General features: G+C 70.9%; 50 protein-coding genes and 1 tRNA gene. 23 read left to right on the forward strand and 28 right to left on the reverse strand.

Translation table 11 applies throughout. From position 1 onward, the window contains the following. Both B0I32_RS00005 and B0I32_RS00010 read left to right on the forward strand, forming a co-directional pair. A partial coding sequence (locus B0I32_RS00005; RefSeq protein ID WP_146177984.1) for a PP2C family protein-serine/threonine phosphatase occupies positions 1-591 on the forward strand: 591 nt, incomplete at its 5' end. A gap of 242 nt (positions 592-833) precedes the next feature. Next, positions 834-2,492 (forward strand): RNA polymerase sigma factor, encoded by a 1,659-nt coding sequence (locus tag B0I32_RS00010; RefSeq protein ID WP_106234784.1) that lies wholly within the window; start codon positions 834-836, stop codon positions 2,490-2,492. A 425-nt stretch (positions 2,493-2,917) separates the two neighbouring features. Here B0I32_RS00010 and B0I32_RS00015 read toward each other — a convergent pair whose 3' ends face one another. Further along, the gene (locus B0I32_RS00015) at positions 2,918-3,658 is read right to left on the reverse strand and encodes a YaaA family protein (RefSeq protein WP_181306862.1); all 741 of its coding nucleotides are present in this window, start codon (positions 3,656-3,658) and stop codon (positions 2,918-2,920) included. A gap of 267 nt (positions 3,659-3,925) precedes the next feature. Further along, on the reverse strand, positions 3,926-4,156 hold the full coding sequence (locus B0I32_RS59520) for a DUF7455 domain-containing protein (protein WP_106233820.1): 231 nt from the start codon (positions 4,154-4,156) through the stop codon (positions 3,926-3,928). Positions 4,157-4,403: 247 nt separating this feature from the next. Here B0I32_RS59520 and B0I32_RS00025 point away from each other — a divergent pair, with 247 nt between their 5' ends. After that, entirely contained in the window at positions 4,404-6,470 is a 2,067-nt protein-coding gene (locus tag B0I32_RS00025; protein WP_106233822.1) for a DNA gyrase/topoisomerase IV subunit B, read from the forward strand. 494 nt (positions 6,471-6,964) lie between these two features. On the opposite strand, the gene B0I32_RS00035 is transcribed toward B0I32_RS00025, so the two are convergent. Continuing rightward, positions 6,965-7,459, reverse strand: a complete 495-nt coding sequence (locus B0I32_RS00035; RefSeq protein WP_106233824.1) for a beta-class carbonic anhydrase — start codon at positions 7,457-7,459, stop codon at positions 6,965-6,967. Positions 7,460-7,598: 139 nt separating this feature from the next. Between B0I32_RS00035 and B0I32_RS00040 the strand changes: the two genes are divergently transcribed. After that, positions 7,599-7,913 carry a hypothetical protein gene (locus B0I32_RS00040; protein ID WP_106233826.1) on the forward strand — a complete coding sequence of 105 codons (315 nt, stop codon included), beginning with the start codon at positions 7,599-7,601 and terminating at the stop codon, positions 7,911-7,913. A gap of 56 nt (positions 7,914-7,969) precedes the next feature. Here B0I32_RS00040 and B0I32_RS00045 read toward each other — a convergent pair whose 3' ends face one another. The 4 genes from B0I32_RS00045 to B0I32_RS00060 all read right to left on the reverse strand — a co-directional run bounded on the left by B0I32_RS00045 (position 7,970) and on the right by B0I32_RS00060 (position 11,481). Further along, a complete protein-coding gene (locus B0I32_RS00045; protein ID WP_106233828.1) occupies positions 7,970-8,773 on the reverse strand; it encodes an SAM-dependent methyltransferase in 804 nt (267 codons plus the stop codon). 77 nt (positions 8,774-8,850) lie between these two features. Then, on the reverse strand, positions 8,851-9,792 hold the full coding sequence (locus B0I32_RS00050; RefSeq protein ID WP_106233829.1) for an ABC transporter permease: 942 nt from the start codon (positions 9,790-9,792) through the stop codon (positions 8,851-8,853). After that, positions 9,789-10,817 carry a sugar ABC transporter substrate-binding protein gene (locus tag B0I32_RS00055; protein WP_106234788.1) on the reverse strand — a complete coding sequence of 343 codons (1,029 nt, stop codon included), beginning with the start codon at positions 10,815-10,817 and terminating at the stop codon, positions 9,789-9,791. The genes B0I32_RS00050 and B0I32_RS00055 overlap by 4 nt, the downstream gene beginning before the upstream one ends. 100 nt (positions 10,818-10,917) lie before the next feature. Further along, complete coding sequence (locus B0I32_RS00060) at positions 10,918-11,481, reverse strand: thioredoxin family protein (protein WP_106233830.1); 564 nt, start codon at positions 11,479-11,481, stop codon at positions 10,918-10,920. 34 nt (positions 11,482-11,515) lie between these two features. Here B0I32_RS00060 and B0I32_RS00065 point away from each other — a divergent pair, with 34 nt between their 5' ends. Continuing rightward, complete coding sequence (locus tag B0I32_RS00065) at positions 11,516-11,887, forward strand: VOC family protein (RefSeq protein WP_106233831.1); 372 nt, start codon at positions 11,516-11,518, stop codon at positions 11,885-11,887. Between the two features lie 412 nt (positions 11,888-12,299). On the opposite strand, the gene B0I32_RS00070 is transcribed toward B0I32_RS00065, so the two are convergent. Further along, entirely contained in the window at positions 12,300-14,816 is a 2,517-nt protein-coding gene (locus B0I32_RS00070; RefSeq protein WP_106233832.1) for a DNA gyrase/topoisomerase IV subunit A, read from the reverse strand. A 422-nt stretch (positions 14,817-15,238) separates the two neighbouring features. Between B0I32_RS00070 and B0I32_RS00075 the strand changes: the two genes are divergently transcribed. Continuing rightward, entirely contained in the window at positions 15,239-16,063 is an 825-nt protein-coding gene (locus B0I32_RS00075) for a TauD/TfdA dioxygenase family protein (RefSeq protein WP_106233834.1), read from the forward strand. Positions 16,064-16,478: 415 nt separating this feature from the next. Then, positions 16,479-18,593, forward strand: coding sequence for a RecQ family ATP-dependent DNA helicase (locus B0I32_RS00080; protein WP_245955411.1), 2,115 nt, complete (start codon positions 16,479-16,481; stop codon positions 18,591-18,593). Positions 18,594-18,747: 154 nt separating this feature from the next. On the opposite strand, the gene B0I32_RS00085 is transcribed toward B0I32_RS00080, so the two are convergent. From B0I32_RS00085 to B0I32_RS00095, 3 genes are all read right to left on the reverse strand, one after another. Continuing rightward, the gene (locus tag B0I32_RS00085; RefSeq protein WP_106233837.1) at positions 18,748-20,478 is read right to left on the reverse strand and encodes an ABC transporter substrate-binding protein; all 1,731 of its coding nucleotides are present in this window, start codon (positions 20,476-20,478) and stop codon (positions 18,748-18,750) included. Continuing rightward, positions 20,472-21,812 (reverse strand): serine/threonine-protein kinase, encoded by a 1,341-nt coding sequence (locus B0I32_RS60810; protein ID WP_181306864.1) that lies wholly within the window; start codon positions 21,810-21,812, stop codon positions 20,472-20,474. Before B0I32_RS60810 ends, B0I32_RS00085 begins: the two co-directional genes overlap by 7 nt. A 68-nt stretch (positions 21,813-21,880) precedes the next feature. Further along, the gene (locus B0I32_RS00095) at positions 21,881-22,774 is read right to left on the reverse strand and encodes a carbohydrate kinase family protein (protein ID WP_106233841.1); all 894 of its coding nucleotides are present in this window, start codon (positions 22,772-22,774) and stop codon (positions 21,881-21,883) included. Between the two features lie 156 nt (positions 22,775-22,930). On the opposite strand from B0I32_RS00095, the gene B0I32_RS00100 reads away from it, so the two are divergent. The 4 genes from B0I32_RS00100 (at position 22,931) to B0I32_RS00115 (ending at position 28,958) form a co-directional block, all read left to right on the forward strand. Continuing rightward, complete coding sequence (locus B0I32_RS00100; protein WP_106233843.1) at positions 22,931-25,627, forward strand: bifunctional acetate--CoA ligase family protein/GNAT family N-acetyltransferase; 2,697 nt, start codon at positions 22,931-22,933, stop codon at positions 25,625-25,627. Positions 25,628-25,762: 135 nt separating this feature from the next. Further along, positions 25,763-26,353, forward strand: a complete 591-nt coding sequence (locus B0I32_RS00105) for a DUF5998 family protein (protein ID WP_106233845.1) — start codon at positions 25,763-25,765, stop codon at positions 26,351-26,353. Between the two features lie 680 nt (positions 26,354-27,033). Continuing rightward, a complete protein-coding gene (locus B0I32_RS00110; RefSeq protein ID WP_106233847.1) occupies positions 27,034-28,146 on the forward strand; it encodes an alkaline phosphatase family protein in 1,113 nt (370 codons plus the stop codon). Then, positions 28,143-28,958, forward strand: a complete 816-nt coding sequence (locus B0I32_RS00115; protein ID WP_106233848.1) for a sulfurtransferase — start codon at positions 28,143-28,145, stop codon at positions 28,956-28,958. The genes B0I32_RS00110 and B0I32_RS00115 overlap by 4 nt, the downstream gene beginning before the upstream one ends. 18 nt (positions 28,959-28,976) lie before the next feature. On the opposite strand, the gene B0I32_RS00120 is transcribed toward B0I32_RS00115, so the two are convergent. From B0I32_RS00120 to B0I32_RS00135, 4 genes are all read right to left on the reverse strand, one after another. Next, positions 28,977-31,499: a CHAT domain-containing protein gene (locus B0I32_RS00120; protein ID WP_106233850.1), complete on the reverse strand. Its 2,523-nt coding sequence runs from the start codon at positions 31,497-31,499 to the stop codon at positions 28,977-28,979. 72 nt (positions 31,500-31,571) lie between these two features. Then, positions 31,572-32,024, reverse strand: a complete 453-nt coding sequence (locus tag B0I32_RS00125) for a hypothetical protein (RefSeq protein ID WP_106233852.1) — start codon at positions 32,022-32,024, stop codon at positions 31,572-31,574. Next, positions 32,021-32,557, reverse strand: coding sequence for an RNA polymerase sigma factor (locus B0I32_RS00130; protein WP_106233853.1), 537 nt, complete (start codon positions 32,555-32,557; stop codon positions 32,021-32,023). Before B0I32_RS00130 ends, B0I32_RS00125 begins: the two co-directional genes overlap by 4 nt. 72 nt (positions 32,558-32,629) lie before the next feature. Further along, positions 32,630-33,643 (reverse strand): S8 family peptidase, encoded by a 1,014-nt coding sequence (locus tag B0I32_RS00135; RefSeq protein WP_106233855.1) that lies wholly within the window; start codon positions 33,641-33,643, stop codon positions 32,630-32,632. Positions 33,644-33,818: 175 nt separating this feature from the next. Between B0I32_RS00135 and B0I32_RS00140 the strand changes: the two genes are divergently transcribed. Continuing rightward, positions 33,819-34,313, forward strand: coding sequence for a DUF3145 domain-containing protein (locus tag B0I32_RS00140; protein ID WP_106233856.1), 495 nt, complete (start codon positions 33,819-33,821; stop codon positions 34,311-34,313). A gap of 197 nt (positions 34,314-34,510) precedes the next feature. Here the strand turns inward: B0I32_RS00140 and B0I32_RS00145 are convergent, their stop codons facing one another. From B0I32_RS00145 to B0I32_RS57360, 9 genes are all read right to left on the reverse strand, one after another. Next, the gene (locus B0I32_RS00145) at positions 34,511-35,935 is read right to left on the reverse strand and encodes an acyl-CoA carboxylase subunit beta (protein ID WP_106233858.1); all 1,425 of its coding nucleotides are present in this window, start codon (positions 35,933-35,935) and stop codon (positions 34,511-34,513) included. Next, positions 35,936-37,168, reverse strand: coding sequence for a beta-ketoacyl-ACP synthase II (gene fabF, locus B0I32_RS00150; RefSeq protein ID WP_106233860.1), 1,233 nt, complete (start codon positions 37,166-37,168; stop codon positions 35,936-35,938). A 53-nt stretch (positions 37,169-37,221) separates the two neighbouring features. Continuing rightward, the gene (locus B0I32_RS00155; protein ID WP_106233862.1) at positions 37,222-37,461 is read right to left on the reverse strand and encodes an acyl carrier protein; all 240 of its coding nucleotides are present in this window, start codon (positions 37,459-37,461) and stop codon (positions 37,222-37,224) included. Between the two features lie 73 nt (positions 37,462-37,534). Next, positions 37,535-38,485 carry a beta-ketoacyl-ACP synthase III gene (locus B0I32_RS00160; RefSeq protein ID WP_106233863.1) on the reverse strand — a complete coding sequence of 317 codons (951 nt, stop codon included), beginning with the start codon at positions 38,483-38,485 and terminating at the stop codon, positions 37,535-37,537. 2 nt (positions 38,486-38,487) lie between these two features. Further along, positions 38,488-39,384, reverse strand: coding sequence for an ACP S-malonyltransferase (locus tag B0I32_RS00165; RefSeq protein ID WP_106233865.1), 897 nt, complete (start codon positions 39,382-39,384; stop codon positions 38,488-38,490). Between the two features lie 103 nt (positions 39,385-39,487). After that, on the reverse strand, positions 39,488-40,606 hold the full coding sequence (locus B0I32_RS00170; protein WP_181306948.1) for a PucR family transcriptional regulator: 1,119 nt from the start codon (positions 40,604-40,606) through the stop codon (positions 39,488-39,490). Between the two features lie 113 nt (positions 40,607-40,719). Continuing rightward, positions 40,720-41,151, reverse strand: coding sequence for a DUF350 domain-containing protein (locus tag B0I32_RS00175; protein ID WP_106233868.1), 432 nt, complete (start codon positions 41,149-41,151; stop codon positions 40,720-40,722). A 40-nt stretch (positions 41,152-41,191) separates the two neighbouring features. Next, on the reverse strand, positions 41,192-42,337 hold the full coding sequence (locus B0I32_RS00180) for a glutathionylspermidine synthase family protein (RefSeq protein ID WP_106233870.1): 1,146 nt from the start codon (positions 42,335-42,337) through the stop codon (positions 41,192-41,194). 1 nt (position 42,338) lies between these two features. Next, the gene (locus tag B0I32_RS57360) at positions 42,339-42,863 is read right to left on the reverse strand and encodes a hypothetical protein (protein WP_181306866.1); all 525 of its coding nucleotides are present in this window, start codon (positions 42,861-42,863) and stop codon (positions 42,339-42,341) included. 102 nt (positions 42,864-42,965) lie between these two features. Here B0I32_RS57360 and B0I32_RS00190 point away from each other — a divergent pair, with 102 nt between their 5' ends. After that, on the forward strand, positions 42,966-44,000 hold the full coding sequence (locus B0I32_RS00190) for a PHP domain-containing protein (RefSeq protein WP_106234789.1): 1,035 nt from the start codon (positions 42,966-42,968) through the stop codon (positions 43,998-44,000). A 195-nt stretch (positions 44,001-44,195) separates the two neighbouring features. Continuing rightward, the gene (locus B0I32_RS00195; RefSeq protein ID WP_106233871.1) at positions 44,196-44,927 is read left to right on the forward strand and encodes a helix-turn-helix transcriptional regulator; all 732 of its coding nucleotides are present in this window, start codon (positions 44,196-44,198) and stop codon (positions 44,925-44,927) included. Positions 44,928-45,376: 449 nt separating this feature from the next. Here B0I32_RS00195 and B0I32_RS00200 read toward each other — a convergent pair whose 3' ends face one another. The 3 genes from B0I32_RS00200 to aceE form a co-directional block, all read right to left on the reverse strand. Continuing rightward, on the reverse strand, positions 45,377-46,114 hold the full coding sequence (locus B0I32_RS00200) for a maleylpyruvate isomerase family mycothiol-dependent enzyme (protein ID WP_106233873.1): 738 nt from the start codon (positions 46,112-46,114) through the stop codon (positions 45,377-45,379). A 10-nt stretch (positions 46,115-46,124) separates the two neighbouring features. Next, a complete protein-coding gene (locus tag B0I32_RS00205) occupies positions 46,125-47,621 on the reverse strand; it encodes an alpha/beta hydrolase (RefSeq protein WP_106233875.1) in 1,497 nt (498 codons plus the stop codon). Positions 47,622-47,806: 185 nt separating this feature from the next. Continuing rightward, positions 47,807-50,554: a pyruvate dehydrogenase (acetyl-transferring), homodimeric type gene (aceE, locus tag B0I32_RS00210; RefSeq protein WP_106233876.1), complete on the reverse strand. Its 2,748-nt coding sequence runs from the start codon at positions 50,552-50,554 to the stop codon at positions 47,807-47,809. An 831-nt stretch (positions 50,555-51,385) separates the two neighbouring features. Between aceE and B0I32_RS00215 the strand changes: the two genes are divergently transcribed. The 7 genes from B0I32_RS00215 (at position 51,386) to B0I32_RS00245 (ending at position 54,703) form a co-directional block, all read left to right on the forward strand. Beyond that, positions 51,386-51,568, forward strand: a complete 183-nt coding sequence (locus B0I32_RS00215) for a DUF1918 domain-containing protein (protein ID WP_106233878.1) — start codon at positions 51,386-51,388, stop codon at positions 51,566-51,568. Between the two features lie 9 nt (positions 51,569-51,577). Then, positions 51,578-51,985 (forward strand): secondary thiamine-phosphate synthase enzyme YjbQ, encoded by a 408-nt coding sequence (locus B0I32_RS00220; protein WP_106233880.1) that lies wholly within the window; start codon positions 51,578-51,580, stop codon positions 51,983-51,985. Positions 51,986-52,102: 117 nt separating this feature from the next. Next, positions 52,103-52,534 (forward strand): DUF3052 domain-containing protein, encoded by a 432-nt coding sequence (locus B0I32_RS00225; RefSeq protein ID WP_106233881.1) that lies wholly within the window; start codon positions 52,103-52,105, stop codon positions 52,532-52,534. 28 nt (positions 52,535-52,562) lie between these two features. Beyond that, positions 52,563-53,027 carry a peroxiredoxin gene (locus tag B0I32_RS00230; protein ID WP_106233883.1) on the forward strand — a complete coding sequence of 155 codons (465 nt, stop codon included), beginning with the start codon at positions 52,563-52,565 and terminating at the stop codon, positions 53,025-53,027. Positions 53,028-53,041: 14 nt separating this feature from the next. Continuing rightward, positions 53,042-53,359: a hypothetical protein gene (locus B0I32_RS00235; protein ID WP_106233884.1), complete on the forward strand. Its 318-nt coding sequence runs from the start codon at positions 53,042-53,044 to the stop codon at positions 53,357-53,359. A 313-nt stretch (positions 53,360-53,672) separates the two neighbouring features. Further along, on the forward strand, positions 53,673-54,614 hold the full coding sequence (locus B0I32_RS00240; protein ID WP_106233886.1) for an ROK family protein: 942 nt from the start codon (positions 53,673-53,675) through the stop codon (positions 54,612-54,614). 17 nt (positions 54,615-54,631) lie between these two features. Beyond that, positions 54,632-54,703 (forward strand) — tRNA-Val (locus B0I32_RS00245). A 957-nt stretch (positions 54,704-55,660) separates the two neighbouring features. Here the strand turns inward: B0I32_RS00245 and B0I32_RS00250 are convergent. Next, positions 55,661-56,206, reverse strand: a complete 546-nt coding sequence (locus B0I32_RS00250) for a GNAT family N-acetyltransferase (protein WP_106233888.1) — start codon at positions 56,204-56,206, stop codon at positions 55,661-55,663. Positions 56,207-56,895: 689 nt separating this feature from the next. Here B0I32_RS00250 and B0I32_RS00260 point away from each other — a divergent pair. Together B0I32_RS00260 and B0I32_RS00265 are read left to right on the forward strand one after the other, a co-directional pair. Further along, positions 56,896-57,084, forward strand: coding sequence for a hypothetical protein (locus B0I32_RS00260; protein WP_106233889.1), 189 nt, complete (start codon positions 56,896-56,898; stop codon positions 57,082-57,084). 47 nt (positions 57,085-57,131) lie between these two features. Continuing rightward, on the forward strand, positions 57,132-57,458 hold the full coding sequence (locus B0I32_RS00265) for a hypothetical protein (protein ID WP_146177985.1): 327 nt from the start codon (positions 57,132-57,134) through the stop codon (positions 57,456-57,458). Positions 57,459-57,671 lie beyond the last annotated feature (213 nt).

The raw sequence follows: 57,671 nt of genomic DNA on the forward strand, positions 1-57,671 counted from the left end.
CAGGACGGACGCGTCGCGGCCGTCGTCGGCGACGTCATGGGCAAGGGCGTCAAGGCCGCCGCCGGCATGGGCCGCATCCGCAACGCCATGCGGGCGCTGGCGCTGACCAACCCGCCGCCCGCGGCCGTGCTCACCGGCCTCGACCGGGTCTTCGAGGCCACGGAAGAGGAAGAGCAGGTCACGACCCTGGCCTACATGGTCGTCGAGCCCGTCACCGGTGAGGGCACGCTGGCCATGGCCGGTCATCCGCCACCCGTGCTGGTTTCGCCCCAGGGCACGGCGATCCTGTGCGACGCCGAGCCGGGCACTCCGCTAGGCTGGCCGACCAGCCGCAGGCAGTTCCGGTTCGTGGTGCCGCCCGGCCATACCGCCGTGCTCTACTCCGACGGGCTCGTGGAGAACAGGAAGCGCGGGCTGGATGCCGGTCTCGCAGAGATATGCAGTGTTGTGACCGAAGCGCCGCCTGAGGTCGTCAGTAGTCCGCACATGCTGCTGGATTTCCTGGTTGACCGGATGTTGTCTGGATATGAACAGGATGATGACGTTACCGCGCTCGCAATCCACGTCCCACCAGCCACGAAGAGTGACTGAATGAAACAGTCATAACGGTTGCTTTCGGGTATCAGTGCCCCGCTTACGTACGCACTACTGTCTCGGTCGGCCTAGGGTGGAGGTCAACCGCCGGGAGGTGGCCGTATGGAGTGCGGGGTCGTGCCACAATGCTGTGCAGGTCCGTCGCGGTCCGCACGGCCTCACCGATCTCCGAGAGAGGCAACAGCCCCCCAGCGGGCATCTGGGTCCATTGTCGCCACGCGTTCGTTCGAGAGGTGTTCGTGTCGCCTGCAAGTTCGACTCGCTCGAAGCCACAAGAGCTGAACGAGCCCGTCATTCAGCGACTGCTCGAGCGTGGGCGCTCGCAGGGTTTCCTCGAGTCTGAGGATGTTCGTCAGGCCTTCGAGGAGGCGGACATCCCCATGTCGCACGCCGCCGCGTTCTTGCGGAACCTCAGCAAAGAGGGCGTGACCGTGGTGGTGACCGCCGCGGATTCGGCTGCGCCGAAGAAGTCTCGTGGTCCAGCAAAGCGCCGCACCGCCGCCCCCGTCAAGACCAAGACGGCGGCGGCCGCCAAAGAGCAGCAGCCCGAGACCGTGACCGCGGTCGTGGGCACCGCTGAAGCCGAGCCGGCCGCCAAGAAGGCGGCCCCTGCCAAGAAGGCCGCCCCCGCGGCCAAGAAGGCCGCGGCACCCGCCGCCGCCAAGAAGGCCGAGCAGAAGAACGCTGGGCCTGCCGAGACCAAGAAGGCACCCGACGCCCCGCGGGGCGAGTCGGACGACGACGAGGATCTCGAGCTCGACGGCGACGTGGAGCTGGAGGACCTCGAGGACATCGAGGTCGACGACGAGGAGATCGTCGCCGAGGCCGACTCCGAGGGTGACTCCGACGACGACACCGAGACCGAGACCGACGAGCCCAAGGTCGCCGCCGAGGCCGTCACGAAGGAGAAGACCGAGGACGAGGTCCTCATCCTCTCCGACGACGACGATGACGCCCCGGTCGCGCAGGTCGCCGCCGCCGGCGCCACCGCCGACCCGGTCAAGGACTACCTCAAGCAGATCGGCAAGGTCCCCCTGCTCAACGCCGAGCAGGAGGTCGAGCTCGCCAAGCGCATCGAGGCGGGCCTGTTCGCCGAGGAGCAGCTGGGCGGCGGCGAGACCGACGGGCTGCCCGTCGACGTCAAGGCCGAGCTCGAATGGATCGCCGAAGACGGCCGGCGCGCCAAGAACCACCTGCTGGAGGCCAACCTCCGGCTCGTGGTCTCGCTGGCCAAGCGCTACACCGGCCGCGGCATGCTCTTCCTCGACCTGATCCAGGAAGGCAACCTGGGCCTCATCAGGGCCGTGGAGAAGTTCGACTACACCAAGGGTTACAAGTTCTCCACCTACGCCACGTGGTGGATCCGGCAGGCGATCACCCGCGCCATGGCCGACCAGGCGCGGACCATCCGCATCCCGGTCCACATGGTCGAAGTGATCAACAAGCTGGCCCGCGTCCAGCGGCAGATGCTGCAGGACCTGGGCCGCGAGCCCACGCCGGAAGAGCTGGCCCGAGAGCTGGACATGACGCCCGAGAAGGTCGTCGAGGTCCAGAAGTACGGGCGCGAGCCCATCTCCCTGCACACCCCGCTGGGTGAGGAGGGCGACAGCGAGTTCGGCGACCTCATCGAGGACTCCGAGGCCATCGTCCCGGCCGACGCCGTCAGCTTCACGCTGCTCCAGGAGCAGCTGCACTCCGTTCTCGACACCTTGTCGGAGCGGGAGGCGGGCGTCGTGTCGATGCGCTTCGGACTCACCGACGGCCAGCCGAAGACGCTCGACGAGATCGGCAAGGTTTACGGGGTGACCCGTGAGCGCATCCGCCAGATCGAGTCGAAGACCATGTCCAAGCTGCGCCACCCGTCCCGGTCCCAGGTCCTGCGCGACTACCTGGACTGAGACACGGTCACCGGTCGGCTTCCGGCCGACCTGCACGCAACGGCACGCCCCGCCGGGATCCTTCCCGGCGGGGCGTTCGTCTTTCCGCTTCCGCACCCGGCCGCGCGAGAGTCCCACGTCACGGCGATCGCGGGTTGTGTCTCGGCGTGGCCGACCCTTCGCCGTGCGCGCTCGGCCTCTCATTCAGCGGGGGGTGTCCCGTCGAGCAGCGGCACGCCGACCGTGCCGCCTATCACCGACCTGGGTGAACCGCACCGAACGGACAAGAACCGCGCCGCTCCGCCGAGCGCCGTCCAAGGATGTGCCGTACTCGGCACCCTGTCGCCGGATGGGTGGTCTCCGTCGCTCTGCTCGCACCCCTCACGACCCGCCCGGCCTTTCCGGCCCCCGCGTCTCTTGGACCTTGGCTTCCCGCTGAGTGGGGGTCAGGAGGAGAGGTGGACGTCGAGGGTCCAGGGGCGAGATGGGCGGGTGGGGGTGGTGAGGGTGACGGTGTGGCCGAGGTCGTCGAGGAGTTTGGTGAGGTCTTCCGGGGTGGTGGGGTCCGTGTCCTGGGAGAGCAGTGCTCGGGCGATCTCGCCTCGGGTCGCCTTGGCCATGTGGCTGATGACCTTGCCGTCGCGGAACACTCGTACCGTCACAGAACGGTCACCGGGCTGCCAGGCGCCCGCGTACGTGCTCGACCGGAGATCCACCACCAGGCCGGGGACGTGGTCGAGTTGTTTGGTCACCTGCGGGCGCCAGAAGGCCGCGAGTCCGCCCAGAGGCGGCAGATTGACGCCCATCGAGAGCCGGTACGGCGGAATGAGATCTGTGATCTTCACCACACCCCACAGGCCGGAGAAGATCACCAGCGACTCCTCCGCCCGTTCTCTGGCGTCCGCGGAGAGGGTGGCCAGGGCGAGGTTGTCGTAGAGCACGCCGGTGTAGAGCTCGGCCGCGGGCAGCGTCGGGGCGGTCTTCAGGCCGACGTTCTTGGCCAGTTCGCCGGCCAGCCCAGGGGTCAGCCCCAGCACGTCGAGGGCGTCGCGGCGCTTGGAGGCGCGGACGAGCGCGTTCATCACCCGCCGGCGGGACCGGTCGAGGGCGGGGAAGGACAGCTCGCCGACGGGCGGGCCGGAGCCCTCGGACGCCTTGCCTTCGGACGGCGGCAGCAGGATCAGCACAGCTCACTAGCTTATTGGCCCTGGTCCGCGCCCTCTCACAGATCCGGCCGACGACCCGTGCGGGGCAGGTGGCAGCGATGACCCGCACGGGGCGGGCGCGGCAGCGGGCCCGTGCGGCGTTCCAGGTCTAGGAAGAGCCCGTGCGGCGTCCCAAACCTAAGAAACCGCCTGCGCCACCAGGGGTTTGAACGCAGAACGGCGACCCCGGACGTGCCGGGGTCGCCGTTCTGTCACGCGATATGTGGTTATCTCACACGACGGGCGTTGTCAGCGCTCGTCGCTGGGGGCAATTGAAGGGGTTTCGCTGAGTCGAGCCGACTCGTCCAGGATGTCGGCGCCCTTTTCACGCAACGCTGCGATGTGCTGACGCCCATGGTGAGCGCAGAACAGCAACTCCCCACCCACGGGTAGGGTTGCGCGAATGTAGGCCTGGGCGCCGCAGCGGTCGCAGCGGTCGAGGGCCGTCAGCGGCTTAACGGGGGCGAGAGCTCCAGTCACGTATCGCCTTTCGGGTCACCCCCGCCGAAGCGAGGATCTGGCGTCAGTCACTTGGAACAACATCTAACCGGACGTGGACGTTCCCAACCGCCCCCTCGCTACGCCCAGAGCAGAATGTGTCCGAAAGTAATGACGATCAGCCGGTTGGTAACACCAAACGTGCCACCGTGGCAAGCTTGTACGCGCGCGTAGGGGAAGAACGGTAGGCTACGCACACATGTTCGATGCCTAGACCGGAGGAGCTGGAGTGACGCTAGTGGAGGCGGGTTACACGGCTCGTCACCTGTCGGTGCTTGAGGGCCTCGAGGCCGTTCGCAAGCGACCCGGCATGTACATCGGGTCCACCGACAGTCGCGGGCTCATGCACTGCCTCTGGGAGATCGTGGACAACGGCGTCGACGAGGCGCTCGCGGGGCACTGCGATCGGATCGAGGTCGAGCTCTACGCCGACGGGTCCATCGAGGTGCGCGACAACGGGCGGGGCATTCCCGTCGACATCGAGCCGAAGTCCGGTCTGGCGGGCGTCGAGCTCGTCTACACGAAACTGCACGCGGGCGGCAAGTTCGGCGGCGGCTCCTACGGCGCCTCCGGCGGCCTGCACGGCGTGGGCGCCTCCGTGGTCAACGCCTTGTCCGCCAGGGTCGACGTCGAGGTCGACCGCGACGGCGTGGTCCACGAGATGAGCTTCCGTCGCGGCGTCCCCGGGATCTTCGACGGCGAGGGGCCCACGGCCAAGTTCAAGAAGAAGTCCGGCCTGCGCATCGGCTCCAAGCGCCCTGCCAACCCCACCGGCACGCGGGTGCGGTTCTGGGCCGACCGGCAGATCTTCCTGCCCGACGCCGAGGTCTCGCTCGACGAGATCCACGTGCGCCTGCGGCAGACGGCCTTCCTGGTGCCCGGCTTGACCCTGGCGGTCGTCGACAGCCGGCACGAGGAGCGCGTCGAGGAGGAGTTCCGCTTCGACGGCGGCATCTCCGAGTTCACCGAGTTCCTGGCCCGCGACGAGCCGGTCTGCGACGTGCTGCGGCTGCAGGGCCTCGGTCACTTCCGCGAGACCGTGCCCGTCCTCGACGACCAGGGCCACATGACGCCCACCGAGGTCGAGCGCGAGCTGAGCGTCGACGTGGCGGTGCGCTGGGGCAAGGGCTACGAGTCCACCGTGCGCTCGTTCGTCAACGTCATCGCCACGCCCAAGGGCGGCACCCACCTGACCGGTTTCGAGCGCGGGCTCGTCCGTACGATCAACGAGCTGCTGCGTGAGACCCGCCTGCTGAAAAACGGCGACGACCCCGTCACCAAGGACGACATCTCCGAGGGCCTGACCGGCGTCGTGACGGTCAGGGTGCCTGAGCCGCAGTTCGAGGGCCAGACCAAGGAGGTGCTCGGCACCTCCGCGGCCACCCGCATCGTCTCCCACGTGGTCTCGCGCGAGCTCAAGGAGCTGTTCGCCAACCCGCCGCGCGGCTACAAGCAGCCGCTGCGCGCCGTGCTGGAGAAGATCGTGGCCGCCGCGAAGGCCCGCATCGCGGCCCGCGAGCACCGCGACAACCAGCGCCGCAAGACCGCCCTGGAGAGCTCGGCGCTGCCGGCCAAGCTGGTCGACTGCCGCAGCGACGGCGTCGACCGCAGTGAGCTGTTCATCGTCGAGGGTGACTCCGCGCTCGGCACGGCCAAGCTGGCCCGCGACTCGGAGTTCCAGGCCCTGCTGCCGATCCGCGGCAAGATCCTCAACGTCCAGAAGGCGTCCGTGAGCGACATGCTCAAGAACGCCGAGTGCGCCGCCATCATCCAGGTGGTCGGGGCCGGGTCGGGGCGCTCGTTCGACATCGATTCGGCCCGCTACGGCAAGGTCATCCTGATGGCCGACGCCGACGTCGACGGCGCCCACATCCGCTGCCTGCTGCTGACCCTCTTCCACCGCTACATGCGGCCGATGGTCGAGGCCGGGCGGGTGTTCGCGGCCGTGCCGCCGCTGCACCGGATCGAGCTGACCAACCCGGGGCGGGGCAAGGAGAAGTACATCTACTGCTACTCCGACGCCGAGCTGCACAAGACGCTGCGGGATCTCGAACGGCGCGGTAAGCGGTGGAAGGACCCGGTGCAGCGTTACAAGGGTCTGGGCGAGATGGACGCCGACCAGCTGGCCGAGACGACCATGGACCCGCGCCACCGCATCCTGCGCCGAGTCAGGATCGAGGACGCCGAAGGGGCCGAGGGCATCTTCAACCTGCTGATGGGCAGCGAGGTCGCGCCGCGCAGGGAGTTCATCGTCAACAGCGCGGCCGAGGTGGACCGCGACCACATCGACGCCTGACCTCGGCTGCTCGGGCGTCTGACACCCGGCGGGGTGCGCGGCGTATTTCGCCTCCGCCAGGTGTCCGGTGCTCGGCGTCGGATGCCTGAGCCGGTCCTGGCTGCGGGCTCGTCGCCGGGCCGTTCAGGCGTGTTCTCAGGAGATGCGGCCCCTGGCGGGGCTCAGGCGGCCGGTCGGGGCTGGAGGGAGTTCTGGGGCGGTCCAGGGCCTCCCGGGCTCTCCTGTGGGCTTTGAGGGCCTTCTGGGGTGCATCTGACCTTGTTGGGGTGCGCGTCCTGGCTTCAGTGGCCCCGGCGGCCGGATCGGCCGCCGGGGTGGTGGACGGAAGCGCCCGTATGGGCGAGAAACGGCCCTGTCCGAGGGGCAGAGCCGCCTGGCATCCTCAGCCGCGAGTCCGCGAGTCCGCGAGTCCGCGAGTCCGCGAGTCCGCGAGTCCGCGAGTCCGCGAGTCCGCGAGTCCGCGAGTCCGCGAGTCCGGGCGCGGTCGGGTGGGGTCAGTGGGGGGACGGGGTCAGGCGGCCGGTGTGGACGTCGTAGATGCCGCCGGCCACCGGCATGCCCGGGGGCAGGAACGGGGTGGTGCGGATGCGGGTGAGGTCGTGCTTCAGCGCCTCGTTCTGGTCGGGCACCGTGTGGAACTCCAGGCTCCTGGTGTCCACCCCGTGGTCGCGGGTCAGCGCGTGCACCTCCGAATCCGTCACCTTGGTCATGCCGCAGTCCGTGTGCGGCATGATGAGCACCCGGTTCACCCCGAGCACGTAGACGGCGAGCACCAGGGTGCGCAGCACGTCGTCCGTCACCCTCGCACCGGCGTTGCGCAGGATCTTGGCGTCCCCGGGCTGCAGACCGAGCAGGCCCAGGGGATCGATGCGTGAGTCCATGCAGGTCACGACGGCCAATCCGCGTGCCGCACGGCCGGTGAGACCAGAGCTCCCGAAGCTCTCGGCGAACTTTGCGTTTGCGCTATACACGTCGTCGAACGCACTCATGGCACAAATACTCCCGTACGGCTCGTAGTCGGCCCCGTCCGGGGTGGCGACTGGCTGAACTTCGCGAACGTCCCCCGATAAGCACTCACCATGAGTGATGATGTCGTAGCCGTATGTACGTGACCAGAGAAGGTTAGTCGTGAGCAGGTCAGAATCGCTAGCCGCGTATCTCCGGGGCCAGGCCCGGCGCCGCCTCGACCGTGTGGAGTCCAGGGACGACGGCCGCAACGCCAAGTGCGCCCTGGCACTGCTCGACACCGCCGCCTACGCGGCGAGCCTCCCCGACGACGATCCGCTGATCCTCATGCTGGACGAGGCCGGTTGCTTCGGTCCGCTGGGGTGCGAGCAGTTCGATCCGGGGGAGGCCGGGACCAAGCTGATCCGGCTCTGGGAGGGTGGCGAGCCGCACGAACTGCTGCTCGCGCTGCCCGCCGCCATCACCGCCGCGACCTGAGCGCGGGCGATCCTCGAAAGCCCGTACGGAGGCGCCAGGAAGCTCCGGCCGGGGTTCTACGGTTTGAGGCCGACGCCCACGTACCACCACTCGCTGCCCGCGAGCTCCTTCTCCCACGCCACCTCGGGGCGCCAGTCGGCCACGTGCGTCACGCCCGGCTCCACCAGGTCGAAGCCGTCGAACATGCGGGCGACCTGTTCCCGGCCGCGGTGGATCAGGGGCGCGTCCACGTCGTCGTACACCTCCCGCGCCGCCTCTCCCACCTCGGGGTGGGCGTCGTCGGTGAGGTGGGAGACGATCAGGGCGCTGCCGGGGGCCAGGCGTTCGCGGAAGGTCGCCACCACGTCCCACGGGTCCTCGCGGTCGGTCAGGCAGTGCAGCACCCCGAGGAAGATCACGCCGACCGGCCGGGTGAAGTCGATCAGCCGCTTGGTCTCGGGGGCGTCGAGGATCGAGCCGGGTTTGCGTACGTCGGCGCCCAGCATGGTGATGTTCGCGTCCGTGCCGGCCAGCAGGGCGCGGCCGTGGACGATCACCACCGGGTCGTAGTCCACATACAGGACGTGCGCGTCGGGGTGGACGGTGCGGGCGACCTCGTGCACGTTGTTCTGGTTGGGCAGGCCGGTGCCGAGGTCGATGAACTGGTCGATGCCCAGTCCGGCGACGTGGCGGACGGCCCGGCCCAGAAAGCGCCGGTTGGCCAGGCAGATGTCCCTGCTGGGGCCCAAGGCCATGATCTTCTCGGCTGCCTCGCGGTCGGCCGCGAAATTGTCCTTGCCGCCGAGGTAGTAGTCGTACATGCGCGCCGCGTTGGGAACACTGGGGTTGATGCCCACGGGAACGCGCGAGGGGTTGGTCATGCCGGCCCTTCAGATCCACACCGCAAACTGCTCAGAACAGATCGTAACGCTCATGTGACCCAGTTTTCGATCTTTCGTTAAGATCGGCGGGCTCGCAGAGCGTGATCGACGCTCACGGCGGCCAGGATGAGCAGGCCCTCGACGACCGGACGGTAGGTGGAGTTCCAGCCGAGCAGGTTGAAGCCATTGCCGATCAACGTGAGGATCAGCACGCCCACCATGCCGCGCCAGATCGCCCCCTGCCCGCCGAGGATGCTCGTGCCGCCGATCACCGTCGCCGCGATGGCCGTCAGCTCCAGCAGCGTGCCCATGTCCGGCTGCGCCGAGCCGCCGCGCGCCGCCAGCACCAGCCCCGCCAGCCCGGCGCACAGGCCGCTGATCGCGAACGCGCCCACCTGGACCGAACGCACGCCGATCCCCGACAGCCAGGCCGCCGTGGGGTTGCCGCCCACGGCGTACACGCGGCGGCCGAACGTGGTGCGGGCCAGCAGCAGCGACGTGACCCCGGCCACCGCCACCAGCAGCAGGGAGGAGGCGGTGACGCCGCCCAGCACTGTGGGCCAGCTCAGCGACTGGAACGACTCCAGCCGCGCCGCGCCCGGATAGACGATCGCGCCGCCGGTGATGACGAGCGCCAGGCCGCGGTGCACGATGCCGAGCGCGAGCGTGGCGATGAACGAGTGCACCCGTGACAGCACCACGACCACGCCGTTCAGGGTGCCGAGCAGGCCGCCGGTCACCACGGCGGCGGCGTACCCGGCGGGCACGCCGGCCCGCTCGGTGACGAGCACCGCCACGATGGCGCTCACGGCGAGCACGGCACTGGCGGACAGGTCGAAGACGCCGCAGATCACGCACACCGTCATCCCGCACGCCAGCAGGCCGACGACCACGGCCTGGTCCAGCAGGTTGACCAGGTTCCCCGGGCTCAGGAACGTGTCGGTGGCCAGGGAGAGCGCCACCACCAGGACCGCGACCGCCAGGACGATCCCGTGGTCCCGCAGCGACCTGGCCGTCATTCGTCGTATTCGCCGCTCACCTGGGCCAGCGCGTCCTTGGTCCCCATGCTGGTGCCGGGCTGGACGTCCGTCGCGAGGTTCGTGCCGGGCACCTGCTCGCCGCGCGCCTTACGGAGCCCCAGCTCCGCGGCCTTGGCGCCGAGGGTCTTCACCGGCAGGTAGTACGCGCCGAACCAGCGCCCCTCCCGCACCGCCTTGACGGTCTGGCGGGAGGCGCCGTTGGCGACGTACGAGATGTCCTTGCCCTTCGCCACCGCCTCGGCCCCGAGGACGGCCTGCGACGCGCCGATGATCACGTCGATGCCGGGGTTCTTCTGCAGCACGTCCTGCATCGCCTTGCGCCCGCTCTCCTGCGTGTAACCGCCTTCGAGCTGGGCCTTGAGCTCGACGCCCGGCGCGGCCTTCAGCTTGGCCACGGCGGCCTGGGTGCGGGCGTTGTCCAGCGGCAGCGCCTTGAGCCCCTCCAGGTAGCCGACCTCGCACGGGTCCGGTTTCCTGCTCGCGCACGCCTGGATCGCCAGCTCGGCCAGGCCCTCGCCGTTCAGCGTGGGCACGTCGATGAGCGTGATCGTGCCGTCCACCTGGGGATCGGCGGTGTCGTAGCGGGTGCCGACGGGGGTGAAGTGCACGACGACGGTGATCCCGGCCTGCACGGCGGAGCGGATCGCCGGCACCACGGCCGCCCCGTCGTTGGCCTGGACGACGAACACCTCGAACCGCTTGGCCGTCACGGCGTCCTGGAGCTGGCGGACCTGGGCCTGGGCGTCGAAGTTCGGGTCGAGGAACTCCGCGGTGGCGCCGTTCGCCTTCGCGTACTCCTCGACGCCGGCGAACGTGGCGGCCGAGAAGGAGTTGGCCTTGGCGAAGCCGAAGAAGCCGATCCGCTTGGCCGCGGCGGACGCCCCCGGCGAGGTCGCGGCGGCCGAGGCGCTCGACGACGGGCCCTCCGCGCCGGGATTGACGCAACCGGCGGCGAGCAGGCTCACCGCGGCCAGGGCGGGTAACGCGGTCCATCGTGCGACCATCTCGGTCTCCATTCGCGTCGTCGGCGACCAGCCCGGGATTTCGTTTCCATGATCATAGGGAACGTGGCGGTGCGTGATGAGGTGAATGGAGATCACCGCTTCAGCCGGGTTCGTTACCCGGCTTCCACTTGATGCCGCAGCCGAGGGACGGGCGCTGCCGCTCCGGCATCGGCTCGCCGTCGAGCAGGGCGTCGATGGCGGCCCGCAGCGACTCGCCGGTCACCGGCACGTCGTTGCCCGGTCTGGAGCCGTCGAACTCGCCGCGGTAGGCGAGCCGGAAGAACCCGTCGTAGAGGAAGAAGTCGGGTGTGCAGGCCGCCCGGTAGGCCTTGGCCACGTCCTGGGTGTCGTCCAGCAGGTACGGGAAGGAGAAGCCCGCCCGTGCCGCCTGCTCGGCCAGGTGTGTCGGGTCGTCATCGGGGTAGTTCACGCTGTCATTGCTGCAGATGGCCACGATCGACAATCTGGCGCCGTAGTCGCCGGCCAGCGCGCCGAGGCCGGCTTCGATGTGCCGCACATACGGGCAGTGGTTCGACAGGAACGCCACGAGCGTGGCGGGAGAACCCTTGAGGTCTTCGAGCGAGACACTGCCGCCGTTGATGGCGGTCAGGTCGAAGGCGGGCGCGGGAGTGCCGAGCGGGACCATGAACGAGTTGGCAGCCATGGCATCCATTCTCGTCTGAGAGGGGTTCACGGTAATGGGCGGTATCGCGGAGTTCCGAACGGTCGTGGTGGACTGTCCGGATCCACGGGCTCTGGCGGAGTTCTACGCCACCTTGCTGGGCTGGCCGGTCACCTCGGTGGAGGACGACTGGGTCGTGGTCAGCGACGGCGGCCCGCCCAAGCGGCTGGCGTTCCAGCTCGCGTCCGACCACCAGCCGCCCGCCTGGCCGGACCCGGACCGCCCGCAGCAGTTCCACCTCGACGTGACGGTCGACGACCTGGACGAGGCGGAGGCCCAGGTGATCAAGATCGGCGCGACCAAGCACGCGCACCAGCCCAGCGAGGACGACGACTTCCGCGTCTTCCTCGACCCGGCCGGCCACCCGTTCTGCCTCTGCCGGGACTGACCCGCACCACCGGACCGGTTCGACCTGGACCACCGGGCTGGTCTGAGCGGGCTCTTCGGCCGGCCTGCTCTGGGGCGCCGGACCCATCTGACCTGGACCACCGGGCTGGGCGAAGGGGACTGCTCCTGGCCCGGGGGAGTGGCCGGCCCCGCCTTCGCGCGGGGCCGGCCATCGCTCGATGAGCCACCTGGAGTGGGAGTACCCGCCGGTCAGTGAGTGAGGTCCGTCGGGTGCGACGGCTCGGCGGGGTCCTGTCGAGTCCAGCCACCTACAATTCCGGACCGTTCAAGTACAGCCGCCTGCGGATCAGGACTTCTCAGTTCGACCTCGTGCGGGTCCGGGCGCCTGATGGGTTCGCGCCGGACCCGCGGGTAGGCGTGGTCAGTTGTCGATGCCGTGGTCGGCGGGAAGGTCATTCTTCGCCGGATGACTCGTCCGCGCCGGTCACCTCCGGCGACGCCCCACCCGGCAGGGCTTCGGGGCCGGAGGCGAGGGCGCCGCCGATCGCGCCGATGGTGTGGGTGAGCCGGACGCCGGAGCCGTCGCGGCGGCCGATCTCCTCCGGCAGCGGCACCGGCTTGCCCACCGCCGAGACCGCCTTGGCCGGAGCCGGGCCGGCCCAGGCCAGCAGCAGCTCGTCCTCGCCCTTGAGGAAACGCTGGGCCCGGACTCCGCCGGTGGCCCGCCCCTTGGCGGGGAACTCGGCGTAGTCGGACACCTTGCCGCCGCCCACCTGGGTGCCGGGCAGCGCCGTGGAGGAGCCGGCGACGGTGACCACCTGCGCGGGCTGCTCAGGGTCGACCACGCCGAACCAGATCACCCGGGCGCCGTCGTCGAGGCGGATGCCGGCCATGCCGCCCGCGGGCCGGCCCTGGGGTCGTACGACGGCGGCGGAGAAGCGCAGCAGCTGGGCGTCGGAGGAGATGAACACCAGATCGTGGGCCTCGGACACCAGCTCGACGGCCCCCACCACGCTGTCGCCCTCCTTGAGGGTGATCACCTCGAAGTCGTCGCGGTTGGCCGGATAGTCGGGCACCACCCGTTTGACCACGCCCTGCGCGGTGCCGAGCGCGAGGCCGGGCCCGTCGGGGTCGAGGGAGCCGAGCCCGATGACCTTCTCGTCGGGCTGCAGGGAGACGTATTCGGACACCGGATGCCCGCCCGACAACGACGGCGGGTTGGCCGAGGGCGGCAGCGTCGGCAGGTCGACGACCTGGACGCGGATCAGCCGGCCCTGTGAGGTGACCACGCCGACCTCACCGCGCACGGACGTGCGCACGACGCTGACCAGCACGTCGTGGGCGGTCCTGTCGCCCTCGCCGGGCAGCGGGGTGGCGTCGGGGGTGCGGGCCAGCAGCCCGGTGGAGGAGAGCATGGCCAGGCACGGGTCGTCGGCCACCTGCAGCGACGTCACCGGGGTGCGGGCGATGCCGGGCGCCTCCAGCAGGACGGTGCGGCGCGGCGTGCCGTACTTCTTGGCCACCTCGGCCAGCTCGCCCGAGACGACCGAGCGCAGCTTGGTCTCGGAGGAGAGGATCTCGGTGAGCTTGGCGATCTCGTCGCTCAGCGTCTCCTTCTCGCGGTCGAGCTCCAGCTTGTCGAAGCGGGTCAGGCGGCGCAGCGGCGTGTCGAGGATGTAGGCGGCCTGGATGTCGGTCAGGTCGAACACCTCCATCAGCCGGCCCCGCGCCTGCGCGGAGTCGTCGGAGGAACGGATGACCTGGATGACCTCGTCGATGTTGAGCAGCGCGATGATCAGGCCGTCGACCAGGTGCAGGCGCTCCTCGCGCTTGCGGCGCCGGAACTCCGACCTGCGGCGCACGACCTCCAGCCGGTGGTCCACGTAGACCTGCAGCAGCTCGCGCAGCCCGAGCGTGCGCGGCTCGCCGTCGACCAGGGTGACGTTGTTGATGCCGAACGTCTCCTCCATCGGCGTCAGCCGGTAGAGCTCCTCCAGCACCGCCTCGGGGATGAAGCCGTTCTTGATCTCGATGACCAGCCGCAGGCCCTTGTGCCGGTCGGTGAGGTCCTTGAGGTCGGCGATGCCCTGGAGCTTCTTGCTGGTCACCAGCTCCTTGATCTTGGTGACCACGCGCTCGGGGCCGACGTTGTAGGGGAGCTCGGTGACGATGATGCCCTTGCGCCGCGGCGTGATCTGCTCGACCTCGCACTTGGCGCGCATGCGGAACGTGCCACGTCCGCTCTCGTAGGCGTCGCGCACCCCCTGCAGCCCGATGATCGAGCCGCCCGTGGGCAGGTCGGGGCCGGGGACGTATTTCATCAGCTCGTCGAGCGTGGCGTCCGGCTTCTTGATCAGGTGGCGGGCGGCGGCCACGACCTCGGTGAGGTTGTGCGGCGCCATATTGGTGGCCATGCCGACCGCGATGCCGCTGGTGCCGTTGACCAGCAGGTTGGGGAACGCCGACGGCATGACGACCGGCTCGGTCTCCTGGCCGTCGTAGTTGGGCTTGAAGTCGACGGTGTCCTCGTCGAGCGAGTCGACCATGAGCATCGCCGCCGGGGCCAGCCTGGCCTCGGTGTAACGCATGGCGGCGGGCAGGTCGTCGGGCGAGCCGAAGTTGCCGTGCCCGTCGACCAGCGGCAGGCGCATCGAGAACGGCTGCGCCAGGCGCACCAGGGCGTCGTAGATCGCGCTGTCGCCGTGGGGATGCAGCTTGCCCATCACGTCGCCGACGACGCGCGAGGACTTGACGTGGCCGCGGTCGGGGCGCAGGCCCATCTCACTCATCGAGTAGAGGATGCGCCGCTGCACCGGCTTGAGGCCGTCGCGCGCGTCGGGCAGGGCGCGCTGATAGATCACCGAGTAGGCGTACTCGAGGTAGCTCGCGCGCATCTCGGAGGAGACGTCGATGTCGACGATCCGCTCCTCGAAATCCTCAGGTGGGGGTGCAGTCGTGCGTCGGGCCATCTTGTGCTGCGCGGCTGCCTCGGCCGTCGCGCCGAGGGGAAGCGCATCCTCCTTCTGTACTCGAGCAGTAACCGTAGCCGTCAGCCCGCTGGACAAGCGTCAGATCGGCGTGTGGGGCGTCGACAGAAGCGCGTGCGGCCACGGACCGGCAGGGATCGCGACGTGTCCGCCCCTGGAGATGATGGCACGAGCCAGGGCTCCAGTGGCGTATCCACAGTGTCGCTCACGCCTCGGCCGGCTGAGACGGGGAGAACCGTAACGATCTGTCTGTCTTGAAGGATACGGCCCGCTGGTCACGTACGGATCCTAGCGGCCATCCGCCGTTTATCGCAAACGTGTTCGATCCGGCGCGGTGAGCTTGACCAAGCAATTGCTTGGTCTTACCGTTCTGCTCATGGGATCCCCCTGATTACGGAGGCGTCATGATCGAGTTCCATCCCGTGACCAAGCACATCGGCGCCGAGGTCACCGGGGTCGATCTGCGCAAGCCGCTGTCGCAGGAGGAGGTAGTCACCCTGCGGGAGGGGTGGCTCAAGCACCACGTGCTGTTCTTCCGCGACCAGCACATCGACGACGAGCAGCACCTGCAGTTCGCCCTCAACTTCGGCACGCTGAACCACCCGGCCTTCAAGAAGGACTCGAACAGTCCCATCCACGTCCTCGACCAGACCTCGCCCAAGGGTGAGGGCGGGGACGAATGGCACAGCGACAACACCTTCGAGCCGACACCGCCGATGGGCTCGCTGCTGCGCTGCGTCCAGCTGCCCTCCGTGGGCGGCGACACGTGCTGGGCCAACACCCACCTGGCGTACGAGACGCTCTCGCCGCCCATCCAGCGGCTGTGCGACGAGCTGACGGCCGAGCACGACATCACGATGTCGATGAAGAAGGCGATCTCGAAGGGGCATCCGTTCGACCTGGCCGAGATCCAGGCGAAATGGCCGCCCATCGTCCGTCCCGTGGTGCGGGTGCACGCCGAGACCGGCCGCAAGGCGCTGTTCGTCAACCGCGCCTCCACGACCCGCCTCGTCGGGCTGAGCGACCGGGAGAACGAGGCGCTGCTGCCGTTCCTGATCGACCACATCCGCTCGCCCGAGTTCCAGCTCCGGCTGCGCTGGCGTCCGGGAACGCTCGCCTTCTGGGACAACCGGCCCACGCAGCACTACGCGGTCGCGGACTACACCGAGCGCCGCCGCATGCACAGGGTGACGATCAACGCCTTCCCTGAGCATGCCGACAAGATCTGAACAAACCATCATCCTTTACGGCACGCGGACGGCACCGCCACCCACCGCACGTGGCTGAGGACCTCCAGGAAAACGCCCGCTGACCCCGCACGGGGCGGGCCGCCGTCACGTGCGCAACGTGGACCATCCGCGTGGTGACCAGGTCACCACGCGGACGCCGGGCGCATGGTCGCCTGTCCGCGTGGCCGTCGGTTCACCACGCGGGAGGCCCGCAGGGCGCACGTCACGGCGGCCCGCCCCGTGAACCGGAGGAGCGTTCCCCTGGACGGGGCCCGGCCACGGGCGGCGGGTGGGGCCCGGTGCCGCGAAGCCGTAAAGGATGAAGGTGGTTGTAGCCGCCATCGCGGAGAGAAAGCTGCGACGGCGACATCAGTTGAGGAGTATTCGGTCGGGGGGAGCTGGTAACAAAGAGGGCATGATTGAAGCCCCCGATGCCGCGATGCTGCGGGAAGAGGCCGAGGAGCGCCTGCGGGCGCTGGCCGGTGAGCACGCCGTCCTCCGCGACGACCAGTGGGCCGCCATCGAGGCCCTCGTGCTCGGCCGCCGCAGGGTGCTCGTCGTGCAGCGCACCGGCTGGGGCAAGTCGGCCGTCTACTTCGTCGCCACCGCGCTCCTGCGCGAGCTCGGCGAGGGTCCCACGGTCATCGTCTCGCCGCTGCTGGCGCTCATGCGCAACCAGATCGCCGCCGCCGAGCGGGCCGGCATCAGCGCCGTCACGATCAACTCCGCCAATCCCGAGGCGTGGGAGGAGATCTACGGCCAGGTCGCCGAGGGCATGGTCGACGTGCTGCTGGTCAGCCCCGAGCGGCTCAACAACCCCGACTTCCGCGACAACGTCCTGCCCGAGCTGGCCGAGAGTGCCGGGCTCGTCGTGGTCGACGAGGCCCACTGCATCTCCGACTGGGGTCACGACTTCCGGCCCGACTACCGCAGGCTGTCCACGCTGTTCGCGGACCTGCCGCCGGGCATCCCGGTGCTGGCCACCACCGCCACCGCCAACGCGCGCGTCACCCGCGACGTCGCCGAGCAGCTGCGCCTGCCCGCCGAGCTGCGGCCCGACGGCGACGACACGCTCGTCCTGCGCGGGCCGCTGGAGCGCGAGAGCCTGCACCTGAGCGTCGTCCGCCTGCCCAGCGCCGAGCAGCGCCTGGCCTGGCTGGCCCAGACGCTGCGCGAGCTGCCCGGATCCGGCATCGTCTACACCCTCACCGTCGCGGCGGCCCACGAGATCGCCGGCTACCTGCGTGATCAGGGGCTCGAGGTGGCCGCCTACTCCGGCCAGACCGAGCCGGCCGAGCGGCTGGCCGCCGAGGACGCCCTGCTCGGCAACCGGATCAAGGCGCTGGTGGCCACGAGCGCGCTCGGGATGGGCTTCGACAAGCCCGACCTGGGCTTCGTGATCCACGTGGGCGCGCCGCAGTCGCCCGTCGCCTACTACCAGCAGGTCGGCCGGGCCGGGCGCGGCGTCGAACGGGCCGAGGTGATCCTGCTGCCCGGCACCGAAGACCGCGACATCTGGGCCTATTTCGCCTCGCTGGCCTTCCCGCCCGAGCCCGTCGTCCGCACCACGTTGCAGACATTGGAAGAGCGCGGCCTCATGTCCACGCCCGCCCTCGAGACCGCCGTCGACCTGAGCCGCAGCCGCCTGGAGATGATGCTCAAGGTGCTCGACGTCGACGGCGCCGTCCGCCGGGTCAAGGGCGGCTGGGAGGCCACCGGGCAGGAGTGGGCCTACGACGGCGAGCGCTACGCCCGCATCGCCGCCGAGCGCGGGGCCGAGCAGCAGGCCATGCTCGCCTACCTGACCACGACCGAGTGCCGCGAACAGTACCTGCGCCGGCATCTCGACGACGACAGCGCCACACCGTGCGGGCGCTGCGACAACTGCACCGGCCGTCACCGCTCCCCGGAGATCGCCGCCCAGGCCGTCGAGACCGCCCGCGAACGCCTGAGCAGGCCCGGCGTCGAGATCGAGGCCCGCAGGCAGTGGCCGACCGGGCTGTCCGACCTGTCCGGGCGGATCAAGCCCGAGCTGGGCGCGGAGCCCGGCAGGGCGCTCGGGCGGCTGACCGACATCGGGTGGGGCAACCGGCTGCGGGAGCTGTTCGGCGGGGAGGACCAGCCGGTGGGCGACGACATGTTCGCCGCCGTGATCAAGGTCCTGTCGGCCTGGGACTGGCGGGAGCGCCCGGTGGCCGTGGTCAACGTGCCGTCGGCGACGCGGCCGAAGCTCGTACGCGGGTTCGCCGAGCGGCTGGCGCAGGTCGGGCGGCTGACCTACCTGGGCGAGCTGGGCTACCGGGCCGGGTCGCCGGGGCAGCAGTTCAACAGCGCCAAGCGGGTGCAGGCGATCAGGGGCACGCTGGCCATGCCGAAGAACCTGGGCGCGGCGATCGCCGGTTGCGGCGGGCCGGTCCTGCTGGTGGACGACCGGGTCGACACGGGCTGGACGATGACGCTGGCGGCGGCCCTCGTCCGCCACGCCGGCGCCCCCGCCGTCCTGCCCCTGGCCCTCGCGGTCACCAGCTGACCTCGTCCCACGGCGCGCCGTCCCACGGCGGGCGGGCATCGCGGCGTCACGTGCCGCCCTGAGCGCCGCGCCGTCACGTGTCGCCCTGAGCGCCGCGCCGTCACGTGCCGCGTTGAGCGTGGTGCGGTCCCGGGCGCGGTGCGGGGGCTGGGCGTCAGGAGCCGGTGGTGACGCCGATGGTGGTCAGGTCGTAGTCGGCGTAGATCGGGCTGACGTGGAGGTTGCTGGCTCCGGCGCCGCGCAGGAGCAGCGAACGGCGCCAGGTCAGCGGGACCAGCACCGCCTCACCGGCCACCCGCCGCTCGGCCTCCGCCCACAGCGCGGCCCTGATCCTCGGGTCGAGCCGGCTCGTCGCCCGGTCCAGGACCGCGTCCACGGTAGGCAGCCGGACGCTGACGTTGAACGAGTAGTCCTTCTCCCTGATCCGCCTGCTGTCCACCATCTCGGGCAGGAACGAGTACGGATCGGGCCAGTCGTAGATCCACGACTTGGCGATGAGCCCCACCTGGTTCTTCCTCAGGTACTCCGGGCTGCCGCCCTTGGACTGGTGGAACTCGGCGACCGGCGCCGCCTCCAGCGACACGTCGATGCCCACCTCGCCCAGCGCGGTCCTGACCGCCTGCGCCACCGCCGCCTCCTGGGGCAGATCGCGATAGACGTACTTGGCCGGGAATCCGCCGGGTCTGCCGCACTTCGCCAGGTCCTGGCGGGCGGCGGCCGGGTCGCCGTCCGGCGTCAGCCCGGGGACGGCGGGGTGCTGTCCCGGCACCGTGGGCGGCACCAGCGACGTGGGCACCTCGTCCGTCAGCGGCAGGTCGGCCGCCCGCACGGCCTTCAGGTCGAGCGCGCGCACCACCGCGCGGCGGCAGTCCGGCCGGTCGAACGGCGGCACCTGGGGGTTGATCGCCAGCACGCGCACGGTCGTGATCGGCGCGTCGGCCTCGGCCTTGCGCGCGGGGTCGCCGAGCACCGCCGCGATCTCGCCGTCCGGCAGGACCGGCCCCACCTCGGCCTCTCCCGCCTTGAGCCGGCCGGCCGCCTGGACCGCGTCCATCCCGTACGTGAGCTCGAAGCGGTCGGGCAGCGCCGTGCGGTTGGGATCGGAGTCGGCTGACCAGTGGGGATTGCGCTCCAGGACGACGGAGTTCTCCGCGACCCGGGCGAACCGGTACGGGCCCGACGCGACCACGTCGAGCGCGTAACCGCCACGTGTGTCCTTCGCCTTCGGCACCGGGATCGTCTCGGGCAACTGGACGACGTGGTCGAACGTGGCGAACGGCTCCTTCAGGTGGAAGACGATCGTGCGATCGTCCGGCGTCTCGATCGCGGACGTGGTGACGGCGGCAGGCGACTTGTAGGGGCCCTCGTAGCCGGCGGGCAGGTCGAGCATGAGGTCGAAGTAGCTGGTGCCCTGCTCGAAACCGGAGTCCATGCTGCGCAGCACCGCGTACGCGACGTCGGCCGAGGTGATCGGCGTCCCGTCGGCGAACTTCAGGCCCCGCCGGAGCGTGTAGGTCCAGGTCCTGCCGCCGTCACTCGGCTTGCCCAGCGATTCGGCCAGGTCGGGTACGATCCGCGTCCCCGCCGCGCCCGGGGCCGGCTTGAACATCGTCAGCGCGCGTCCGTAGAGGCGGACCATGTTCCACGCCTGCGTCGTGTACATGTCGGCCGGGTCCGTGGAGTCCAGGCCGGCCGCCGACGCCAGGCGCACGGTGCCGCCCTTCTTGCCGGACGGGCGTACGACGGAGGTGAGCGCGCTCCCGTAGGCGATCGGGCCGGGCGTCGTCGTCGGGGTGGCGGCGGTCCGGTCGTTGAACTGGACGACCATCCAGGCGACCAGCCCCACCACGACCGCCGTCGCCGCCGCCCCGGCCGCGATCAGCAACCCCCGCCGACCCGGTGCGGTAGGCCCCGTCCACTCCCGCCCCGCCCCACCACCGAAACCAGCATCCACCCACCCCTGCCCCGGCCCGCCACCGGAACCAGGCACCGCCGACCCTTGCCCCGGCCCGCCACCGGAACCAGGTCCCGCCCATCCCCCTCCGGCCCGCTGAACGAGGCGTCGCCCTGCCCCGGCGCCCCTCCTCCCCGGTCGGGTGCGCCACCGTCGGCCGGTGAGCCCTGGCCGGGTAGTCCCTGACCCGGTAAGCCTGGGTGCGGTAAGTCCCGGCTTGGTGAGTCCTGACCAGGTATGTTCTGGCCGGGTGAGTCCTGGCCGGATAAGGGGACGGCCGTGAAGGCGGTCGGATCGGCGAGCCGCCGCGTCCCCCCGGGCGTGGCGAAACCGCCGCCCGCCGCCCCACCCGGCGGCGCCGGCGCGTGGGAGCCCGGCAACCCATCGGAGCCGTGGGCGCCCGGCACCCCACCGGAGCCGGGGACGTCCGGCGACCCGCCGGTGCCGTGAACGTCCGGCGACGCGCCGGAGGAGCGGATGAGCTCGCGCATGAGCTGATCGGCCGTAGGCCGCCGATGATGATCCTTGGCCAGAGACGCCCACAACAACGGCGCCAGCGCCTCGGGCACTCCCGACAGGTCGGGCTCCCCGTTCAGGATCCGGTGCATCACCACCGGCAGCGCCCCGAACCCGAACGCCCCCCGCCCCGTCGCCGCGAACACCATCGTCCCCGCCCACGCGAACACGTCGCTGGCCGGCTGCGCGTCCCCGAGGAACTGCTCGGGCGCCATGAACGCCGGCGTCCCGACCACGCTCGTCGTCATGCTCTGGCTCACGTCCAGCGCCCGCGCGATGCCGAAGTCGATCACCCGGGGCCCGTCGGGCCCGAGCAGCACGTTGCCCGGTTTGAAGTCGCGGTGCACCACCCCGGCCCGGTGGATCGCGGTCAGCGCGGTGGCGGTCGCGACGGCCAGCCGGATCAGCGCCTGCCCGCGCAGGGGCCCCTCTTTGCTCACCTGGCGCTGCAGGGAGGGCCCGTCCACGTACTCGCCGACGATGTACGGCTGCCCGTCGACCTCGGCCACGTCCAGCACCCGCGCCGTGCAGAACTCGGCCACCCGCCGCACCGAGTCGGCCTCGCGCAGGAACCGGCGCACCGCCCGCTCGTCCTCGGTGAACCTGGCGTGCAGCAGCTTGACCGCGACCGGCTCGCCGGACGTCGGCGAGGTGGCCAGGTAGACGCTGCCCTGCCCGCCTTCGCCGAGGAAGCCGGTCAGCTGGTAGGGCCCGATGGAAGACGGATCGCCGGTACGTAACGGACGCACGCCGGTTGTCACGCTCCTCGTCTACACGCTATGCGGACGTCTTTCCACGACAGCGCCGGCGAAGACCGTCAGAACGGCGGTCGAGCGCCCAGATGCATGATCGCCTTGGCCGCGAGCCGGTTGCCGGAGGCCAGCGCCTCGTGCGGCGGCTTGCCCTCCAGCCACGGCGGCAGGAAGCCGGCGCAGAACGCGTCACCCGCGCCCGTGCCGTCGACGATCTTGTCGACCGGCTCGGCGGCCACCCGCACCGGGTCGGGGCGGCCGTTGCTGTACCACAACGCGCCCTCGGCGGTCATCTTGATCACGACCTGCGGGAACCACGCGGTGAGCACCTTGGCGGCCGACTCGGCGTCGTCGCGGCCGGTCAGCACCTTCGCCTGGTCGATGTTGGCGAACAGCAGCTTGGCCCCGTTGGTCCATTCGAGGAACGGCTCGGCCCCCGTACGGTCCAGCGGCGCGGACGAGGCGCAGTCGACCGAGATCGACATGCCGCTGTGCCTGGCCATGTCGAGCGCGGCGAGACCGGCGTCACGCGAGCCCTCGTTGATCAGCGTGTAGCCCGACAGATGCAGATGGGTGCCCTGCGTGAACAGGTCACGCGGCAGGTCCTCGGGCGACAGGGCGGCGTTGGCACCGGGGTCGGACAGCATGGTGCGCTCACCCTTGTGCGTGACGAGCACCACGCAGGTGCCGGTCGGACGCTCAGGATCCATGACGAGCCGGGCGTCGACGCCGTAGCCCATCAGCTCCATGTCGCGGTTACGACCCGTGATGTCGGCGCCCCTGCGGCCGATGAAGGCCACCTCGGCGCCCTCCACGGCGAGCCAGGACGAGATGTTCGCCCCCGAGCCGCCGCCGTGCATCGTCACGATCGCCGGGGTGTCGCTCGCCCGGGCGAGTGCATAACGGGCGCGAGCGACCGCGTCGGTCATGAGATCGCCCACCACGACGACCCGCGTCATGATGTCACCACCTTGCTGCCTTCGGAACGAGCCTGGCCAACGGCTGAAACGCCACGGCAAAACTAACAGCTTCCGGGCTGCCCGTGGGGCGTACGCCGGACACGGGGTCGCCTTCGATGCACAAGCGTTGCCCAACCGCGCCCCCGGTCTTGTCATATGGGATGCAGGTTTACGCTCGTGGTTGTGGAGGCACAATATCCGGCCCACTGGGAAGCCGACGTCGTTCTCGCGGACGGCGGCACCGCGCATGTCCGCCCGATCAGGCCCGCCGACGCCGACCGTCTCCGTTCGTTCTACTCCAGACTGTCGGACGAGTCGATCTATTTTCGCTTCTTCGGACCCAGGCCCCGGCTGTCCGACAGGGAAGTCGAGCGCTTCACGAACGTCGACTACGTCAACCGGGTCGCGCTGATCGCCACACTCGGCACCGAGATGGTGGCCGTGATCCGCTACGACAGGACCGGCCCGGGCGAGGCCGAGGTGGCCTTCCTCGTCGAGGACGCCCACCAGGGCAGGGGAGTGGCCTCCGTCCTGCTCGAACACCTGGCCGCCACGGCCCGCGAGCGCGGCATCGAACGGTTCGTCGCCGACGTGCTGCCCGCCAACATGCGCATGACGGGGCTGCTGCGCCAGGCCGGCTACACGGCCCAGAGCCAGTTCGAGGACGGCGTCGTCCGCATGACGCTCGACCTGACCCCCACCGACACCTCCGCCGAGGTGACGACCGCGCGCGAGCACCGGGCCGAGTCCCGTTCGATCGCCAGGCTGCTCACCCCCGGCTCGGTCGCGGTCATCGGCGCCTCGCGCGAGCCGGGCGGCGTGGGCCAGACCGTGCTGCGCAACCTCCTGGCCGCCGACTTCACCGGCCCCGTCTACCCCGTGCACCGGGAGGTGCGGGCGGTGGCGGGCGTCCGGGCGTACCCGAGCGTGGGCGCCATCGACGGCGAGGTCGACCTGGCCGTCGTCGCGGTGCCCGCCGAGGGCGTGATCGACGTCGTCAAGGAGTGCGCGGAGAAGGGCGTGCACGGCCTGGTCGTGGTCTCCTCCGGGTTCGGCGAGACGGGCGCGCGAGGACGCGCCCGCCAGGACGAACTGGCCCGCATCGCCCGCTCCTACGGCCTGCGCGTCGTGGGTCCCAACTGCCTCGGCATCGCCAACACCGACCCGTCCGTCCGGCTCAACGCCACCCTCGCCGCCACCGTGCCGGGCCGGGGCAGGGTGGGCTTCTTCAGCCAGTCCGGCGCGCTCGGCACCGCGCTCCTGCAGCGGGTGGCGCAGCGCGGCATGGGCATCTCGACGTTCGTCTCGGCCGGCAACAGGGCCGACGTCTCGGGCAACGACCTGCTGCAGTACTGGGAGGAGGACGACTCCACCGAGGTCATCCTGCTCTACCTGGAGTCGCTCGGAAACCCGCGCAAGTTCACCCGGCTGGCCAGGCGCATCTCCCGCCGCAAGCCCGTCGTGGTGGTCAAGAGCGGCGGCACCCCCTCCGGTCACTCGGCCGAGGAGCTCGGTCTGCCCGACTCCGCGGTCGGCTCTCTCTTCGACCAGGCGGGGCTGATTCGGGTGGACGACCTCATCCAGCTCTTCGACGTGGGCCAGCTGCTGGCCTACCAGCCGCTGCCCGCGGGGCCGAGGGTCGCGCTCGTCACCAACTCCGACGCGCTCGGCCTGCTGGCCGCCGACGCCTGCGTGGCCGCAGGACTCGAACCGCGCCCGCCGGTCAACCTGGGGCCCGCCGCCGGGCCGGCCGAGTTCGGTGCGGCGCTGGCCGGCGAGCTGGCCTCGCCCGACGTGGACGCGGCCGTCGTGATCGACATGCCGCCCATCCCCGGCCGGGCCGAGGAGGTGGCGGCCGAGCTGCTGCGGGCCGCCGAGGACGCGGGCAAACCGGTGCTCACCACGTTCAGGGGTCATCTGGGGATGCATCCGGCCCTGCGCGTGTCAGGAGCCTCCGGTACGGGGTCCACGCCCGCACGGGGCTCCATCCCGTCGTACGCGGCGCCGGAGGAGGCCGTCAGAGCCCTGGCGTACGTGGTCCGCTACGCGACGTGGCGCGCCCAGCCCGCGGCGCCGCCGCCCGAGCTGGACGGGATCGACACGGCCCGCGCCAAGGCCCTGGTCCACCAGGCCCTGTCCGCCGGCGACCCGGCCGGGAACGAGGTCGTCTCCGGCGGGTTCGCGGAGGCCGGGCCGCCGGTCGAGGTCGACGCCGCCGAGCTGCTGTCCTGCTACGGCCTGACCGTGTGGCCCGCCGAGGTCGTGGGCTCGCCGGAGGAGGCGGTGGCCGCCGCCGAACGCCTGGGCTGGCCCGTGGTGGTCAAGGTGGCCGATCCAGGGGCCTCGCGCCGGGCCGGGACCGTGCGCCTGGGGCTGACCGGCCCCGAGATGGTCCGCCACGCCTACGCCGAGCTGTCCGGCGAGCGGGTGGAGCTGGCCGTCCAGCGGATGGCGCCGCAGCCCGCCGTGCCGACGGTGGTGGGCATGATCGAGGATCCGGCGTTCGGGCCCGTGGTGTCGTTCGGGCTCGGCGAGGTGACCGCGCGGCTCCTGCTCGACCAGGGCTTCCGGCTGGCCCCGCTGACCGGCGAGGACGCCTCCGCGCTGGTCCGGTCCGTACGCGCCGCGCCGCTGTTGTTCGGCGAGTACGGCTACCCGCCCGTGGCGGTGGACGCCCTTGAAGAGGTCCTCGTACGCGTGGGCCGCCTGGCCCACGACCTGCCCGAGGTGTCCCGCCTGGATCTGGACCAGGTGCTCGTGGGCGAGTCGGACGCCATGATCCTCGGCGCCCGCGCCACCCTGCGCACCCCGGCGGGCCCCCGGCTGGACGGCGGCCCCCGCAGGCTCTCCTGATTCGCCCTCAGCGAATGCCCCGGCTGCCTCAGCGAATGAAGGTGACCCTGTGCCCGGTGATGCACCAGCAGAAGGTGTTATAGAGCGTTATGTCCGGCGGGTGAGTGTGCTGCCCGGCCCTGGCAGGATGGACCCATGAGGGAAACCCGAGTCTCAGCCGCGGGCCTGCGTGAAGCGATAGAGCGCAGCGGCTACTACCCCGACCTCGTCACCGATGCGGTCGAATCCGCGCTGGGCAAGGAGGCCGTGACGGCGTTCGTGGTGCACCACGAGGCGACCTTCGATCCCGCGATGGAGGTGCGCCGGCACGTCACCGTGCTGGTGCTGACGGCGACCCGGCTGCTGGTCTGCCACACCGACGAGCACCCGGCGGTCGAGGGCGTCTCGGCCTCCCACGCCTCCACCACCACCGAGGCCGTGCGGCTGAGCCGCGTCCAGTCGGTCGCCGTCACCCGCGTCGTGCCCGACCCCGCCTCCTACGTCCCCGGCGTCCCTCCCACGGAGGTGACGCTCACCATCGGCTGGGGCGCCATCTCCCACGTGGACCTCGAGCCGGCCACGTGCGGCGACGAAAACTGCGAGGCCGACCACGGCTACACGGGCGCCATCACCGCCGACGACCTGTCGCTCAGGGTCAGCGAGGCGGCCGACGGTCCCGAGGCGGTCACCCACGTCCTCGCCTTCGCCAAGGCCCTGTCCGAGGCCACCGCCCGCGCCGCCTCCTGACCCCAGCCCCCTCCCTCTCCCCGGACGCGGCCACCGCCCTTGAGGCCCGCCCGCCACCCCACCACGACCGCCCGCGCCGCCGCGTACCCCGCCCGCACCGCGACGAACGGCCACCCACCCGGCCACCCGAGCCTCGCACCCCACCCGCTGCACCCGAGCCCTGCAACCCGCACCCCAGCCGCTGCCCGGGCCGCCCGATGCCCTGCGACGTTCAGGGCCGCCCCGCCCCGATGCCCGCGACACGCCGGGACCGTTCCGACCGGATGCTCGCACCCGCGCCGCCGCTTGTCTGAGGCCCGCGACGTCCCCGGCGATCCGCCCTGGCCTGACGAGGGGACTGACGAGGGGCGTGACGAGGGGCCGGACGACGACGTCCCACGCTCGGTACCCCGCCCTGCGACGTCGCGGAGACTGTGACGGGCTGCCCGGAGCGGTGATCGCGGCGGTGATCACGGCGTGGACCTGCCGTGACTCCATGGTGCTGACGGCACGGGGGAGCCATGTGCACCGCGCCTGCCGCATGCACCCGCGTGGACCTGCCGTGGCTCCGTGCTGCTGACGGCACGGGGAGCCATGTGCGGCGCGCCTGCCGCATGCACCCGCGCGGGCCCGGCCGGGAGCGGGCCGCACCTCGACGATCGCGGCGGTGGGTGGCGATCACGGAGGGCTAGACTGAGGGCATGCTGGTGCCGGGTTACGGCGGCGGGTCGCTGGCGGATGTGCCGGGCTCGCTGATGGCCGCTCTCGGTCTGCGCGAGCCCAACGCGCTGGCCCTGGAGCCCACCGACCGGGTGTGCCTGTTCCTGGTCGACGGCCTGGGAGCCGAGCTCCTCAAGGCCCACCCCGAGACCGCGCCGTTCCTGTCCGGCCTGCCGAGCAGGACGCTGACCGCCGGTTTCCCCGCCACCACCGTCACGAGCCTGTGCACCCTGGGCACGGGGCTGACGCCGGGTGAGCACGGCATGGTGGGGATGCTGCTGGCGGTGCCGGGCGCGGGCCACTTGTTCAACTGCCTGCGCTGGAAGCTGCCCGACGGCCTGGTCATGGACCCGGAGGAGTGGCAGCCCGCGACGACGATCTACCAGCGCGCCGCGCGGGCCGGGGTCGAGCCCGCCTACGTCGCCCCCGCCGAGTACGAGCGCACCGGCCTGACCGGCGCCGTCTTCCGCGGCGTACGCTACCTGGCCGCCGACTCCGTGGACGACCGCGTCGCCCGCACCCTGGAGGCGCTGCGCGAGCGGCGCCCCGCACACGTCACCGTCTACTACGGCGACCTCGACGCCACCGGCCACATGGTGGGGTGGGGCGGCGAGGAGTGGCTGCGCCAGCTCGAAATCGTCGACGACATGGCGCGGCGCCTGGCCGAAGGGCTGCCGCCGGGCGCCACCCTCTACGTCACCGCCGACCACGGCATGGTCAACGCCACCGAGAAGATCGACGTGGAGGGCACGCCCGAGCTGGCCGAGGGCGTGGCGATGCTCGGCGGCGAGGCCAGGGCGCGACACGTCTACACCCACCAGGGCGCCGCCGAGCGCGTGCTGGAGGCCTGGCGTGAGATCCTGGGCGGCAAGGCATGGGTGGTGTCCAGGCAGGAGGCGGTCGAGTCGGGCTGGTTCGGGCCCCGCGTGCACGAGGCGTGGCTCGGACGCATCGGCGACGTCGTGGCCGTGCCCTACGGCGGCCTGGCGCTCACCGCTCCCGCGGCCCACCCCTTCGAGGCCCTGTTCACCGGTTACCACGGCTCGCTGACGGCGGCCGAACAGCACGTCCCGCTCCTGGAGGTACGCACGTGACCAGCCCGCTGATCACCCCGGCCGGACTCGCCGCGCTCGACGGCGCGACGGTGCTCGACGTCCGCTGGCGGCTCGGCGGCCCGCCCGGGGAGCAGTTCTACCGCGAGGGTCACATCGACGGCGCCGTCTACTGCGACCTCGACACCGACCTCGCCGCCCCTCCCGGGCCCGGCGGGCGGCACCCGCTGCCGGGGGCGGCCGAGTTCCAGCGCGCGATGCGGCGGCTGGGCGTCTCGGACGGGCGGCCGGTCGTGGTGTACGACGACGCCGGCTCCACCGTCGCGGCCAGGGCCTGGTGGGCGCTGCGCTACTTCGGGCACCCGGACGTACGCGTGCTCGACGGCGGCCTGCCCGCCTGGATCGAGGCCGGGCTGCCGGTCACGAAGGAGATCCCGCGGCCGGAGGAGGGCGACTTCACCGCGCGTCCGGGAGGCATGCCGGCATTGACGGCCGACGAGGCGTCGTCGCTGGCCCGGCGGGGCGTGCTGCTGGACGCCAGGGCCGGCGAGCGTTACCGGGGCGAGGTGGAGCCGGTCGATCCGGTCGCCGGCCACGTCCCCGGCGCGATCAGCGCCCCCACCACGGACAACGTCGGCCCCGACGGCCGCTTCCTCGACCCCGAGTCGCTCAGGGCCCGCTTCACCGCGCTGGGTGCGGGCGCGGGCGTCGAGGCCGGGGCCTACTGCGGCTCCGGGGTGACCGCCGCGCACGAGGTGCTCGCGATGGAGGTGGCGGGCCTGCCCGCGGCCCTGTACGTGGGCTCGTGGTCCAACTGGGTCGCCGACCCCACCCGCCCCGTCGCCACCGGCTGACCACTCCCACCGCGATCCTCAGTAGAGGGGCTGGTCGCCGGCGCCGAAGCAGGTGAAGCCGTACTCGCCGGTCTTGGCCGCCGCGCACGCCAGCGCCGCGTCCGGCGGCTGCCCCGCCGCCAGCAGCTCGTGGAACGCGCTCATCATCGCCCTGGCCGTCTCGTCCCCCACGGGCACCATCCCGGCGATCACACAGGCCGCCCCTTTGGCGAGGAACGTCCCGGGCAACCCGAGCGGCGTCCCCTCCATCGGCGTACGCGACATCCCGGAGTTGCAGGCCGACAGCACCACGAGCCCGGCCGAGCGCGTGAGGTCCAGCAGGTCGTACGCCATCAGCGACCCGTCCTCCAGGGTGATCCCCGACACCAGCGGGCTGCGCGCGTGGAACATGCCGTGCGCCGCCAGGTGCACGACGTCCGCCGTCCCCAGCGCCTCCAGCACCGGCGCGACGCGTCCCGGCACCTGCCGCCCGCGGGGATGGCAGCCCAGCACGTGTGCGACCTCGCCCTGCGCGTGGGCCAGCGCGGGTCCGGCCGCGGCCGACACCAGCGGCGGGGCGTCCGGGCGCGGGCCGCGCGACCAGCGGGCCCGCAGCCAGGCGGTCGCCCCGGACGCCACGTTGACCGGCCGCTCACGCAGGCAGGGCAGCGCGGCCCACGGCAGCGTGTGCAGCGGGCCCACCGGCACCACCACCAGCGGCCGGTCACCCAGCTCGGCCGCCAGAGGCAGCAGCACCAGCCGTTCGAGCTCCGTGGCCGCGGCCTCCACGTCGCCGGGGCAGCCGTGCCGGCGCAGGGCGTAGCGCAACCGCACGATCGCCTCCTTGACCTGGTGCACGCCGCCCAGCCGGCGCAGCGCCAGGCGTTCGGCGGTCACGACCACGGCCAGCAGCGCGTCCCGGTCGGCCACGTACTCGACCAGGGCGCCGTCCCCCAGTTCGGTACGGACGAGGCCGGGGTCGGTCAGGGCGCGGGCGTGCGCGGGAGCGGCCACGGCCCGCCACCGCTCGGCCCACTCGAACACCTCCTCGGCGCTCCCGTCGCGGACCGCCAGCTCCAGCCCGTAGGCCGCCAGCCGCTCCCCGGCCCTGGCCGCGTGGGCGCGCAGCGACGGGTCCTCGAACGCCTCCACCCGCCCGCTCACCTCCGCCAGTCCGTCGCGGATCGCCCGGAAGGCCCCGGCGACGTCCTCACGCAGCGCCGCCCGCAGGGCGAGCGCGTGCTGGCGCACCTGGACGGGGACCTGCTCCGCCTGCGCGGACCGCCGCGCCCGCGGCTCGGACGCCAGCGAGGCCGGCCGGGTCCCCGCGGGCGTCCGGCGCTCGCGCACGGCGTCCCGCGTGAGCCGGTCCAGCTGCGTGCGGGCCGTCGCCTGGTCGCCGACGGTGAGCGCCGCCTCGGCCGCCGCCAGCCGCAGCGCCGCCGCTCCGGCCCGGTGGGTGAGCCCTGCCTCCTGCTCGTCCGCGCACGCGATCAGCTCGGCGACCAGCTCGGGGGTGACGGGTTCGAGAGCCAGCCGGGCGCGCAGGACGACCTCCGCGGCCAGCGGCAGCCACGACGTCCGCTCCTGGCCGGCCAGCTCGCGGGCGGCCTGCTCGGCCACCTGCCTGGCCCGGTGCGGGTCTCCGGTCAGCAGCTCCACCTGGGCCAGCTTCAGCCGCGCCTCGGCCAGCGCCACGTGGGCGTCCGACGCCTCCAGGTCGGGTACGGCCAGGCTCAGCATGGCCCTGGCCTCGCCCGGCAGGTGCGCGGCGAGCAATGCCCCGGCGAAGTCGGCCCGCATGGTGGCCAGCCGCTCGGGGAAGCCGAGCAGGGTGTCCTCGGCCTCGCGGTAGTGCTTGAACGCCGCCGCGAGGTCGCCCCGGCGGACCGCGAGGAAGGGCAGGTTGGCCGCGGACAGGCGGGCCAGGTGCGCCAGCCCGGCCTGGTGGGCGATGCGCAGGCAGGCGGACAGGTCACGCAGGGCGGCGTCCCAGTCGCCCCGGTAGGAGTGGATGAGCCCGCGGTTGAGCAGCCCGCCCGCCAGGAACCTGCGGTCGTCGATCGTGCCGGGCGCGTCCACGAGGGCGCGCAGCGCGCGGTCGCAGGCGGCGATGGCCTCCTCGTGGCGGCCGAGATGCCCGAGGGCCACCGCGCGCTGGGTGTCCAGCTTGGCCCGATCCAGCGGGGGCAGGTAGGCCCAGGCCAGGGCGGCCATGCGGAGGGCCTGCAGCGGATGGCCGCGCTCGGTGCGTACGGTGACGAGAGACAGCCGGGCCTGCGCGATCCGGTGCGGCGGGGCGCCGCGGGTGCCGATGGCCGCGCGGAGGTGCTGCTCGGCGGCGGCGAGGTCGCCCAGCTCGCGGGAGGCCAGCGCCATCGCCCGCAGGGTCACGGCCACCGCCTCGGCACATCCGGTACGGCGGGCGGCCGCCAGGACGACGCGGGCCGCGCGCAGGGCGTGGTCGGGATCGACCAGCGACCGCGTCATCGCGGCCTCCGCCGCCGTGACGAGCGGAGGGAGGTCGCCTGACGGGGCCTGTTCGTGCCGTGATGCGCTCATGCCGGTCTCGGTCGGAAGACGACCGGGAGAAGGGGCGCGGCCTCCCCGGCCGTACGGCGATGGATCAACGGATCAGGGGCAGGGACGGATGCGTACCCAGGCCGTCTGGATGGGCGCGTGACCGGGCCGGTGGCACACGATGCTGAGCCAGCCGGGCGGCAGCCCGGTGGCGACGAAGTGGCCGGTGTCGCCGATGCGCCGGGTGAGGGTCATGTGCGGTGATCTCACATCGACGAGCGCCCCCTCTCCCGGGTAGGGGGAGATGTGCCCGGCCACGTCGATGAGCCCGTCGCCCTCGGTCACCTCCAGGTCGAAGGTGAGCCCGGCCGCGACGAAGCGCACCAGATGGGAGCTGTCGTCGTCGCGGACGCTGCGGATCGTGGCGGACTCGGCGTAGGCGGCGGTCACCGCCCGTGGGACCCGGAGCCGGTAGGCGTCGCGGGCGGCCGCGGACACCTGGCCGGGGATCGGGTCGTTGCCCGAGCTCAGCCGGAGGGCCGCGAGAAAGTATTCGTCGTTGATCATTGCGCTGTCTCCTGTAGTGAGAGCAGAGTGCGCAGTTTTTCCAGGCAGCGGGCCTTGGTCGGGCCGACGCTGCCCGTGGGCAGTCCGAGCCGGGCCGCCACCTGCTGGTTTCCCAGATCGATGGCGACCAGCTGGAGGAGGGAACGGCAGGGTTCGTGCAGCGCGGAGACCGACTGCCAGAGCGTGCGGCGGCCGTCGGCCTCCAGGACGGCCGCGGCGGGGTCGGGATCGTCGGCGATCTCGAACGACGAGGCGCCCAGCCGCTCCTTGCGCAGCATCAGCAGGGCCTCGCGGCGCACGGTCGTGGCGAGCCAGCCGCCCACCCTCGCCGGATCCCGCAGGTCGTGGAGATGCTGGAGCAGGCGGAGCCAGGCGCCCTGGACGGCGTCCGCCGCGTCCGCCGGGCCCAGGCCGCACGCGCGGGCCACCGCCCACATGCGTGGCCCGAAGCGGTGTTCGAGCTCGTCCCAGGCCGATCTGTCGCCGTCGGCGGCGGCCGTCAGCAGCTCCGCCGGCTCGCGGGGATCACGCATACGGCCTCCTTTCCACCGGCACGGAAAGGCGATCATGCCTCCTCGTGATTGACCGGGGACTGTGCGTAAACTCTACAGACTCGCCGGGAAGAGAACCCCCAGATCGGCAATTTCGCGGGTCTCCCCGGAGTCGAGGACACGCCTGATCCACTCCTTGGCCGGCTCGCGGGCGGCGGCGTCGGCGATGGCCCCGGCCACCAGCGCCGTGGCGAACGACGTGCCGCTCCACGCCGCGTAACCGCCGTACTCGCCGGTGTCCAGGAAGCTGCTGGTCAGCCAGTCGCCCCTGGCGCACGCGTCCACCCAGGTGCCGTACCCGGAATAGGGCGCCCGGTGCCGTTCGCCGGCGTCCACGGCCGCCACGCCGACCACGAACGGCAGCGCGGCGGGCCAGAACGGCCGGTCGGAGGCGGTGTTGCCGGCGCAGGCCACGGTCACCGTGTTCGTCAGGCCGGCGATGGCGTCCGACAGCAGGGGCGGGGGCCGGTCGTCGAAGGTGTGGCCGCCGAAGGAGAGGTTGAGCACCTGCGGGGGGCGCTCACGCAGGCGGTTGAGGGCGCGCACGATGCTCGCCTCGTCGCCGAGGCCGTCGCCGTCCAGTACCCGGCGCACGCTCAGCGACACGCCGGGCGCCAGGCGGGTCAGCAGGCCCGCGAGGAACGTGCCGTGTCCCGCCTGCGAGCCCTCGGCGGCGTCCGCGTCCTCGGGGGAGAGACGGGCGTACCAGTCGCTGCCGGACCACCACGGATGCTTGGCCACGCCGGTGTCCAGCAGGCCCACGACGACGTCGGAGCGGGATCTGGCCCGTCTGTGGCCGATCGGCTCGGTGGGGAAGGGCCGGGACGCGGGGCCGCCGAAGAACAGGGGCTGGCCGCGCAGGACGTGGTTGGGCGACGCCCGCAGGCCCTGGTCGCGGAGTTCGGCGGTGACCTCGCAGGGGTCGGCGCCGGGAGTCAGGTGGACGACGCAGACTCCGTCCGCCTCCGAGACCGCCTGGGTCCAGCGCGACACGGCGGCGAGGGAGGTCCGGTCGGTCAGGACCTGACCTGGGCGGATGTACGCCTCGCCGACAGATTGCATTTCCATGAGCGGGTATCTTTCCGCCGTGGGCGAACTGTCACCCGCCACTCCCGCACCAACTTGGTATGGCCCCCCTCTGGTGTCGGATTGCGACCGACGGTAGTCTCTCCCTAGTCACTTGTGATCATCCCGATACGAGGCCGTTGGGGAAGGCGCACCTCGTACCGAAACGGGAGGTCCGGTGTCTGCTCGTGGCGTCCTTTACGTCCACTCGGCTCAGCCCGCGCTGTGCCCTCACATCGAATGGGCAGTCGCGGGTGTCCTTGGCGTGCCCGTAGACCTGACGTGGACTCCGCAGCCCGCCGCGCCCAACGTCGTGCGCGCACAGGCGGAGTGGGAGGGGCGCGCCGGCATCGCGGCGGCCATCGCCTCCTCCCTCATGGGCTGGCAGCGCCTGAGATTCGAGATCACCGAGGACGCCTCACCGGGCGTCGACGGCTCCCGGCATGCCTACACGCCGACGCTCGGCGCCTTCACGGCGGTCATCGGCGTCGCCGGCGACATCATGATCCCCGAGGACCGGCTCCGCGCCGCGATGATGACAGCGGCGCAGGGGCGGTGCGTGCTGGAGGACGAGCTGGACAAGATGCTCGGCAGACCGTGGGACGAGGAGCTTGAGCCGTTCCGGTACGCCGGCGACGGCGCACCGGTCCGCTGGCTGCACGCGGCCGTCTGACCTGGCCTGCCGCCGCTCCACGCCGGGCGTCCCGGTCGAGGCCGCCGCGCCGCGTGGCGCCCGGCCGCCCACTGGGCCGCCCACTGGACCGTCCCCGACCTCCCGAGTCCGACCGTCCAAGCCCGATAGGCCGTGCCCCGACAGCCGAAGGGCCCGCACCTGGTGAACAGGTGCGGGCCCGAGCGGTGTAAGACGTGTTACAGCGGGATGTTCCCGTGGGCGCCCCTGGCGGGGGTGGCCTGGGCGAGGACCTTGGCGATGGCGCCGCGGGTCTCCGCGGGCTTGATCACCTCGTCGATGACCCCCAGCTCCTGCGCCCGCTCCAGGCCGCCGGCGAGCTTGGTGTGCTCCTCGGCCAGGCGCTGCTCCAGCTCGGCCCGCTCGTCCTCGGGCGCGGCGGCGAGTTCGCGCCGCTTGAGGATGCGCACCGCGGCCACCGCGCCCATGACCGCCACCTCGGTGGTCGGCCAGGCGAACACCTTGGTCGCGCCGAGGGCGCGGGAGTTCATCGCGATGTACGCCCCGCCGTACGCCTTGCGCGTGACCAGCGTGACCCGCGGCACCGACGCCTCGGCGAAGGCGTGCAGCAGCTTGGCCCCGCGCCGGACCACGCCGTCGTGCTCCTGCCCGACGCCCGGCAGATAACCGGGAACGTCCACGAGGACAACCAACGGCACCCCGAAAGCGTCACACATACGTACGAAGCGGGCAGCTTTCTCGGCGGACGTGGCGTCGAGGCAGCCGCCCAGTCGCATCGGGTTGTTGGCGATGACGCCGACCGTCCGGCCGCCGAGACGGCCGAGCGTGGTCACGATGTTGGGCGCCCACTTGGGGTGCAGCTCAAGACCGGGCTCGTCGAGCAGGCCGTTGACCAGCGGCTTGACGTCGTATGCCCGGCGCGCGGACTCGGGCAGCAGAGTGGAGAAGTCGACCTCCTCCACCGCGCCCGTGCGCACCCGGCCCTGGTGGCCGAGCAGCGTGGCGAGCTGGCGGGCCCGGACGTAGGCGTCGGTCTCGGACTTGGTCACGATGTGCACGACGCCGCTGCGCTTGCTGTGCGGCTCGGGGCCGCCCAGGGAGGCGCTGTCGACGTTCTCGCCGGTGACGCTGCGCACGACGTCGGGACCGGTGACGAAGATGCGGCCGGAGTCGGCCAGGATGACCAGGTCGGTGAGCGCGGGCCCGTAGGCGGCGCCGCCGGCGGCGGGGCCGACGACCACGGAGATCTGCGGCACGACGCCGGACGCCTTGGTCATGGCGGCGAAGACGCGGCCGACCGCGTGCAGCGACTCGACGCCCTCGGGGATGCGCGCGCCGCCGGAGTGCCAGATGCCGATGACCGGCACCCGCTCGCGGACCGCCACGTCGTAGGCGTGCACGATGTGCTCGCAGCCCTCGCTGCCCATCGCGCCGCCCTGGAAGCGGGCGTCGCTGCAGAAGACGACGACGGGAACGCCCTCGACCCGGCCCATGGCGGCCATGACGCCGCTCTTGTCCTCAGGAGTGATCAGCCGCAGCGAGCCCTCGTCGAGGAGCGCCGTCATGCGGACGACTGGATGCCGGGGATCGAGGGGCTCCTGTTCGGAGCCGTCGCTCACCACCCGATTGTCGAGCACGGTCATTCATGCCCCCTTAAACACGACGGCCACGTTGTGCCCGCCGAATCCGAACGAGTTGTTGACCGCGGCGATATCGCCCGCCGGCAGCGTGCGGTTCGCGCCGTAGACGAGGTCCACGTCGATGCCGTCGTCGAGGTTGTCGATGTTGATCGTGCGCGGGACGATCCGCTCCTGCAGAGCCTTGATCGTGAAGACGGACTCGATGCCGCCCGCGCCGCCGAGCAGGTGGCCGGTCATGGACTTGGTCGAGGTGACCAGCGGGTGGTTGCCGATGGCCTTGGCCACCGCCTGCACCTCGCCGACGTCACCGGCGGGAGTCGAGGTGGCGTGCGCGTTGACGTGCTTGACGTCGAGCCCGGTGATGTCGGCGTCGGTGAGCGCCTGCGTCATCGCCATGATCTGGCCCCGGCCCTCGGGCTCGGGCTGGGTGATGTGGTGGGCGTCGGCGGAGTAGCCGATGCCCGAGCAGTAGGCGTAGACGCGCGCGCCGCGCGCCCTGGCGTGCTCTTCCGACTCCAGGACCACGATGCCGGCGCCCTCGCCGAGGACGAAGCCGTCGCGGTCGCGGTCCCACGGGCGTGAGGCGCCCTGCGGGTCGTCGTTGCGCTGGGACATGGCCCGCGCTGCGGCGAAGGCCGCCATGTTGAGGCCGTGGATGGCGGCCTCGGTGCCGCCGGCGACGACGACGTCGGCGCGACCGGCCCTGATCATGTCCATCGCGTAGCCGATGGCCTCGGCGCCGGACGCGCACGCCGACACCGTGGCGTGCACACCCGCCTGGGCGCCCAGGTCGAGACCGATCCAGGCGGCCGGGCCGTTGGGCATGAGCATCGGCACGGTGAAGGGCGAGAGCCGGTTCCAGCCGCGCTCGCGATAGGTGTCGTACGCCGTGAGCGTCGTCGAGATGCCGCCGATGCCGCTGGAGACCACGACGCCCAGCCGCTCCGGCGCCACCTCGGGGGCGCCGGCGTCCTGCCAGGCCTCCCTGGAGGCGACCAGGGCGAACTGTTCGCTGCGGTCGAGCCGGCGGGCCTCGGGCCGGGGCAGCACCCCGGCCGGATCGACCGCGGCCGTCCCCGCGAACTTCACGGGGACGGTGTCGATCCAGTCCGTGGTGAGGGTCTCGACACCCGACTGACCGGCTAGGAGCGCCGTCCAGGTCGAGGTGACGTCTCCACCGACGGGCGTCGTCGCGCCAAGCCCGGTGACGACGACACGTACCCGGTTCGCACTCACGTTTTCGCGCTCCTTGCTAGATGGTCAGTTGTGGTGGACGGGACCCGCGTCGCTCAGTTCTGGATGTAGGTGAGGACGTCCTTGACCGTCTTCAGGTTCTTGAGCTGGTCGTCGGGGATCTCGACGCCGAACTCGTCCTGGGCGGCCACGGCGATCTCGACCATGGACAGGGAGTCGATGTCGAGGTCGTCCACGAAGTTCTTCTCGGGGGTCACCTCGGAGGCCGGAATGCCCGTGATCTCGTTGATGATCTTGCCGAGGCCCTCGAGGATGTCCTGCTCGGTGGCAGCCATGTCGCTAGTTCTCCTTTGGTTTTCTGGGTTCTGCGCGGACGGCGCCGCGCAAGCATGAAGAAGCGAGCGGATTCTAGGGAATCTCGATCACTTGACCGGCGTAGGTCAGACCCGCGCCGAAACCGAGCACCAGTGCCAGGTCACCCGAGCGAACCTCGCCACGCTCCAGCATGCGCGAGAGCGCCAGCGGGATGGAGGCGGCCGAGGTGTTGCCCGCGGTGACGATGTCACGAGCGATGACGGCCTTGTCGGCGCCCAGTTTACGGGCGATGGACTCGATGATGCGCAGGTTGGCCTGGTGCGGCACGAAGGCGGCCAGCTCGGCCGGGTCGACGCCCGCCCTGGAGCAGGCTTCGAGCGCCACCGGGTGCAGCGCGGTGGTCGCCCACCGGAAGACCGTCTGGCCCTCCTGGTAGAGGTGGTCGTTGCGGTCCTTGATGCTGATCGCGTCGGCCTTGTCGCCGGAGCTGCCCCAGACCACGGGGCCGATGCCGGGCGTATCGGACGGGCCGACCACGGCGGCTCCGGCGCCGTCGGCGAAGATCACCGCGGTCGACCTGTCGGTCCAGTCGATCCACTGCGACAGCTTCTCCGCGCCGATGACCAGCGCGTTTCTGGCCGCTCCCGCGCGCACGGCCGCGTTGGCGGTGCCGAGGGCGTAGCAGAACCCGGCGCAGGCCGCATTGACGTCGAACGCGCCGGGGGAGTTGATGCCCATGCGGTGCGCCACGACGGCGGCGGCGTTGGGGATCTGCGTCTCGAGCGTGCAGGTGGCCACGATGACCAGGTCGATGTCGTCGGGGGACAGGCCGCTGGCGGCCAGCGCCTTGCCTCCGGCGATGGCGGCCATGTCCTCGACCGACTCGCCGTCGGGGGCGATCCGGCGCTCCTTGATGCCGACCCGCGACTGGATCCACTCGTCGTTGGTGTCGATGGTCTTGGCCAGGTCGTCGTTGGTGACCACGTTGGCGGGCTGGTAGTGGCCGAGGGCCAGCACCTTGCTGCCGGGAGCGATCTCGGGCATCTTCACTTGATCAGCTCCCTGGCCGCGTCGAGGTCGTCTGGGGTCTTCAGCGCCACGGTCTGGACCCCGCGCAGACCGCGCCTGGCCAGACCGGTCAGCGTGCCGCCGGGAAGCAGCTCGATCATCCGCGTGACGCCGAGCCCGGCCATGGTCTCCATGCAGGCGTCCCACCGGACGGGGCTGCTGACCTGCTTGACCAGCCGCTGGACGAAGTCGGCGCCGGTGGCGACCGCCTGCCCGTCGGCGTTGGACAGCAGCGTGATCGCCGGGTCGGCGGGCACGACGCCGGCGGCGGCCTCGCGCAGGCTCTCCACGGCCGGAGCCATGTGGGAGGTGTGGAAGGCGCCCGCGACGGACAGCGGGATGAGGCGGGCGCGGGCGGGCGGTTCTTCCTTGAACGCCGCCAGCTGCTCCAGCGTGCCGCCCGCCACGATCTGACCGGCGCCGTTGATGTTGGCGGGGGTCAGGCCGTGCTTGCCCAGGGCGGCCAGCACCTCTTCCTCGACGCCGCCGAGCACGGCGGTCATCCCGGTCTCGGTGACGGCGGCGGCCTTGGCCATGGCCTGGGCGCGGTCGCGGACCAGGCCGAGCGCCTGCTCCGGCGTGAGCACACCGGCCAGGGCGGCGGCGGCGAACTCGCCGACGCTGTGGCCGGCCAGCACGTCGGGGGCCGCGCCGAGGGCCTCGGCGGAGGCCAGCGCGGCGGCCACGAGCAGGGGCTGCGCGACGGCGGTGTCGCGGATCTCGTCGGCGTCGGCCGTGGTGCCGTAGGAGACCAGATCGAGCCCGACGACCTCCGACCAGGCACCGAGTCTGTCGGCCAGACCGGGCAGCTCAAGCCAGGGTGTCAGGAAGCCCGGTGTTTGGGCACCTTGGCCCGGGGCGACGAGTACAAGCACAAAATCCACCTTGCCCTGTAGAACTCCGACACGCGGATGGAGATCCGTACGAACTTTGTCCGGGGTGATTTGTAGGAACCCTACAGTGGGGATTTCGGCGGCATTACGTTAGAGCGCGCCAGGTTACGGCACTTTCCGAGAGCCGGCCCAGGATGAGGCCCACCTGCAGGGTGAAGGCGGACCTGCCCTCGGTCGGCTGGTAACCGGTCAGCTCGGTGATCTTCTTGAGCCGGTAGCGCACGGTGTTGGGGTGCACGAACAGCAGCCGCGCCGTCGCCTCCAGCGAGGTGCCCTGCTCCAGGTACGTGGCCAGCGTGTCGAGCAGCGGCGTGCCCGCCAGCGGCAGGTAGACGTTCTCGATGAGCTGCTCCCTGGCGTCGAGGTCGCCGTCGAGCGCCCGTTCGGCCAGCAGGTCCTCGGCGTGCACCGGCCTGGGCGCGTCCGGCCAGCCGCAGGACGCCTTGAGCCCGGCGAGCGCGGCCCTGGCCGACCTGGCGGCGGCGTGCAGGTCGGGCACCTCGGGACCGATCACGATCGGCCCGACGCCGAAGCGGGCCACGACCTGCCTGGCCGCGTCGTTGACGCTGCCGGCGCCGCCGACGATCACGATCAGCCGGTCGGCCTGCACCCCCGCCAGCAGGTCCATGCCGATGCGGCGGCCCTTCTCGCGCAGCCCGTCGATGACCGCGCGGGGATCGTCGTCGGGGGCGTGGCCGGCGATGACGACCACGGGGGAGGAGGTCCAGCCGAGCGCGGCGGCCCAGGAGTGCAGCCCGTCGTCCACCTCGCCGCGGACGAGGGCGTCCACGATCAGCGCCTCCAGCCGGGCGTCCCACGAGCCTCTGGCCTCCGCCTCGCGGGCGTAGACGTGGGCGGCGGCGAAGGCCACGTCGCGCGTGTAGCGCAACATGGCCTGCTGCAGCTGCTCCTCGCCGCCGGGGGCGGCCAGCTCGTGGGCCTGCGCCTCGACCACCTCGACGACGACCCTGACGATGTCCACGGTCTGCTGCAGCGAGATCGACCGCTTGAGCTCACGCGGCGCGGTGCCGAAGAACTCGATGCTGGGGGTGTCCTTGCCCGCCTGCTGGAACCACTCGACGAACGCGGCGATCCCGGCCTGCGCCACGAGCCCCACCCACGACCGGTCCTCGGCGCTGAGGGCGCGGAACCACGGCAGCTGCTCGTCCATGCGGGCCATCGCCGCCGTGCCGAGCGAGCCCATGGCCCGCTCGAGCCTGCGCGTGGTGTCCTCCCTGGTCCGGTCTGTCACGCCCTCTAGAGTGCCAGGTCCCTCAGGCTGACCGGAACGGCGGTTATCGCCGGTCTGGATCAGGGCTAGATCACGGCCACGGCGGTGATCAGGCCGATCGCGACATGGGTCACCGCCAGCAGCCGGGCGCCCGGCTGCAGCTCACGCTCCTGGACCAGATCGCGTACGGAGATGCCGACGACCCGGTCGAACAGCAGCATCGCCACCGTCTGGACGACGATGCCGACCAGGCCGAACACCGCGGTGCCCGCCAGGCCCTCGGCCAGCCGCCCGCCCGAGGCCCAGATGGAGGCGGCCACGATCAGGCCCACGGCGGCCAGGGCGGAGGTGGCCAGCAGGGTGGCGTTGGGGTTGCGCTCGGTACGGATGACCTCGCTCAGCTTGCCGGGCGTCGCCCAGTCGATCACGTAGAAGCCGACGATCATCAGGATCACGCCGACGGCGGCGTAGGCGGCGATGGCTCCCGCGCCGCGGGCGAGGGTTTCGAGAAGGGTCACGTCGGGTTCCAATCACGGGAGGTGAGCATGGGGGTGGACGTCAGTCGGCGATGCGATGGGGGACGAAGGAGGAGGTGTCGTCGGTGATGAGCCCGGTGGTCTCCCTGATGCCGAGCCCGGCGGACTCGTCGGCGACCACCCAGGCGCCGAGCACCGGCCGCTGCCCCTCGAACACGGGCAGGGCCTCGAACCCCTGGAACACGTAGCCCTCCTGACCGTAGGAGCCGGGCGTCTCGTGCGTCGACTCCGGAGTGACGATGCGCATCGAGGCTCCCTCCCTGCCGAGCAGCGGCTTGGCGATGTAGGAGGTCAGCTCGCGGGGGCCGTCGAGGTAGGCGGGCAGCAGGTTGGGATGACCCGGGTTGCGCTCCCACAGGATCGCCAGCAGCGCCTTGTTGGACAGCAGCGTCTTCCACAGGGGCTCGATCCAGGTGGAGTGGCGTACGGCGTGGCGGCCGAAGTCGTCGTCCAGCATCCACTCCCACGGATAGAGCTTGAACACCGAGCGGATCATCTGCCCGCCGAGGTCGGCGAAGCGGCGGTTGAGGGAGTCCCAGCCGATGTCCTCCATGGCGATGGCCATCGTCGGCAGGCCGGCCTGCTCGGCGGTCTCCTGGAGGTAGGCGACCGTCATGGCCTCCTCGCCCGTCTCGTCCATGTTGGTGAAGGCGAAGTAGGTCGGGCCGGGCGGCAGGGACAGCGCGCGCCAGCGGTCGACGAGGCGTTCGTGCACCGAGTTCCACTGGTCGCCGCCGGGGAAGACGTCCTGCAGCCAGAACCACTGCACGACGGACGACTCCACCAGCGCCGTCGGCGTGTCGGCGTTGTACTCCAGCAGCTTGGCCGGGCCCGTGCCGTCGTAGCGCAGGTCGAAGCGGGCGTAGACGTGGGGGTCGCGGCGCTCCCACGAGCGCGTCACGTCCTCCCACACCCATTCGGGCAGGGCGAAGTCGGCGAAGCGCCCGGTGGAGACGACGTGCTCGACGGTGTCGAGACACATGCGGTGGAGCTCCTCGACCTGCTCCTCCAGCGACTCGACCTCCTCCATCGAGAAGACGTAGTGCACGGACTCGTCCCAGTAGGGCCGGCTCAGCCCGGCGGGATGGGCGGCCCGGTGGTAGGCCAGGCCCTGGCCCTCGATCGTCTTCTCCCAGTCGTCCCTGGCCGGGTGGTGCTCGCGGCGCACGTCAGCTCCCGCTGCTCGTGCGGCTGCCGAACCCGCCGCGCTGGATCGACTTGCCCGTGCGGCTGCTGATGTTGACGTCGGACGGGCGGAAGGTGGTGCCGCGGTGGACGCGGTTGCCGATCCTCGTGCCGCCGTAGTACCAGACGTACGCGCCGCGGGAGTGGCCGCCGCCGTAGTAGCGATGGGAGTCGTCGTCGCAGTAGTCGTCGTCGACGACCTGGTAGCTGCCGGACGGGGGCGCGGAGGTGGTGGCGGTCGGCGTGGGGGCGCCGGTCGGGGATTCGGTGGGGGATGCGGTCGGGGACTCGGTGGCGGTCAGGGCGGGGGTCGGAGTGGGGGTGGTGGTCGTGGTCGTGGAGAAGTCGTCTTCTACGAGCATGACGCAGTCCGCGGTGACCTCGTCGTCGTCGGACTCGGAGATCGCCCAGATGCCGACCAGCGTCAGGGAGAGGACGCCGAGCACGGCCAGCGGAACGGCCTTGGACGATTTACGCGGGGACGCCTCTTCGTGGGGCGGTGGTGCCATCTAGCTCCTGCTTTCGTCGGCCGAACAGCCTATCGGGGGCTCTCGCACGCGTTCAATCCGTACTGCCTGCCTGTTGTCATCGGTTTGGGTAAGAATCAGCGCATGGATCCGGTTGCTGCCCTGCGCGAGATCGCCTTCCTGCTGGAGCGCGCCGGAGAGCCCGGTTATCGCGTGCGTGCCTTCCGCCGGGCCGCGGCGGTCGTCGCCGACCTGCCTGAGGACGAGCTCGGGCGGCTGGCCCGCACGAGCGGGCTCGGCGACCTCCCGGGCATCGGCAAGGTCACCGCACTGGTGGTCAACGAAGCTCTCGCCGGTGAGGTTCCAACGTATTTGCGACGTATGCGGGCCACCGCCGGGGTGGAGCTGGACGAGGAGACGGCGGCGCTGCGCACCGCGCTCAAGGGCGACCTGCACAGCCACTCCGACTGGTCCGACGGCGGCTCGCCGATCGAGGAGATGGCCGAGGCGGCGATGGCGCTCGGGCACGAGTACTGGGCGCTGACCGACCATTCGCCGCGCCTGACCGTGGCCAGGGGCCTGCCGGCCGAGCGGCTGGAACGGCAGCTGGACGTGGTGGCCAAGCTGAACGAACGGCTGGCGCCGTTCCGGATCCTCACCGGGATCGAGGTGGACGTCAACCTGGACGGCTCACTGGACCAGCGGCCCGACCTGCTGGAACGGCTCGACGTGGTGGTGGCCAGCGTGCACTCCAAGCTGCGGATGGGCGGCGAGGAGATGACCAGGCGGATGGTCACCGCCGTGGCGAACCCCCTGGTCGACGTGCTGGGGCACTGCACCGGGCGGGTCGTGCGGGCCGGGGGGAAGCGGGGCACCAAGCGGCCTGAGTCGGAGTTCGAGGCGGAGCTGGTCTTCGAGGCGTGCCGCCGGTTCGGGGTCGCGGTCGAGATCAACTCCAGGCCGGACCGGCTGGACCCGCCCAAGCGGCTGATGCGGCTGGCGTACGAGATGGGGTGCGTGTTCGCGATCGACTCCGACGCGCACGCGCCCGGGCAGCTCGACTGGCAGCGGTACGGGTGCGAGCGGGCCGCCCGGTGCGGCATCGAGGCGGACCGGATCGTCAACACCTGGCCGCTCGACCGGCTGGTCAGGTGGACGGGGAAGGGCGAGTCGGGCTGACCGGCCGGGCTCCTGTTCGCGTGGAAAAATGGGCCGTCGTTGCGCTGGGGGAAAGGCGGGGCGGATCGCGCGCTCCGGTAAGCGGCCCTGAGCGCTCGCCGGAGCGTGAGATCCCTGTGGCCACGGGGTTACGGGGCTGTTCCCGGGGTGCCGGGCGGCCCGCGATTGTCGGTGGCGCCGCGTAGCGTCTCGGCTGTGAACCGTACCGACCGGCTCTACGCGCTCGTCGAAGACCTGCGCGCCATCGCGCCCCGCCACCGCTCCGCCCGCGAGCTCGCCGCGCGGTTCGAGGTGAGCGTGCGCACGATCGAGCGCGACATCACCGCGTTGCAGGAGTCGGGCGTGCCCATCTACGCCGAGCCGGGGCGCAAGGGCGGATACGCGATCGACAAGAAGATGTCACTTCCGCCGCTCAACTTCAGCCCGGCCGAGGCGGTGGCCATCGCGGTGGCGCTCAGCCGGGCCGGCGACCAGCCGTTCGGCCGGCAGGCGCGCAGCGCGTTACGCAAGGTGGTGGCCGCGATGCCGGGCCCCGAGGGAGATCTGGCCAGAGAGCTGGCCCGGCGGGTGCAACTGGTCAAGCTGGTGCCCGAGCAGGGCGCCGACCAGATCAGGCCGCTGGGCGGCGAGGGCATCTCGCGCGCCATCGAGGAGGCGCTGCTGCGCCGCCGGGTGCTCAGGCTCGACTACGCCGACGCCAAGGGCGCGCTGACCTCGCGCGACGTGGAGCCGGGGGTGTTCCTGGGCGGCCGGGGCGGGTTCTGGTATCTCGTGGCGTGGTGCCGGTTGCGCGACGACGTCCGCGTCTTCCGGCTCGATCGCATCGCCGCCGCCACCGTCACCGCCGAACGCTGCCCCGACCGGCCGCTCGAAGGCTTCGCCGCCGAGGTGCCCGAGATGGTCGTGCACGGCACGATGCTCGATTAAAGATTCGAAAACACCGACATAGGGTTGTCGCCAACGCGTTAGATCGTTGACTTGTTCGAGAAATGAGGAGACGAACATGGACCATACGGTGCTCGACGACGGAGCCGGCACCGGCCGCCCGGCCGACTTGCCAGGCGGCGGCATCGGAGTCTCCTGCCTCAGGTGAACGACCTGTCTCGCCGGCCGGGAACTGGCGCCTTCCCCGCGAACACCCCGGCAGGCGAGAGGGCCGCGTCCGGGATCACGTCCCGGAGGTGGCTCACCCGCGCCCTGGACACGCCGCCGATCGCCGAGCGGCGGCGCGTCCAGGGCCTCACCGGATAGCGCCGGCGCGATCCGGCTGTCTGGGCCGGCTCGCGTCGGCGATCTGGGCCGGCGGTGTGGAGGCGGTGATCTGGGGGCAGTGACGTGATGCGCGTGATTCAGGGCGGCGTGGAGCGAGGGCGCGGTCAGAGGGCGGCCGCGGACAGCCAGCGCTCCAGGAGCTCGCGGTCCCCGTACACGGTGAGGGCGTCGGGGGAGCGGCGGCCGTAGAGCAGGAGCAGCAGGTCGCGCACCGGCCCCCGGACGGCGGCGTCACCCTTGGCGTGCCCGCGCGCCCACTCGATCTTCCCGGCGGGACCCTGCGTGATGGTCCACTCGCCGTCCACGTCGTCGGCATGGAGGTGGATCGTGGCCCCCTCCAGGCCGGTCCCGGCCAGTCGCCGGGTGACCCACGCGGCGTACGACAGGTTGTGCAGGAGTTCCTCGACGCCGTCGACCGCGGTTCCCGCCGGGATCTCCGGGTCGATGCCGAGCGCGAGCTCGGCGTCGGCCCGGTGCACCACCAGTTCGAAGAACATCCGGCGCGGCCACCACGACGCCCGCTGCTCCGGCCCCCACGACCACACCTCGGTGGCCGGGTCGGTGCTCTCCAGCGTCCTCAGCAGCTCGGCGGCGCCGGCCGTGAGCCAGGCCGCGTCGCCGCTGGCGCCCTCGGCCAGCCCGCTGGGCACCTGCCGTGACCAGATGCGCTCCCGCACCTGGTCACGCAGCACGTGCGTGGCCCAGCGATGCAGCTGCCCGACGTGCGTGACCAGCTCGGCGAGCGTCCATCCCGGGCACGTGGGCACCGGGACGGACAGGTCGCCGGCCAGGGACGCGAGGCGCTCGGTCTCCGACTGGATCTGTGCTCTGTAGTCCGTCACCCGGCCAAGACTAGGCCGCCGGGCAGCTCGTGCCCTTGCTCGGGACCTTGCCGTCGATCAGGAACGAGTCCACCAGCCCCTGGATGCACTTGCTGCCCGACAGGTACGCCCCGTGCCCCTCGCCCTCGTACGTGACCAGCGTCGCGGTCTTGAGCTGGGCCGTCAGCTTCGGCGCCCACTCGTACGGCGTGGCCGGGTCGCCCTTGCCGCCCACGACCAGGATCGGCGCGGACCCGGTGGCGTCCACGTGCCTGGCCTCGTCGCTGCCCTTGGCCGGCCAGACCCGGCACAGCCCGCCCGAGCCCTCGCTGCCGAACAGCGGCGAGATCTTCAGCGCCGCCGCCTCGGTGCGCCGCAGCGCGGCCGGGTCGGGGCGCTCGGCCGAGTCCACGCAGGTGATGGCCGGGAAGCTGGTCATCTGCGTGGAGTAGGTGCCGTCCTGGGCGCGCCCGGTGTAGGAGTCGGCCAGGTACATCAGGGCCTCGCCCCGGCCCTGCAGCGCCTCACTGAGCGCCTGCTCCAGGAACGGCCAGGTCAGCTCGGAGTAGAGCGCGGCCGCCACGCCGGTCGCGGCCAGGCCCTGGGTGAGCTCGCGGCCGTTGACCTGCAGCGGCTTGGTGGTGAGCTGGTTCATCAGCCTGCCGACGTTCGCGTCCGCGGCGGCCTGGTCCTTGCCGAGGTCGCAGGTGTTCTTGACGCAGGAGCGCAGGAAGCTCTCGTACGCCTTCTGGAACCCGCGCGTCTGCGCGATCGTGCGCTGCTCGAACGTCACCGTGGGGTCGAGCGGCGCGTCGAGCACCATGCGGCCCACGTTCTTGGGGAACTGGGTGGCGTAGACGCCGCCGAGCTGGGTGCCGTACGACATGCCGACGTAGTTGAGCTTGGGCTCGCCCAGGGCGGCGCGGATGCGGTCCATGTCGCGTGAGGCGTTCGCGGTGCCGATGTAGGGCAGGATCTTGCCGGACTCGCGCTGGCAGAGGTCGGCGAACTGCTTGTTGGCCGCCTCCAGCGCCTTGTGCGTGGTCTCGTTCGGCGGCAGCGTGTCGAGCGAGGTGAAGCGGTCCATCTCGGCGCCGTCGCCGCAGCGCACGCCGGAGCTGCGCTCGACGCCGCGCGGGTCGAAGCTGACCAGGTCGTAGCGGGCGCGCAGCACGGTGAGGGCCTTGGCGGCCTGGTCCAGCGTGTCGACGCCGGAGGCGCCCGGACCGCCGAAGTTGAACACCACCGAGCCCAGCTTCTTCTCCTTGCCGGTGGCCGGCAGCTTGATGAGCGCCAGATCGATCTTCTCGCCGTCGGGCTTGGCGTAGTCGAGGGGGACCGCGAGCTTGCCGCACCGTACGGAGGCGTCCTGCTTGGCCGGCGGCTCGCCGTCCGGGCGCTGGATGTCGGTACAGGGTCCCCAGCTGATCTTGCTGGGATCCGCCGTGGAGTCGGTGGCGGGCTCGGCCGGTGCGGTGGAGCAGCCGGCGGCCGCCAGAAGCAGGGTGGCGGCTATGACGCGACGCATGACGAACTTCCCCTCACAAGTCTTCAGGGGGAAGTAGTGCCCACAATACGTGACCCCGCACCATATAGGGGTGAGGCGGCACGTACCCCTCCTGAACGTGCCGCCTCACAGGCCCAACGGCGCGGACGGCCGAATATGACGGCGCTCCCGCGAAGATTTTCGCGGGAGCGCCGTCGGCGGACGACTCAGATCCCCATCGACTGGGTGTCGTTGCTCTCGGCGCCGCCCGCCTCGGTGACGCCGTTCTTGAGGTGGTAGCGGGCGATGGCCTCGCGCAGCACCTCGCCGTCGAGCTCGCCCCGCTTGACCAGGCTGGTCAGCACGGCCAGCGTGATCGAGGCCGCGTCCACGTGGAAGTGGCGGCGCAGCGCCGAACGCGTGTCGGACAGACCGAAACCGTCGGTGCCCAGCGAGGACCAGTCACCCGGCACCCACTGCGCGATCTGGTCCTGGACCGCCTTCATGTAGTCGCTGACGCCCACGAACGGGCCCCGCGCCCCGGACAGCACCTCGGTCACGTAGGGCACGCGCCGCTCGGCGTCGGGGTTGAGCAGGTTGTACTCCTCCGCCGCCAGGGCGTCGCGGCGCAGCTCCGACCACGACGTCGCCGACCAGACGTCGGCCGAGACGCCCCAGTCTTCCGCCAGCAGCCGCTGCGCCTCCATGGCCCACGGACCCGCCACGCCGGAGGACAGGATGTTGGCCTTCGGGCCCTGCGTCTCGGGGCCGTCGGCGAACTTGTACAGGCCCTTGAGCAGGCCCTGCACGTCGATGTCCGCCGGCTGGGCCGGCTGCAGGTAGGGCTCGTTGTAGACGGTCAGGTAGTAGAAGACGTCCTCGGGACGGTCGCCGTACATCCGGCGCAGGCCGTCCTTGACGATGTGGGCGACCTCGAAGGCCCAGGACGGGTCGTAGGAGACCGCCGCCGGGTTGGTCGAGGCGATGAGCGGCGTGTGACCGTCCTCGTGCTGCAGGCCCTCGCCGTTGAGCGTGGTGCGGCCCGCGGTGGCGCCCAGCAGGAAGCCGCGCCCCATCTGGTCGCCCATCTGCCACATCTGGTCGCCGGTGCGCTGCCACCCGAACATCGAGTAGAAGATGTAGATCGGGATCATGTGCTCGCCGTGCGTGGCGTAGGAGGTGCCGGCCGCGATCGTCGAGGCCATCGAGCCCGACTCGCTGATGCCCTCGTGCAGGATCTGCCCCTGGGTGGCCTCCTTGTACGACAGCAGCAGCTCCCTGTCGACGGCCTCGTACGTCTGCCCGTGGGGCGAGTAGATCTTGGCCGTCGGGAACATGGCGTCGAGACCGAACGTGCGCGCCTCGTCGGGGATGATCGGCACGAACCGGTGGCCGATCTCCTTGTCGCGCATGAGGTCCTTCAGCAGCCGGACGAACGCCATGGTCGTGGCGACCTGCTGCTTGCCCGAGCCCTTGCTGAAGGTGCCGTAGACCTCGTCGCCGGGCAGTTTGACCGGCTTGGCGCGAAGGACACGCTTGGGCAGCACGCCGCCGAGCGCGGCGCGGCGCTCCTTCATGTACTGGATCTCGGGGTCGTTCTCGCCCGGGTGGAAGTACGGCGGCAGGTCGCCTTCGAGCGCCGAGTCCGGGATCGGCAGGTAGAGCCGGTCGCGGAACTCCTTGAGCTCGGCCTTGGTCAGCTTCTTCATCTGGTGCGTGGCGTTGCGCGCCTCGAAGTCCTTGCCCAGCGTCCAGCCCTTGATGGTCTGGGCGAGGATCACCGTCGGCTGGCCGACGTGCTCGCGGGCCGCCTTGAAGGCCGCGTAGACCTTGCGGTAGTCGTGGCCGCCGCGCGACAGCTTGCGGATGTCGTCGTCGGTGAGGTGCTCGACCATCTTGCGCAGGCGCGGGTCGCCGCCGAAGAAGTTGTCGCGGATGTAGCCGCCGGACTCGACCGAGTAGGTCTGGAACTGGCCGTCGGGCGTCGTGTTCATCTGGTTGACGAGCACGCCGTCGACGTCGGCCGCGAGCAGCGGGTCCCAGTCGCGGCCCCACACGACCTTGATCACGTTCCAGCCGGCGCCGCGGAAGTACGACTCCAGCTCCTGGATGATCTTGCCGTTGCCGCGTACCGGGCCGTCCAGCCGCTGCAGGTTGCAGTTGATCACGAACGTCAGGTTGTCGAGCTCCTCGCGGGCGGCCAGGCCGATCGCGCCGAGCGACTCGGGCTCGTCCATCTCGCCGTCGCCGAGGAAGGCCCACACGTGGCTGCGGCTCGTGTCCTTGATCTGCCGGTTGAGCAGATAACGGTTGAACCGCGCCTGGTAGATCGCGCCGATGGGGCCCAGGCCCATGGAGACCGTCGGGAACTCCCAGAAGTCGGGCATGAGCCGCGGGTGCGGGTAGGAGGGCAGGCCGTGGAAGCCCTGCGACAGCTCCTGCCGGAACGCGTCGAGCTGGGCCTCGTTGAGCCGGCCCTCCAGGAAGGCGCGCGCGTAGATGCCCGGGGCCGCGTGGCCCTGGAAGAAGACCTGGTCGCCCGACTCGCCGTGGTCCTTGCCGCGGAAGAAGTGGTTGAAGCCCACCTCGTAGAGCGAGGCGGCCGAGGCGTAGGTCGCGATGTGGCCGCCGACGTTGGTGCGGGCGTTGGCCCGGGACACCATGATGGCCGCGTTCCAGCGGATGTAGGCGCGGATGCGGCGTTCGACGTGCTCGTCACCGGGGAACCAGGGCTCGCGCTCCGGCGGGATCGTGTTGATGTAGTCGGTGCTGCGCAGGCCCGGCACGCCGACCTGGTGCTCGCGGGCCCGCTCCAGCATGCGCAGCATGAGGTAGCGGGCTCTGGTGCGGCCCTCGGTCTTGACGACGTTGTCGAGAGACTCGAGCCACTCGTTGGTCTCGCTGGGGTCGACATCAGGCAGCTGGCTGGGTAGGCCGTCGCTGATGATCGAGAATCGCTGGCGTCCGGAAGCCACTGGGTCTCGCCTTCCGAGATGGACTGATGTCTGGTCTGGGTCGTCTTCCATCCTGGTCGCTAGCCGTAGAAAACGCATCTCTACTAGCCGGTAACCAGAGTGTCCCTGCTGGCAGGGGGCGTACCGATGGCCTAGACCACCGATGGTAGGACGAATCGCCACCAAAGGTTACATCGCGGGAGCAATTTAACAAGACGGGAAAACGAACGAAATTTCGCTCATATCCGCATGCCGTCCGAGATGTATCCTCCGTAGCCTTGATCTCCGCGCGGACGATGGTTCTCACCCGCGGCGGGCGAGTCTAGCCGCCCTGCCTCGCGCCCAGGCTGCGCGGGCCTGTCGGGCCTGGTCGAACGGGCCCTGGACCCCGCTGTGGAGCGTGGTTTCCTGCCTGCCACGCCGACGCCGGCCGGGATGTGGGAGCGGGTGCGACTCCGCAATCCTGCCGCCTCCTGTCACGTCCTGCTGTCATGTCCTGCTGTCACGCCCGATGACGTGCCGCGCCGTACGAGCCCGGAGGGCCTGCTCGGCCGCCTCCAGCAGTGTCGCCGGCCGGCTCTCGGCCGCACGACGGACACCCGCACCGCTTCCCGGGCGAGCGCTCCGGTGTCGTCGCCACCCGTCTCGCGCTCTCACGCTCTTGTGCTCTCCCCGGCTTCCGGGACGCGGACCGGGCACGTACTCGGCCGGCCGCCGTCTCCTGCCCCGCGGCCGAAACGTGACCTCCGGGCAGCGTAACGATCCGGCCATCTTTTCCCCTTCCCCTCCGGCGGGGGCAAAACTTGTGCTGTCCTCTTTTCCTCCGGCCTTCGGCGTACCAATGTGGGAGATATGAATGCGACGGTGGGCGACCGGCTCCTGATGCATGGCAATGCCGTCGGCGAAAGGGACCGGAGCGGAGTAATCACGGAGGTCCAGGGCACGGACGGCGGGCCTCCATACGTGGTGCGGTTCGACGACGGGCACACGGGGCTGGTGTTTCCTGGCCCTGATGCCGTGGTCATGCCTCAGTAGGATTTACCCGTGAGATCAGAAATCATCTCCGTGACCACCGGTTCACGAGAGACGGTGCACAACATCACGCCACAATGCGAGGAATTCGTCCGCGCCCAGGGCGACGACGGGTTGCTGCACGTCTTCGTGCCGCACGCCACGGCCGGCGTGGCCCTGCTCGAACTGGGCTCGGGCAGCGACGACGATCTGCTGGCGGCGCTGCGTGACCTTCTTCCCGCCGACGATCGCTGGGCTCACGCCCACGGTTCGCGCGGCCACGGAAGGTCGCACGTGATGCCCGCCGTGATCCCGCCGTACGCCACGATCCCCGTGCTGGGCGGGCGAATGGCACTGGGCACATGGCAATCCGTCGCACTCGTCGACCTGAACGTCGACAACCCGCAACGCCAGGTTCGCCTGTCGTTTTTGTCTGATTGATTCTGGCCGACTACGGCCGTACCCGTGGCGACCGTTGACGACTGAGGGTCACAGCGTGTGGACTGTGCCGAAGCGATAAACCGCATAAGCGGGGCCACTCAAGCAGGAGGGATAAACGTGAGCGCGACCGCGGGTCAGGCGCAGGGCGAGCGCGGCCTGGCCGAACGACTCGGCCTCAAGCCGGGTCAGGTGGTGCAGGAGATCGGTTGGGACGAGGACGTCGACGACGAGCTTCGTTCGTCGATCGAGACCCTGACCGGCAACGAGCTGCTGGATGAGGACAGCTACGACGTCGTCGACGCCGTGCTGCTGTGGTGGCGCGACGGCGACGGGGACCTGTTCGACGTCCTCACCAGCGCCATGCGAGTACTCGCCGACGGCGGCCAGATCTGGCTGCTGACTCCCAAGGCCGGTCGCGACGGTCACGTGGAGCCGAGCGACATCGGGGAGGATTCCACGACCGCGGGTCTCTCGCAGACCAGCAGCATCTCCGCCGCACCCGACTGGTCAGGGACCAGGCTCGTCCCGCCGAAGGGCAGCCGCCGGTAGGAGCCCGAGGCGCCCGCCGTACGGCAGGATGGTGCCTGTGAACGCACATCCTGCCGAGGTCGGCGCCCTGGCTCCGGATTTCGAGCTGCAGGACCAGCACGGCACCCCGGTGAGCCTGTCTCAGTTCCGGGGCGAAAACGTCGTGCTGGTCTTCTACCCGCTCGCATTCAGCGGGATCTGCCACGGTGAGCTGTCCGCCCTGCGCGATCAGCCGATCGCCGGGGCGCGGGTGCTCACCGTGTCGGTCGACTCCGTCTTCACGCATCGTGCCTGGGCGGATCGCGAGGGTTACACCTTCGCGCTGCTCTCCGATTTCTGGCCACACGGACAGGTCGCGCGGGCGTACGGTGTGTTCGATGAGGCGAAGGGGCTCGCTCGCCGGGGGACCTTCATCATCGACGGCGAGGGCGTGATCCGGTGGTCGGTGGTCAATCCGATCTCCGCGGCACGTGACGTCGCCGACTACATCAAGGCACTCGCCGACATTTCTTGACCTCGGAGGGAAGGATGCCCTGCTACCGCTGCGGGGCCAGGCAGACGGACCCGGTGCGCGGCGCCAGCCCGTGGCAGCGCGGGGTGCGCCACGAGTCTCAGGTGCTGATCTGCCCGGACTGTCAACGGCTGCACGACCTCGACCTCGACACCTGCTCCACGTGCGGGTCCACGGCGCTCATCTGCCGGCTGGGAGAGGTGGAATGCCGCTCCTGCGGGGCGGTGCGGATGGCGCGCTCCTCGGAAACCCTCGGTCCTGCTCCGGTGACGGCGCCGCCAGGGCTCTCGGCGGAGGTCGAGGCGGCGCTCAACAGGGTCCTGGGACGGGCCTAGAGGCCCTGCGACCCACTTCCGGCCGCTGCCTGCCTCACGCGGGCCGTGCGGCGCTGTGAGGGCGACTGGGGGCATGTGCGTATGGGAGCCCGCGACAGGGGGAGACGTACAAGCAGGCTTCCGGATCCCCGCACGCACGGAGACCTGGGGTCCACCTGCGTGCATCCGGGACGCGAACCCGCGCACGGGCACCCGGAACATGCACCCTGAACCCTGCCGGGGACCTCATAACGCTGAACCTGGACGTGAACCCAGCCACCACCCTTTCCCGGACATTTACTGAGCTGCGCTATCGTCGTCTTCCGTGTCCGCAATGAGTTCGTTCGTCGTCGCGCTCGACGTCGGTGGCACGTCCATGAAGGGCGGCCTGGTCAGCGAGTCCGGCGCGGTGCTGCTGAGCGAGCGGCGCCCCACCCCCCGGACGGAGGGCCCTGAGGCGGTCGTCACCGCCATCTCCGACTTCATCGGCCACCTCGCCGACTCGGGCGACGGCATCCCGGCCGGCGTCGGGCTGGCCGTGCCCGGCCTGGTGTCGGAGAACGCCGCCCTGTACGCGGCCAACCTGGGCTGGCGCGACGTCCCAGCCACCGACTTCACCGCCCTGGACATCCCGGTGATGCTCGGCCACGACGTACGCACGGGCGGACTCGCGGAAAGCATCCTCGGCGCGGGCCGCGGCCTGTCCGACTTCCTCTTCCTGCCCATCGGAACGGGCATCGCCGGCGCCACGATCATCAACGGCGAACCGTACGGCGGCTCCTCGGGCTGGGCCGGCGAAATCGGCCACACCCCGGTCTTCCCGGACGGGGAAGAGTGCGCGTGCGGCCAGTTCGGCTGTCTGGAGACGTACGCGTCGGCGGCCTCGGTAGGACGCCGCTACAGCCAGCGAGCCGGCCTGGAGGGCGTGAAGGCCGAAGAGGTGGTCTCCTCGGACGACCCGATCGCCATAGAGGTCTGGGACGAGGCCGTGGAGGCCCTGTCGCTGGCGCTGGCCACGTACACACTGCTGCTGGACCCGTCGGTCATCGTCCTCGGCGGCGGCCTCGCCGAAGCCGGCCCGGCCCTCTTCGACCCGGTACGCACCCGCCTGATCAAACGCCTCGCCTTCCGCGACGCACCCCCGCTGATCCCCGCCGCCCTCGGGGTGGACGCCGGCATGCTAGGAGCGGCCCTCCTGGGCTGGCGCGCCGCGGGACGGCCTGAGCTGGGACCCGGCTGGGTCGTGGATGTGCGGTCGAGGCCGTTGGTGTCGTAAGGTGTAGTGCCGATCAGGGGCGGTTAGCTCAGCGGTAGAGCACTCGCCTTACAAGCGAGGGGTCACTGGTTCGAACCCAGTACCGCCCACCTGCGACATCAGCCCCGTCTCCGATCATGGAAACGGGGCTTCGTGCCGTCGATGTGCCATAAGTCGACGCGGGCGATCATGGGCGACCTCTCGGCTTGAGCGTCGGGGCTTTCACGATCCTGCTACCTGCCTCCGGCGTGCTGCGCCGGTAGATCAGCGCGTCCGTCCAGAACAGCCCCGCGGCCGGCTCGCCGGCCTGTGGGTGGGACGACGGCATACGGGCGGGCCAGTGCGCGCCCCTTGTGGCGCTGAAACCACAAGATCTAACCTTTGGGTTGTTGGAGTTGGTCTGAGAGCCTTCAGTGCCCGCAACTCAGGGAGGGTGGGTATGGAACCGCTCCCGGATACGTCTCGGAGCATCAGAATCCCGTGATCCCACCCTCCTTATCCATCATCGTCGAGGTCGAGACAACCGTCGGCATCGCGTCCAACGGTCAGACCTACGTGTGCCGCGACGGTCACCGCCGGTGCTGGCCGGGACCATGACACACCCGCCCGTGCGCTGTGCCGCGCTCTCGCGCAGTGAGGCGTCACGCTGGAGGTCGCCCTTGTGGGCGGAAACCAGGCCCGGGGCCTGCGTCATCATCACCGTCGGCGACGTCGCCGAGCTCGTCACACCGTTGCGCCCGGCCACGGCGCTGCTGAATGTGCCCGCATGTGCCCGCGGCTCGGATCGCCCAGCCGGCCGGGCTGCCCGCCGGCGAACTGCGCGGCCGGCGCTGCAGCGTTGAGCGGCTGGCAGAGGACGACGCTGGCGGACTCCGCCTGCTGGACGATCCCCGAGTCTTGTCAGCGGCCGGTTCAAGTTCTGCGCGTCGATTGGCCATGGTGTGATCGTCCGCGGGCTGATGGAACGCGATCTTCGTCTCCAGCTTCCTCGCGGCTGCAACTTTCTCCAGGCCCGCCGGATCATCATGCGCGGCGCTGTAGTGGGGCTCACAGCCGATCCCGCGCCCTTAGCGGGGGTGGCGAGGATCGGACCTCGTGGTCGCAACCCAATAGCGACGTTTCTGCTCGGTGACGTCCAGCAACTGGCCGCCGTTGGCTTCGATGACTCGTTGGGAGGCGATGTTGGTCCTGTCGCACATGACCAAAGCCTCGGAGATGCCCAGGGACCGGGCGATCGGCAGCGCTGCGGCGAGCATGGCCGTCGCGTGGCCCTGGCGGCGTGCGCTGGGGCGGACGTCATAGCCGATGTGGCCGCCGAACCGCTCCAACACCGGCGTGAGCCGGTGCCGGATGGCCAGTCTGCCCAGGAATCGCTCGCCGTCGACCCACCACAGGGTGGTCATCGGCACGAATCCGGGGCGCGTACCCGATGGGTTCCGCTCGTCGACCACGCGCGCGGTGTACGCCTCGAAGGCCGCCGGGTCCACCAGGGCCTTCGGGTCGACGTCGTCGACGAACCAGGGAACCGGATAGTCCTGGTCGGCACGGAACTCGGCCACCGCGGCCAGGAACGACGTCAGCAATGTGCTGCTCGGGTCGATGAACTCCGGCATGGCGCCATGATGCCCACGAGAGTGGGTGACGCCAAGACATTGTCGCTGCCCCGGTCATCACCTGGCGACGTATGCGTCCAGAAGCTTCGTGGCTCCCTGCGGCTCGCAGGTCCTCGCCTTCTGGTCACTCCGAGAGCTTCCGGTAGGTCGTCGGCCGTCCCTGCCTCCTAGTTGCTCGACGAGCCTTCTCGATCTCAGTTCGCGGAGTGCCTTTCGAATGTTGGGTGCGGGCAGGTGTAGTTCTTGCTTCAGTTCCGCGACGGTGCAGGTGCCGGTGGCTAAACCGGATGGCGGCGTCGATGTAGTGCGCGGGGGGAAGTCCGGCCTCGGCCAGCGCATCGCTGACGATTGGGATGCCGGTCGCCAACGCCTCGACCACTCGCGCGCCTGTTCCCGGTGTGCGGGCGTGTTGGCGGATCGCGATAAGCCGCGCGTTACGAGCGGAGGTGACGGCATCCCGGCCGAGCCGATCGACCGTCGCGCCGTAGGTGGGAGCGGTAGCAGCTGCCGTTGTCGGCGGGACCCGGCGTACGGTGATGCGGCAGGCGGTGAAGCACGGTGTAGCGGCCGATCGAACGTGGTCAGGGGCGGTCACAGGTTGAAGGCGTCTTTCTCATTCCGGCCCGCCGAGCAGCGCGTCTGATCTTCGTTCTTGCGCTTTGGTCTGGTAGCTGGCACGGTGCCGGGCTGTGGGGAGGAGACGCTATGTCGCCAGGGGTGTTTCCGGTGGATACCGGATCTGGGACAACAAGGTGCGCCGCTGGTGGGGTGACCTCTACGAGTTGTGCCCTGACGACCTGCTCGACGAGCTGAACGGCGCACGGGATCCCGGCAGGCTCACGACGCTGCTCAAACGCCACAGGGCGGAGAAGCGGTAGCCGAAGGGCGGGGGCATGCGGAAGAGCGTTCGGATGCGGCAGGAGGCGTGGTGCGGGTCGTGTGGGTGGTGGTGGCGGCGTTGGTGGTCATTCCGCTGGTCGGGTTGTTTGTGCTGGTAATGAATCCGGTGTGGCGTGATGACGCCCGGCTGGAGGCCTTTTACGAGCGGGTGGCCGCCTATCCGCTTCCGCCTGGTAGTCGGGAAGCGTTTCTTCAGGATCGCGATGTGACCTTTGGGAAGAACCTGGTGGGGGGCAGCGGCTCCTATTGCGACTATCGGGTTCGTATCACGCTGGAGACCTCGCTCTCGCCGGAGGAATTCCGTCGCCATTATGCGGGTGCCGCGATTGCTGGGCCGAGCATAAGGCGATGATCTCGGTGTATTTCGCAGAGGTGAACTCTGCTGGTGGGCGCCGGGTCATCGTTGAGGCGTATGACTCTCACAATTGGGACTGGGACTGGCGCTGCTATTGACATCGGCACGCGGCAGAGGAGTCTGCGTCACGAGTGCGCGGGTATCCGCAGGTCGAGGGCGGTTTGTGAGCGGTTTGCCGCACCTTCCGTGAGCAGTCTGCCGCTGCTTGCG

It is taken from the genome of Nonomuraea fuscirosea, assembly GCF_003001935.1.
GTDB classification, from domain to species: Bacteria; Actinomycetota; Actinomycetes; order Streptosporangiales; family Streptosporangiaceae; genus Nonomuraea; species Nonomuraea fuscirosea.

Excerpts from the sequence above, each read along its gene's own strand:
- B0I32_RS00080 (WP_245955411.1), top strand. The coding sequence starts at position 16,479 with ATGATTGAAGCCCCCGATGCCGCGATGCTGCGGGAAGAGGCCGAGGAG.
- B0I32_RS00075 (WP_106233834.1), top strand. The coding sequence starts at position 15,239 with ATGATCGAGTTCCATCCCGTGACCAAGCACATCGGCGCCGAGGTCACC.
- B0I32_RS00060 (WP_106233830.1), bottom strand. The coding sequence starts at position 11,481 with ATGGCTGCCAACTCGTTCATGGTCCCGCTCGGCACTCCCGCGCCCGCC.
- B0I32_RS00240 (WP_106233886.1), top strand. The coding sequence starts at position 53,673 with ATGAGTTCGTTCGTCGTCGCGCTCGACGTCGGTGGCACGTCCATGAAG.
- B0I32_RS00050 (WP_106233829.1), bottom strand. The coding sequence starts at position 9,792 with ATGACGGCCAGGTCGCTGCGGGACCACGGGATCGTCCTGGCGGTCGCG.
- B0I32_RS00095 (WP_106233841.1), bottom strand. The coding sequence starts at position 22,774 with ATGACGCGGGTCGTCGTGGTGGGCGATCTCATGACCGACGCGGTCGCT.
- B0I32_RS00215 (WP_106233878.1), top strand. The coding sequence starts at position 51,386 with ATGAATGCGACGGTGGGCGACCGGCTCCTGATGCATGGCAATGCCGTC.
- B0I32_RS00170 (WP_181306948.1), bottom strand. The coding sequence starts at position 40,606 with ATGGGCTCGCTCGGCACGGCGGCGATGGCCCGCATGGACGAGCAGCTG.
- B0I32_RS00130 (WP_106233853.1), bottom strand. The coding sequence starts at position 32,557 with ATGCGTGATCCCCGCGAGCCGGCGGAGCTGCTGACGGCCGCCGCCGAC.
- B0I32_RS57360 (WP_181306866.1), bottom strand. The coding sequence starts at position 42,863 with ATGGCACCACCGCCCCACGAAGAGGCGTCCCCGCGTAAATCGTCCAAG.
- B0I32_RS00160 (WP_106233863.1), bottom strand. The coding sequence starts at position 38,485 with ATGCCCGAGATCGCTCCCGGCAGCAAGGTGCTGGCCCTCGGCCACTAC.
- B0I32_RS00120 (WP_106233850.1), bottom strand. The coding sequence starts at position 31,499 with ATGAGCGCATCACGGCACGAACAGGCCCCGTCAGGCGACCTCCCTCCG.
- B0I32_RS00125 (WP_106233852.1), bottom strand. The coding sequence starts at position 32,024 with ATGATCAACGACGAATACTTTCTCGCGGCCCTCCGGCTGAGCTCGGGC.
- B0I32_RS00145 (WP_106233858.1), bottom strand. The coding sequence starts at position 35,935 with ATGACCGTGCTCGACAATCGGGTGGTGAGCGACGGCTCCGAACAGGAG.
- B0I32_RS00250 (WP_106233888.1), bottom strand. The coding sequence starts at position 56,206 with ATGCCGGAGTTCATCGACCCGAGCAGCACATTGCTGACGTCGTTCCTG.
- B0I32_RS00045 (WP_106233828.1), bottom strand. The coding sequence starts at position 8,773 with ATGACCAACCCCTCGCGCGTTCCCGTGGGCATCAACCCCAGTGTTCCC.
- B0I32_RS00235 (WP_106233884.1), top strand. The coding sequence starts at position 53,042 with ATGCCCTGCTACCGCTGCGGGGCCAGGCAGACGGACCCGGTGCGCGGC.
- B0I32_RS00055 (WP_106234788.1), bottom strand. The coding sequence starts at position 10,817 with ATGGTCGCACGATGGACCGCGTTACCCGCCCTGGCCGCGGTGAGCCTG.
- B0I32_RS00190 (WP_106234789.1), top strand. The coding sequence starts at position 42,966 with ATGGATCCGGTTGCTGCCCTGCGCGAGATCGCCTTCCTGCTGGAGCGC.
- B0I32_RS00105 (WP_106233845.1), top strand. The coding sequence starts at position 25,763 with ATGAGGGAAACCCGAGTCTCAGCCGCGGGCCTGCGTGAAGCGATAGAG.
- B0I32_RS00110 (WP_106233847.1), top strand. The coding sequence starts at position 27,034 with ATGCTGGTGCCGGGTTACGGCGGCGGGTCGCTGGCGGATGTGCCGGGC.
- B0I32_RS00205 (WP_106233875.1), bottom strand. The coding sequence starts at position 47,621 with ATGCGTCGCGTCATAGCCGCCACCCTGCTTCTGGCGGCCGCCGGCTGC.
- B0I32_RS00155 (WP_106233862.1), bottom strand. The coding sequence starts at position 37,461 with ATGGCTGCCACCGAGCAGGACATCCTCGAGGGCCTCGGCAAGATCATC.
- B0I32_RS00230 (WP_106233883.1), top strand. The coding sequence starts at position 52,563 with ATGGTGCCTGTGAACGCACATCCTGCCGAGGTCGGCGCCCTGGCTCCG.
- B0I32_RS00065 (WP_106233831.1), top strand. The coding sequence starts at position 11,516 with ATGGGCGGTATCGCGGAGTTCCGAACGGTCGTGGTGGACTGTCCGGAT.
- B0I32_RS00100 (WP_106233843.1), top strand. The coding sequence starts at position 22,931 with ATGGGATGCAGGTTTACGCTCGTGGTTGTGGAGGCACAATATCCGGCC.
- B0I32_RS00070 (WP_106233832.1), bottom strand. The coding sequence starts at position 14,816 with ATGGCCCGACGCACGACTGCACCCCCACCTGAGGATTTCGAGGAGCGG.
- B0I32_RS00035 (WP_106233824.1), bottom strand. The coding sequence starts at position 7,459 with ATGAGTGCGTTCGACGACGTGTATAGCGCAAACGCAAAGTTCGCCGAG.
- B0I32_RS00135 (WP_106233855.1), bottom strand. The coding sequence starts at position 33,643 with ATGGAAATGCAATCTGTCGGCGAGGCGTACATCCGCCCAGGTCAGGTC.